The organism is Pedobacter yulinensis, from assembly GCF_003029735.1.
GTDB classification, from domain to species: Bacteria; Bacteroidota; Bacteroidia; order Sphingobacteriales; family Sphingobacteriaceae; genus Pedobacter; species Pedobacter yulinensis.
This window is the reverse complement of record NZ_KZ686268.1, coordinates 1028783-1086453: the sequence shown is the minus strand read 5'-3', so window position 1 is coordinate 1086453 and position 57671 is coordinate 1028783. Positions and strand designations below refer to the sequence as shown.

The following is a 57671-nucleotide window of genomic DNA, read 5'->3' as shown; positions in this document are numbered from 1 at the left end:
GTCGTTCGCCAGGCAGATGTCAACGATCTCGTTTTTATGTTCTGAAGGAATTGTATAGGATGCGAAAATGATTTCGTCTACCTCATGGTGCTCGATCAGCTCAGGCAACCGTTTGGCATTCAAAATTTTGATGCTGTCTATGGTTTTGCCTACTTTCCGATCGTCATCATCAACAAAGGCAATGATCTCTTTATTGACAGAGTTGTCATGGTCAAAAGTCCGCTTCGTTGCCACTCCACCTTCGCCCGCGCCATAAATGATGACGCGTTTTTTATCCAGGTTCAGGTTTTTGATGTACATGAAAAAGTACTTGATCATAACCCGGTAGGTAATCAGGAAGAGAAAACTGGTTAATCCGTTGGTGATGAGAACAGTGTTGGGTATAAATGACCGATTGGTAAAGGAAATAAAGAAGAGGTTCAGAACAAAAAAGGTACCGTTGGAGATGATGACGGAGAACAATATCCTGAAGGAATCCTGTGCGCTCGTATAGCGGATGATGCCTGCGTAGGTCTTGATGTTGATAAAGACGAGAGAGGTAATCACACCCATGATCAGAAGATTCCTGGCCAGTTCCGGAACCTCGACAGATGTCAGGTCAAGATTGTGGCGAAGGCCGTACGCAAAGATGAGTGAGAACGTGCAGATGGCAAGGTCTAACAGGAAGATAATCCAGCGGGGAACTATGTTTATTTTTTGAAACAATTTTCTTCAGTTGTAAATTTACGCAAAGGTAAGTATAAAAATGATACCAGATTTACGCGTTACTTTATAACACGGTCATAAGCGCTTGTTCGCGACTGCCTATAATTAAAAATGTCAGTTACTCTGATACAACTTTTTGATACACGCAACTACCCGGGTGAGGTCTTCCCCAGTTAAATTAGAGCCTGAAGGCAAACATAATCCATTTTGAAACAGGCTTTCAGCTATATTTTCACCATAAAATGGGTATTGCTGAAATATTGGTTGAAGGTGCATTGGCTTCCAAAGCGGGCGGGACTCGATATTTTCTTCGGACAGTGCGAGTCTGATGGTCTCCCTGTTTAAACCAGATGATGGTCTGACGAGAATACAGGACAGCCAGCGATTGGAAAAATAACCATCCGGCTCTTCCAGCATGCTTATCTCGGATATATCTTGAAGCGCATCTTTATAAAATGCCCAGTTTGCTCGTCTTGCGGCAACATGAGCATCCAGGGCTTCCATCTGGCCCCTTCCAATACCAGCAAGAACATTGCTAAGCCTGTAATTATAGCCAATTTCACGGTGTTCATAGTGCGGTTGGTCTTCGCGCGCCTGGGTGGCAAGAAACAGTGCTTTGTTTGCATCTTCCCGGGTACTTGAGACAAGGGCTCCGCCGCCCGAGGTGGTGATGATTTTGTTACCGTTGAAGGACAGACAGGCAAACTTTCCGAATGTTCCGCAATTCCTGTGTTGTATGTGTGAACCAAGCGCCTCAGCGGCATCTTCCAGTATAGGAATACCCCAGTGATCAGCGATCTCGTTTATCACTGTCATTTGTGCCGGCATGCCGTATAAATGCACCGGGATAATCGCTTTAGGCAATTTTCCTTTTCGGTGTGATGCTGAGATTGCTTTTTCAAGTGCATCAGGACACATGTTCCATGTTAACCTCTCCGAATCGACAAACACAGGCGTGGCATTTGCATATATGATTGGATTGGCAGATGCCGAGAACGTCATTGATTGGCAGATCACGTGGTCCCCCTGTTCAACCCCCAAGAGCTTCAGGGCTAAATGGATAGCTGCAGTTCCTGAACTAAGCGCTGTGAGATGAACATCCCCGCCCAGGTAACTTTGCAGGTCATTTTCAAAACCTTTTACATTTGGCCCTAAAGGAGCAACCCAATTCGAATCAAATGCTTCCTGCACATATTTTTGTTCGCCACCACCCATGTGGGGCGAGGAAAGCCATATTTTTTTATTTTGCATATCTATTCGTTTTGACTATTCTCGCGGGATTGCCAACGGCGACCGCATAGTCCGGTAAATCTTTTAATACAACAGCACCTGCGCCGATAACACACCACTTGCCAATTTTCAGTCCCTGAATGACGCTGGCGCCGATACCCACATGCGTACCCTCCCCAATTTCCACGTTGCCTGCTATCCCTGCCTGCGGAGAAATATGAACATAGTCACCCAGCAGGCAGTCGTGGTCCACAGAAGCATTTGTATTGACAATGACATGACTTCCGCACCTCGTCCCAGCATTTATACTTGCATTGGGCATCACAACACAACCTCCACCCAACTCTGCTGACAGGGATATTGAGCTTGTTTTTGAGAAAGCACAAGCTGCCTTCGCACGAAGTTGTAAGGCTATCTTCCGCCTGATGTCGTTATTTCCAATAGCTACAATCACTTCCTGTGGGTTTGTTTCCAACAGGCTCATAACACTTCCAAGTACCGGGTAGCCCAGTAGATTTTTGACACTGGGATTATCATCCCATATGCCATGTACGGTCATCCCCATCTCCGAAAGCATTTCCAAAACCACTTTCGCATGTCCGCCTGCGCCGATCAAATGCATATCAGTTACCGGTAAATTTTTCCATCGTTACAGACGTTTTTGAGGATACGCCTTCCTTAATTAGTACTTTTTTGATGGTCATCGAAATGATTTTCAGATCTAATGAAAAAGATAAATTATCAACATACCAGACATCATAAGTAAACTTATCATGCCATGAAATTGCATTTCTCCCATTCACCTGCGCCCAGCCCGTAATGCCCGGCTTTACCTCATGTCGCCTTTTTTGTACGAGGTCATACAAAGGTAGGTATTCCTCTAACAAAGGCCTTGGACCAATGAGCGACATGTCTCCCTTCAGCACATTTAACAGTTGTGGTATCTCATCCAGAGACGTTGCTCTTACGAAGAGTCCAAATTTAGTTAACCGGTCTTGGTCTGAAAGCAGTACCCCTGTATCATCTTTCCTGTCGTTCATCGTCTTAAACTTGATAATCTTAAATATCCTACCATCTTTGCCAGGTCGGCGTTGTAAAAAAAAGGGTGAACCACGATTGACAATCAATAAACAGATACCTATAACAATTAAAATCGGCGACAGAAACATTAAACCAACTAAAGAGAATAGGAAATCTATCACTCTTTTCACATAAAGTTTATACATCAGATCTTTTTACTCAAAAGTAAATTATATTCTTTCACCAATTCATTCCAAACGAAAGGCTGCTCATAACGTGATGAAATCATCAGTCTTGCATGTCGTTGCAGCCGTGAATACAAGGCCTTATCCCTTAAGATTTCTATCATTGCATTCTGTAGCGCCTGCACATCTTTAGGAGGGATGATGATACCATTTTCTCCAGGGATAATGATTTCATTGCTCCCGTTAATATCAGTTACCAGGCTCGGTAACGACATAGCACCGGCCTGAAGAACAACGTTGGGAAAACCTTCCCTGTAACTCGGGAAAACGAATGCGTCGGATATCGCGTAAAAATCCCGAACATTTGGCTGATAACCCACATGTATGATGTTTTCATTTTCCTTGATTTCCTCCGCTACGGCTGGAAGAACCGGATCGAGCTCCTGCTCAAAATTCCCTACCAGAAGAAGTTTACAGGGATAGGTTGCGTCAAAACTCTTGAAGGCCGCTATCAATTCATTGATGCCTTTGTCAGCCACAATCCTGCCAACAAAAATAAAGACAAAATCGTTTGCCGAAATGCCTAATTTCAACCTCAATGCATTCCTTGTTTCCTTACTTATTGAACTGGGATCAAAATAAGCGGTGTCTATTCCATTCACATTTCCATTGCCAATCACTTTCAGTTGTTTCTTTGTGATCTTATACTTTAACAGGTCATTTTTAACGCCATTTCCTTCCGGATATATATTTGTTGCAGCCCAGCATAGCAGTCTATCCATACTGATCAGCAACTTTTGCAAAGCTCCTGTTTTGGATGGAAAAATTAAACCTGTAAAGGTGTGTATCCGAATGGGAACTCCCGCTAACTTCCCGGCAAGCATGGTGAGCAAGCCTGCTTTTGGGGTGATTGAATGTATAATTACAGGCTTTTCTTTTCTGAAAAGCCTGTATAGTTTCCAAAGTGAATGAAGGTCTTTGAAGACAGAAATAGTTCGACTCATCGTCACTTCTCTCACTGCAACCTTTTCTCTTTCTTGTACCTCTTGCAGATCCGAACCTTCGCCAGAAACCGCAATGACCTCGAACACGCTATTGAGAAAAGCCAATTGTCCTTTTAACAAGACATTCAGAGACAGGGCTACCGTTGATGTACGTATAATTTTATGGTTTCTCCGGGGGCTATTCATATAAACCGTGTGGTTGGTTGCTATTCATTCTATATTCTGTTCGTTATGCCGCTGACGAAGCCGAAGATGGCTTGATTCTTTGGCGGCTGAGACCGGGACGGCATGCTAATCAATTAAGAGCTTAGCCCCATTAAGGCGGTCTTTCAGTTTTATTACCGTATTCTTACTAATACTTTTGTGCTGGAAGCGAATAGCCTCGAGACCTTTGAAGGTGTCATTCTGAGGTATCGAAGTAGAATAATTATAGTAACTCACGGATTTTGCTGGGCTGCTTTTATTAATGTAAGAAAAAGAGTTATTCCTGAACGTGACGCCGTTTGCCTTGATATTTGCAATGGCGCCGGAGAAGTAATCATATCGGCCATCAACCTTAAACACATTGTCGACAACAGCGCTACCCGAGCGGGAATCGCTGAGTGCCACAAAATTAAAAAGCGAACGATCAGTTGCCGCCTCGATATCCCGCACTCGGGCTAATTTGGTCCGTAACGGCAGCCCTTCGTTGGAGACCACATTTTCCTGGATTGTCAGCGGCAAATTCCGTTCCCTACGACTATTAAAAATCGCAATGCCAAGATCTGTCCCTGAGATTACATTGCGTAGAATCTGATGACCGCCAAAGTCAGCCTCGATATGTAACCCTCGATCATATCCGTAGATCTGGTTGTCGCTAACGGTGCAACTTTCACTCATGTATTCGAGCACAACACCACATCTCCCAAGCTGGTGGGTGACCATAAAGTTGTTGGCCACCTTATTATTGCTGATCGTGCCTCTGGCTACATTAGATACATAGATACCGTCTCCATAGCTATCGCGCTTTGGATTATACCCCCAGCAGTTGGTAACCAGGCAATTTTTAATTTCCAAGTAGGATGTTCTGGCATCTAGCGGTATCATCTCCTGTTTAGTCGTTGCCACATAAATGCCTTCGCCATAAATATTATGCACATTGACATTGACTATGCGGACTTCTTTCTTATCGGTAACAGCCAACCCTGCGTACCATTCGTCTTTATTTATAAATCTGTTGTTGGAAGAATAGGAGGGGAAACTACCTTTTAAATTGAGGTCTCTGACACTCACAATACCTCTGGATACGTCTCCCAGATATCCGCGAATCAGCAATACCGAGCCTGGCACCCGGTTAATAATGGTGGGCGATTGGCCGTTCTTTGGCTGTCCGACAATGCTGATATCCTGATTGTCAAAATGGACAACAATCTCTTTATTTATTAGATAGGTTCCAAATGGGAAAACGACTTCTGAGGTCGGGCTCTTCAACGCTGTTTGGAAACACCGATTTATAGCCGCATAATCATCGCTCCTGCCATCGCCTTTTGCCCCAAAGTCCCGGACGTTCAATACGACTGTTTTGGCGCCCGAACATCCGGCCAGTTGCACCAGGAACAGAAGTAGCATACCTATGTATTTTGACATATCTCGTAATATAGCTCCACCATCTTATCGACCATCACATCAATATCGAAGTTCTTGGACCTGGACAAACATCGCGCCGACACCTCATCATAAAATGGTTTGTCCAAATATAATTTGAGTACGAGGCGCGCGAGTTCCTGGGCATCTCCCTTTTTGAAGGTTAGACCGGCACCGTTTACGATGTCACCAAGCCCGGGCACATCTGACGCAACAACGGGCTTAGCAGCGGCCATGCCTTCAACAGCTGCAAGCCCAAATCCCTCATAGACCGACGACTGTACGACCACGTCACTCCCAGCTAATAATTCAGGAACGTCCATGCGCAGACCCAGGAAACGAACGCGGTTCTGTAATCCAAGCGACTCGACCAGCCTAACACAGTCTCCCATCAATTCGCCGGCACCGACAAATACTGCTTTCACCTCTGCAGGTAAATACAGCAAAGACCGAATTACCGTCTGCTGATCTTTCTGCGGCTGAAATCTTGAAACCTGGATCAGTGTGAAGCACTTAGCCTCCCCAAATAAACTGCGTAAATCGACCGGGGGATTTATTCCGGCATTGTTTAAGGCGATGCCGTTGTAAATTATCCGCACATCATTGTGCAGCTTGTAAGACATTAGCATTGATCGGACCGGTTCTGATATTGCAGTCACCATCTCGTATTGTCTATAAATCAGCTTGTCAACTATTCTGAATAGGGCGGACTGTACCCGGCGGTTTTCGGTGTTATGCTCCGTAAAAATCAGCTTAGGCCCTCCAATCAAGGTAAGTTTTGCCAACGCTGCATAGTACATCGCAGGAAAAAGATGTACGTGCACCACATCGTAGTTTCGGATCAGCTCCCTTAACCGTAGTATTGCAACAGGTGAATAGGTGGAATTTGATGACAACGTAAAGATTCTCCCCTCGAAATTTGCCCGCAATTTTTGAAAGAAGGGAGTATCTATTCCGTTTAACAAAGCTAAATCTGTCTGGACAATCCCCTGTCTGCTTGAAAATCTGGGCAGAGATTCGACCAAAAGTCTTTCCGCTCCACCAGTGAGCAGACTGTTGGCTACATGCAGCAACCTCATACCTTGTGTCTATCTGAAAGAACAAAAATCATATTTGCCGCAAATTTTGCCATTGAATTGACTATCGCTAAATTGAACGGAGGCTGCAGCGCTTCCTTAGTAAACCTTTTAAACCGATAGAAATTCACACCCGCCTTAAACTTCTGTATCCAAGGAATGCCCAGACGGGCCATCTCCTGGTAACATAAGCATGTGTTTACAGGGCTCGTCTTCCTGATTTGATATATTTTAGCGGTCAGGCCGTCTGGTAGATATTCACAGAAATACAGATTTTTATTGATGTAGTTCAGCCTAACGTCTTTCAATCTGTTGAAGAATAGCGCTTCGGGACAGAACTTTTCGCCGGGGGTTTCCGGAAAAGGATATTTATTGAACAAGTCTGTTCGTATGACTTCAGCTCGATCTCCCTTTGCGTTATAGCGAAACCTAAAGTCGACTGGCGAGGCCAGCAACTCGGAATAGAAAGGTTCCTCGCCAACTACAGAACCATCTGTATAGCACTTATTAGCAACCACACCGCCAATTTCTTCAATACTGTTCAATGTGTTCCAGCTTTTGAGAATTTCCGCAATTGCATCATGTGCCAGATAGTCGTCACTATCGACAATAAAAAAAAGCTCACCTTTGGCAAGTTTGACACCCTTATTGATGGCGACATGCTTTCCACGGTTAGCTTGCCTGAAATAAGTCAATTTAAAAGGAAATTGACGCTCCGTCTGCCACATCTTGATGAGGCCGTCGGTGTCATCCGTGCTTCCGTCGTCAACAATAATCCACTCAAAGTTTGAGCTGTTCTGCTTTAGCAGACTCTCGTACAGCCTCGACAACAAATGCGCACGGTTATATGTTGGTGTAAATACAGTTATCATTTACTTTATTGGCTTTCTGGTTATCGTTTTCAACACAAGAAGAAAAACACTGTTATACAATTTAAACTGATATTTAAGTACAATGGACAAGCGACTCACCAGGGACTTAGAGCTAGCATAGGAAAAGTAACCCTTAAAAAGATTATGTTGTGCCTCCGAAAGTTGCTCTCCGAAACTCTCATAAAAGGCTTTTGTCGCGTTAAAATGTTTTTGGTCTATGACAGGTATGTCGCTGATAAAAATAGACTTAAGTCTCTTATACCGATCAGTCTGGATATCTTCGGTAGCTTTACCCACATGACTCTGGCGATAAAGCATGAGCGACTTATTTACATAAACTAGTTTGCCAAACGATATGGCCAATAATGTTATTAAATGGTCATGCATCGCTACCTCCGCCGGCATTTGGTGCAGCTTATCTAACAGTTGTTTGTTAAACATCATTGAACACCCCTGTATGCCCGCATTTAAAAATAATTGCTCATTCAGGCTTTTAGGAGAAGTCTTTGTAATGTTATCACTGATGATCCCGCGTTCAGCAGAGTACGCATAACCATTGCAAAAGGCGGCTTGCGGCGTACTAACTCCGTCGAACGCCTCTACGAGGCACTGAATTTTACTCTCAAACCATATATCGTCCTGATCGCAGAAAAGGATCAGATCAGCCGTAGCATAAGGCAGCATGTGTAAGAAATTTGCAGCAGCCTGCCCCAATTTGATACCGTCATCTATAATGACAATTCGTTTTTCAATTGCTGCATAACGCCTAACAATTTGCATTGTGTTATCGACCGACCCATCATCATGTATAAACAAAGTCCAATTGGTATAGGTCTGTCCAATCAATGATAAAATTTGATTTTCAATGTAACGCTCACCTTGATAGGTAGCCATTAAAATGTGTACACTTTTCATGTTATTCAACATAAGGTCTGATGAGGTCAGGGTGAATCATCCTGATACCATAATAAAGGAAAAAAATGCAGAATAGCAAGTGGATCAAGAGCAATAGGTAAGGGCCGAGTTTTTTTTCCAGGTTAAAGAACATATTTGGCAACAAAACGACGCCAAACTGAAACAGGAGGTAAGAAAAGCGTTGAAAGATGGATATCTGAAAGAAAAACAGGCTCAGCGTTACCCCTATCGCGAACAGCCTATAGTAAAATCCGAAATTAAAATCCCGGTCTTCAAAATCGCCAGGGTAAAATGTATAAATAAACATCACAACGAGCCCGATCGCGCCAACCATAAATCCGCCGCCGCCTTCACTTTCCATGTAAATGCTCATGTGCTCCGGTGCTCCAAAGAGACCGATCAGTAAATTCAGCGGACTGTAAACAAGTCCTACAAGACCAAGAATGGGAAAGCTAAGATATAAATAGCGGTTCCGGACCAGCGCACAAAAAGGCAAGACGACCAGCATAATGATAGCGGTGGTATGGAATGAAATAGCTAACAGCAACAGGAGCAATCCAGTTATAGCTCTTTTTTGCAGAAAGCTATATACACTCCAAAAAACAATGGCGCAACTAAGCGCATATCTAATTTGGGTCAAATCCCTGTACAGGAAAAAGAAGCTCAGGTAAAAAAGTAACGAAATGAACGGGTATCTGGATACCTTGAAGAAGAATCCATAGTTCAACATACCGGTTAGTGCAGCTACGATAATGAAAAGAACGCGTTCGTCCCCACCCACTATTCCTACAACTTTATTTAAGAACATGTACCCACGTTCTATGTTCTGCCAGTAATCACCGGAGATAATTTGCCAGAACGATAAGGTATTCGCCGTCTCGAAGATGTCGACATAGGCTATACTATCATTGTCAACGCCTATTGGCCGGAATCCCGGTATTGCAATCAACACCAGGGAAAAAGCAAGGAAAGGGAAAATTTTGAGGTAAATATTTCTCGAACCGTCAAAAGCGGCTAATAAAAACGCGCAAATAAATACAGCATAATATACCCACATACCTATTTGGCAACGATGATCTCCCTGATGTTTAACGAACGACTGTCAGCCTGCCATTGCTCAATGATGTGAGCATTTTTTAAACTCTTCCTTCCTTCTAGTCTGGCATTATCGAATTGCTCGCTAGTCACATAGTCATACCCCAATTCCAGAAAGTCTCCAATGGCTGGACTTTTTACAATTGGAATAATGCCAAAATTCATATATTCGACGATTTTTGTCGGACAGGCGACCCGATTTACAGTGATATCGTCACGCAACACGAACCCAAAATGGGCTGCCTCGTAATATTCGGCGAGTTCCTCAGGAGCGACCGACTTAACCTCGATATTTGCGGCATCCTCTAACCCTTCATTTCCCAGAGCAGCTCGCATTTCTGCCGGCTGCCCTGTAAGAATCGTGTACTCATATTGCTCCGAACTGTTTCTTTTAATCAGTCGGATCATCTCAGGAATATTCTGCCATACCTGCAAATTGCCGCTATAGATGATGCGGACCGGCGACTTCTCTATCGGAAAATCCTGTGGTGAAGCAGAGGCCAGGTTCGAAGGAAGAATCGGATAGGTGACAAACGCTGTTTGCAGCCCAGGATATTTTTTCTGAAAATGCCGTGTCATTGCGTTTGTTACAGAGATGGCCAGGTGTAGCCTTGTAATAACGAACCTTTCAGCCAAATTATAAAACTTTGATTTCAATACTGCGCCGGCAAGTTGGTGCTCTTCCGGAACGACGCCGTGAATGTCTAAGATCCATTTATTTCTCTTGGCAAACCGCAGGCAGGGAAGCACCGGCAATACATTCTGAATGGAATGAAAATAGACGATGCCGGAATCGGCAAGCAGCCGCATGATAAAAAAGAAATGCAAAAAAACGTTGCATTTGTATTGGATGGAAGAGGCACTCAATCGGGTCACCTGCTTTTTCGTAAAAAGACGATGTGAAACCTGCAGATAGATTCTTTCGAAATCACCGAACTGTCTATCTATGGCGTGTATACGTTGAGACATACCCTCTTTTATGGAGTTCGCATCCGGGTATTCAGCCAGGAACAAAATCGTTTTAATATTAGTTTTTTTCTGCATGATTGATCAGGACCTCAAGAATTCGGTTACACGACTGGCCATCGCCGTAGGGATTATGCGCCTGGCTCATTTGCTTGTACAGCTCGCCCTTGGTTAGCAATTCTCGCGCCTCTGTTGTGATCTTTTCATAATTCGTTCCTACCAGGCGTACAGTACCGGCAGTGACCGCTTCAGGACGCTCGGTGTTTTCCCGCATAACTAGGACCGGCTTGCCAAGACTTGGAGCCTCTTCCTGGATGCCTCCGCTGTCTGTAATGACGAATAGCGATCGGTTCATGAGCCATGAAAAAGCTGGATAAGACAGCGGACTTACCAGGTGAATATTTTCTACATTTTTGAGGATTGAGTTGACGGGTGTCTGAACGTTGGGATTCAAATGAACAGGGTAGAAAATTTGCACATCCGGGTCATCTGCAAGATCTTTAAGCGAGTTGCAGATGTTCACGAATCCATCACCAAAATTTTCCCGGCGGTGCCCGGTAACAAGCACAACCTTTTTCGTTTCATCTAAAATTCCTTTCAAATATCTGATTTCATCATCCTCATAGTCTTTAAGCTTGGTCTGAGCCAGAAACAATGCATCAATGACCGTGTTCCCGGTCACAAAGACCGAGGTAGGGTCAATGCCTTCACTTAAAAGGTTCTGTTGAGAAAGGGGCGTTGGCGCGAAGTGCAGGTCGGCAAGGCGCCCGGTAATTTGCCGGTTGATTTCTTCAGGAAAGGGCGACAACTTATTGTGCGTGCGCAGACCAGCCTCAATATGACAGATTTTAATCTGCGAATAATAAGCCGCGAGAGCGGCAGCCATAGACGTGGTAGTGTCGCCATGTACCATTACATAGTCTGGCCGGGACGACTCGTAGACTGACTTGATCTGCGTAATGACTTCTGCAGTTAAATTGTGCAGATTTTGATTTGGTTTCATTAAGTTCAAATCGAAATCTGGTACGATATCAAAAAACGTCAGTACCTGGTCTAACATCTCGCGGTGCTGTGCGGTCACACAAACCTTGGTTTCAAATATATCTCCCCTACTTTTCAGGCTGTGCACCAGAGGCGCCATTTTTATAGCTTCGGGACGCGTGCCGAAAACAAATAATACTTTAGTAAGCATGTAAATTATTCCTTTTAATTAAATAAATCATGGATAGCAGCAACACTGATTCTCCAAGTAGCGTACTAAACAATACGCCGTTTATATCCCAAAACTTAATCACGACAAGTGAAAAGAACATTGTAATTCCAGAGACGGTAAATGCCCTTCTATATATTCGCCCCTGTCCGCTGCCAACTAAAAACTGAATGCCGACAAAGTTATTAATAAAAGCAATTAGCGACCAGATCATCAAAAGAATGAGTACGTAGCCGTATTTTCTATATGAATCGTCATATAACACAGACAAAAACTGTCCTGCAAAAAAACCGACAACAATTGTGGCTATCGAAACGAGCATAACGATTTTTTTTCCTATGCTTTTTATTTTTTCCACCGCACTCGCTTTATCCGTAGTAAAACGTTCAGCTATATTGGGAAACATGGACTGCGTTACCGTACTTAGCAGCGTCACACCAGCTTTCACAAGTCGGTCTATCCCCGTATAGTAGCCTACTAATGTCGCACTAAAAAAAAAGCCTAAGACCAATACGCCGCCACTATTTAATACGCTAGAAAAGAAAGATGGAAGAAAAACATCGAACCCCCCTTTCAAAAGCTCCCTGATTTCGCCAATGGTAGGCCAAACCGGACTCAACCGATATTTTTTATAGGCATAAATGAAAGCAGCAAGACCTGATACCAAAGATCCAAGAACATACATCCAGGCTACCAAGCTGATATCTGCAATAGAACGGACACAAGCGAAGACCGCAACGGTGAAAACAAACTTGAACACTGAATTGAATACAGCCAAAGAACGCATGTTTTCAAAACCCTGATAGAGCCATGATGGAAATATAACCTGACCCAGAACAAAAATTGTCGTGATCAAATATACTTCCCTGAAACCCTCAAACGTGCGTAACAGAAAAATGGCACAAACAACAGGGATTAGGCATCCGATTGCAAGAAGCATCTTCGTTGCAATGACGTTGTGAAAAATGCGATTAACCTTTTCGGGCGATCCCCGGTTTACCGAAATGTCGCGGGTTGCCGACATATTGAATCCGTAGTCGGCGATGGTGCAGATATAAGATACAATAACCTGTGAGAAGGCGATCGTTCCATATCCACTTACTCCTAGTACCTTTATAAGAAACGGAATTGTTGCAAGTGGGAATATATAATTGACCACCTGGATAATGCCCAGATAAAAAGCATTAACTAAAATGGTGTTTTGTCTGAGTGCTCCCAACCTACCCACGCAAGCCGGATGCTAATGTATTTAGGTAAAATCTTCTCGCGCTCATCCATATGATTGTTAAAAAGGCCATGACGAAAGCGCCGAATACAATACCTTTGATCGCGCTGAACTTCTTTTTAGGCAGTGGATAAATGGGCTCATCGACTATCTGAAGCAACGGAGCCTCTTTTCTTACTGAGATTTTTGCCATTTCCAGATTTTTAAGGAGTTCTGCAAGCATTGCCTTATTTGTCTCCATTGAGAATTGATAGCGTTGAACGGGAGCGACTCGCTGCACCTGCCGAGTAGGATTGATATTCGGCGTAGCATCAGCGATCGTTGCTGCCGAGTAAATAGCTCCGTTCATCACGCTGCGCACAGAGTCCGTTTTATACTGTAAAATTGCAATATTCTCCAGTGAACGTTTAGTTTTTGTTCTCAGATAAAAATCATTCACATTGGCGACCAGGCGATCATTGAAGGATTTAGAAAATACTTCGTCAGCAGATGTAACCTCGACCTCGATTATCGCCAGCTTTTTATCTACTTTATTGATGCGCAAATGTTGCTGTCGTAGCTTCGTAACAACATTATCCAAAACACTGTCGCGCAACCTGTTTATCTGAAGATCGCCGGCAGTCCTAGGGTTTTCAATTGGTGAAAATTTCAGGCTTTTAAGATCTTCTCTATCTGCCCAATTGTCCCGCATCCGGCTCATAGTCAGATACCGATCTATTAAAAGTTCTTTAGATCCGGGCAAAACCGGACTTAGCAATGTAGATTGAAGCATCTTTCTGGACTTATAGAGTTCTATAATGTTATCACCCTGAAAGATTCCACCGCCGCCACCGCCAATATCGAACCCGACCATAGAAGCCAGACCCGCGTACTGCATCAGCCCGCCTGAGTTTTCATTCGCCTCCAGCACGAAAGTCGTTAAAGCAGTATATGTTGTTTTCCGAGTGCTGGCATATAAAAACCCGGCTATTCCACCGATACAGGTAAAAATCGCTATCAGTATCCACTTGCGTCTCAGATACAATATCCAGGCATCCACGATGAAAATCAACTCGCGGATTGAAAATTTCTCCGTTCCTGAGACACCCTCAAGGTCTGCTGCTGATCTTTTCTCTGAGTTCATTTCCATAAGTCGCTGCTATTTACCTAAGTAAACTGACAATAATCGCCCCCAAAGAAGCTACCGCGGTGCCGATCCCTATCCAACTCTGCGCGGTCAATCTTTCTCTTTCGGCCCGCTTCGGCACCAATATCTCCGCACCGGGCTTCACCTTGGGATAGTTGTTAAAAAATAGAAATTTCCTAGCCGATTCCACACTGCCGTTTGCATACCGGATGTAAGCGCCATTGCGCAGCGCATTTGAAGCGAAACCACCGGCTCCGTTAACATATCCTTTAAAGCTCTTTCCCGGAGCATAGACGATATTATTCGGGTTCAATACCTCCCCGGTTACTTTCACTGTCTGTAGTTGCTTTGGTACACGAATGATGTCGCCATCTTCCATGAGCAGATCTATCCTTGTTCCTGGATTATCTAAAATCCTGGTCAAATTGATTCCCACGAGATCGGACTCGATGAGCAGCTGCTCCCTTGTTACATCCGAACTATCCTTTGCGCCTGCTTCTTTCAACCGTCTCAGGTTGAGCAATTTCTTTTGCTCTTCCTCCTGGTTGTTGATCGCATTTTTGTCATTGCTGTTAACAGCCTTGGTACTGGGCCTTTTTAATGACGCCCCATCGGTGTATGCCAGTGGTGTTAAGCCACCAGCCCGTTTGATCAGATCGGAAATCCGCTCATCTTTCCGTTGAATGGTATAGATGCCTGGATACAATACTTCACCCTCTAATTTAACTTGTTTTTGTACCACGTATCCTTCAGCGCTTCTGATAGACACAATATCGAAAGGCTCCAGGACGAAACCAGAATCCGATTCGATCTTCAGATCAGGCGTAATGTTTACGGTGAGTATGGTCGCAGTTCGCGCAGACAAGTCGCTCGCGTTACTGTTCTTCACCCGGCGCGAAATTTCTACCCGGTTCGGCGAAGCCCCCTCTTTGAATCCGCCAGCCATCTGTATCGCATCACCCAGTTTCATGCCTTCAGCGAAATCGAATGTTCCTGGCTGACGTACTTCGCCCTGTACCTGGACGTTGTATTCTTCCCGCAAGTCAAAAATTGATGAGATCGTAACTTTATCCTCACGCTGCAAAACGATATCCTGGTCTGCACCCGACATGATTTTTGCAACGTCAAATGAGATCAGCGCAGGCGTGTTATCTGGGTTCAGGCGGTTGATATAACCGCGGTTCTGAAACGCGTCTTCTTTCAAGCCTTCAGCTTTGGCAATCAGCGCAGACAGCGTCAGCCCTTTCTCCAGCTCAAAAAATCCAGGCCGAAACACGGCTCCCTGAATTTCCACCCTGTTCTCGAAACGGTCGAGGATGGGTTCTACAAAGTACTTATCACCACTCTTTGGGAGGTAGGTTCTGAAATCTTCAGCCTGGATATCTGTAATCTTGCGTTCTTTATCGGTATTCTGAAATACTTTGACTTTAGCCTTGTAAGCGGCAGTTGAGAATCCACCCGCATAATTCAAGATGTCCTGGAACGACTCTCCAGCCACGCTTTCATAAATGGCAGGACGTTTAACTTCGCCGACAATCTCCACACGTGTATCGTAGACCGGGATATTGATCACGTCCTGGTCCTGCAAACGAACGTTAGCGCGCTGCATGCCGTTGATCAAAAAGTCGTACACGTCGACCGTTGAAACTACACGTCCACCACGAATCACCTGAATTTTCCGGAAAGAGCCGTTCTCATTTGGTCCGCCGGAGGCATAAAGTGCGTTGAAAACACTGGAAAGAGACGACAGCGTATAGGTACCAGGCTTGGTGACCTGTCCATTTAGAATCACCTTGATGCTCCGGATATTGCCCAGATTGATCGCCACCGAAGTACGACCGCTTCTTAACGAAGGATAGGTACCAGCCATCGCCGAGCGGATTTTTGAACTGGCCTGCTCAATCGTTAAGCCGCCTACCGTAATGTTGCCTACATACTGAAGGCGAATAATGCCTTCCGGACTTACCTTCAGGTTGTAACTGGCTTCATTGTCACCACTTAGATCAATCAGCAGTTGATCGTCAGGACCAATAACATAATTCCTGGGTGTAGCTAAACGCAAATTTGGCTCGAAGGTGATATTCCCGTTCTTAAAGAGCTCGGCACCAAATATTTTTGATTTCAGATCACCAAATAAGGCCTCTTCAGTATTAATTGGCCGCCGTAATCCGGCAGAATCGATCTGGTAGGTTCTGCCCCGGCTTACTTCAATACTCGAGGGGCGGGCAACTAAAGAGTCTTGCGCAGAACCAGGCGCTCCCGAGTCGAGTTGTCTTAATTTTTCGACCCGCGCCTGCAACTTTCTCACCTCCTCGGCTTGCATCCCCTGCGCCTGCGCCATCTGTCCGAGCTGTGCATCGTTGTAGCCGATTGATTCAGCACGCTGCATCAACTGACGAACCTGCGCATCAGAGAGCTCATCAACCTTTACGTTGGCATAGTTTGTCGTGTTTTGTGCAATAGCGGAATTCGATACAACTGCAGCCACAAGAAAACACACAAAGAGCAAAACTGATTTTAACTTCATATAGTTTGAACGTCCGTACAACAGACTTACTTGTAATTTGTTTAAACTTTTTCAGGAAATCCTGTTACTCAAAGTAGCTCAAAGTTTTATATCCGCCCTGTTTCAGGTACTCATCCTTTTTCATCAGCTGGAGATCTGATTCCATCATGTCTTTCACCAGTGCCGGCAGGTCATACTTAGGCTCCCAACCCAGTTTAGTCTTCGATTTCGTCGGATCGCCCAGTAACAGATCGACCTCGGTAGGCCGAAAATAGGCGGGGTCTACACGTACCACAACGGTACCGAGTTTCAGGTTTGCATCATTCAGTCCCAGTTTTGCAATGAGTTCTTGGTCTACGTCAATGATTACCCCCTTTTCCTGTTCATCTTTTCCGCTAAACTCAAGGGTAATTCCTACCTCTGCGAACGCCATTTTTACAAAATCGCGAACAGTTGTTGTAATACCTGTCGCGATCACATAATCTTCAGGCTGCTCCTGCTGCAGAATAAGCCACATGGCCTCGATATAATCCTTAGCATGCCCCCAGTCTCGCTGCGCGCTCAAGTTACCAAGATACAGGCAATTTTGCAGGCCAAGAGCGATTTTAGAAGCGGCTCGGGTAATTTTGCGGGTTACAAAAGTTTCTCCCCTAAGCGGACTCTCGTGATTAAACAAGATACCATTACAGGCATACATATCATAAGCTTCGCGGTAGTTTACCGTAATCCAATAGCCATAGATCTTGGCAACGGCATAAGGCGACCGTGGATAGAAAGGCGTGGTCTCGCTTTGTGGCACCGCCTGAACCAAGCCGTATAGTTCTGAAGTCGAGGCCTGATATACCCGGGTCTTTTTTGTCAGACCAAGCAGACGAACAGCTTCAAGAATACGCAGTGTTCCGATGCCGTCAGCATTGGCGGTATATTCGGGCGTGTCAAAGCTAACTTTCACATGGCTCATTGCCGCCAGATTATAGATCTCGTCAGGCTGGACTTCCTGGATAATGCGGATCAGGTTGGTGGAATCGGTCAGGTCCCCGTAATGTAATTTGAGCTTAAGGTTTTTCTCGTGTGGGTCCTGGTATAGGTGGTCAATGCGATCGGTATTAAAAAGGGATGACCGGCGTTTGATTCCATGGACTGAGTACCCTTTTTTTAATAGGAATTCAGCTAGGTAAGCTCCATCCTGTCCGGTGATTCCGGTAATCAAGGCAACTTTCATCAAATCAATAATTTTAGCCTGCAATATTACCAAAAATAATCTGGATGTCAGTATTTGGATATGCAAACGAAATTACTTTCACTAATCGCGACACCCATAAGAAGTTATCTGCTAAATCGGTCCTGAGAAAGTAGCGTGGCCTTTACCACAAGAATGCAGGGTGATGGCGCGTAAATGGCTGTTCGCTCACAAAGGGGCAAGTCCCGCTTTTCATACTTGAAATCCAATCTCGCGCGTGGTTTCATAGCGCATCATCTTATAATCTTCCGTCTGTCAAATGACGTGCTATACAGGCCTTGGTATCATACACCACCGCGCCATTCTGACGGTAGAATGCATAGTCAATATCCTGAAATTCCCGATGAGCCACAGCCAGGACGATGGCGCCATACCTCTCTCCATTGAGCTTCGGCAACAGGTTGATGCCGTATTCTTCCTTCACTTCAGCGGCATCTGCCCAGGGATCGTAAACGGCTACATCCATGCCGTACTGCTTCAGCTCATGATAGATATCGATGACGCGCGTATTGCGGATGTCCGGACAATTTTCCTTGAAGGTGATACCCAGGATCAACGCTTTCTGATCCTTTACAACCTGCCCCCTGGCAATCAGCAATTTGATGACTTTGCTGGCTACGAACATACCCATCATGTCGTTCACCCTTCTGCCAGACAAGATCACCTCCGGGTGATAACCCAACGACTCTGCTTTGTGCGCCAGGTAATACGGATCCACACCGATGCAGTGGCCCCCTACCAGGCCAGGTTTGTACTTCAGGAAGTTCCATTTGGTAGCTGCTGCCTCGATGAGGTCGTTGGTATCAATACCGATACGGTCAAAGATCAGCGCCAGCTCATTCACAAAAGATATGTTTACATCCCGCTGCGCATTTTCTATGGCTTTCGATGCTTCAGCAACTTTGATGCTGGGCGCCAGATGGGTGCCAGCCGTGATGACCGATGCGTACAGGGCATCAACCCGCGCAGCGACATCGGGTGTTGACCCGGAAGTAACCTTTTTTATTTTCTGCAGGGTATTGACCTTATCGCCCGGGTTGATGCGCTCGGGCGAATAACCGCAGAAAAAGTCTTCGTTGAACCTGAGTCCGGAGCTCTTTTCCAGAACCGGCACGCAATCCTCTTCGGTACAACCCGGGTAAACGGTCGATTCATAGACCACGATATCGCCTTTCTTTAGGACCGAGCCCAGCATTTTACTGGCAGCAAGCAGCGGACCAAGGTCAGGCTTCTTATAGCGGTCTACCGGTGTAGGCACGGTAACCAGGAACACATTGCAGTTGCTGATTTCCCCAATATTGCCAGTAAAAAGAAGGTTGTTGCTGTGCTGTAGCACAGCCGCATCAACCTCGCGCGTTCGGTCCAGACCGGAGGCAAGCTGATCGACACGTTGCCGATCAATGTCAAATCCGACAACTGCATATTTTTCGGCAAAAGCCAGCGCCAGCGGCAAACCGACGTAACCTAAACCGATAACTGCAATGCGGGTTTCGTTCATTTTGATAGATTTTAAAATACCCTCTAAGTATTAAAAACCTAGAGGGTATTTTAAACCTTCGAGGTTTTCGAAACCTCGAAGGCTTTTTATTTCTTTTTAATTTGCCGCAGCAAATAACTGCCGTAACCGCTTTTAACCAATGGAGTCGCGATCTTTTTCAGTTGCTCATCATCAATAAAGCCCATTCGGTAAGCTACCTCTTCAATACAACCAATTTTCAGCCCCTGCCGTTCCTCAATCACCTGCACAAACTGACCAGCCTGCATGAGTGATGCGAAGGTGCCGGTATCCAGCCAGGCTGTACCCCGGCTTAGCACGCCTACTTTCAGCTTGCCCCGTTTCAGGTATTCTTTGTTTACATCTGTAATTTCATACTCGCCGCGCGGAGAGGGCTCGATATTGGCGGCAATTTCTACCACATCGTTGTCGTAGAAATAGAGGCCAGGTACAGCAAAATCAGATTTAGGCTCGGTTGGTTTCTCCTCGATCGAAATCACATTATTGTCTTTGTCAAATTCTACCACACCATAGCGTTCCGGATCAGCCACCTGGTAGGCAAATACAACCCCTCCGTCTGGGTCTGAGCTGGCCTGCAGCAGCCTGGCCATGCCATCACCATAAAAGATGTTATCCCCTAAGACCAGTGCTACCTTATCCTGACCAATAAAATCTTTCCCGATCACAAACGCCTGGGCAAGGCCGTTCGGCTCATGCTGCACAGCATAACTAAATTTACAGCCAAGGCTGGTGCCGTCGCCAAGAAGTTTTTCGAAGTTCGGCAGGTCATGAGGTGTAGAGATAATGAGTATTTCTTTGATTCCCGCCAGCATCAGCGTGGAAAGCGGGTAATAGATCATCGGCTTATCATAAACCGGCATCATTTGTTTACTGCAAGCCAGTGTAAGCGGGTGCAAACGCGTTCCGCTTCCGCCCGCCAGGATAATTCCTTTCATTCAGTTTAATTGTTATGGTATGAGCACATTGCAATCAGCTAAAAGCTTCTGCGCCGCTAAGTTAAGCTATTTTGCAATTCCGCGTACCACTCCTCACCGTATTTACGGATCAGCGGTCCTTTCAGAAACTGGTAAACGGGTACTTTCAGTTCTCTTCCAAAGGTACAGGCATCGTGGCAAATGTGCCAGCGGTCGTAGTTCAGCACATCAAATTCTGGATAAGCTGTAATGCGTATGGGGTAAAGGTGGCATGATATCGGCTTCTGCCAGTCGACAAGCCCCTGTTCATACGCCTTCTCGATGGCGCATTTGGTAATACCATTTTCAAAAAGCACGTAAGCGCATTCTTCACGACCATTTACGCAAGGCGTTGTTAAATCGCCATCCATGTCAACAACATGGGTACCCTGCTCTTCAATGGCCCGAATACCTTTTTCTGAAAGCAGGTGTTTGATTTTCGGATAGATATCTTGCAGGATTGCCGTTTCAGCATGTTCCAGCGGTGCCCCCGCATCGCCCTCCACACAGCAAATCCCCTTGCACTTATTAAGATTGCAAACAAAATTCTCCTTCAACACGTCTTCATGAACCAGCGTGTTTTGTACTTCAATCATAGCTGTTAATCCTTGCCCAAGGGATATTTAAGGCCTTTTGCAGATGTCAATTCCATCGTTACCGAACCAACCAGGATCTCGACCTGTGCTTTCACGGGCACCCGGTTTCCGTCATCTGTTACCCAAAGATACAGCCGGCTGTCTTTTTTAAAGACGCGGCCAGGTTTGATGGACGGACTAAACTTCAGGCAGCGAATGCTGCCCAGCTTGGTTTTAACCGTTTCCCTTCCAACAAACTCGACGGTCAGCGAAGATATTTCGTCTCCAAGGAAATAATTTAATTTAAACGTATCACCAATCTTCATCCTGCTAATGTCCAGGCTTCTCGCAAAGTAGTAAGCGGATACGAGGTCAAAAGTTTGCGTGGTTGGCGTACCCATGGTACCGCGGTTGGATACGACCTTTTTCTCATCCTGGTAAAAACGCGCTTTATCTGTGCGCCGGTAGCTGGCCTCACGAATGTTTTCCTGATAAAAATAGGGAAGCAGGTTTTTTCTGTCTATATAGGAATCATAGTGATCCCTGATTTTGTAAAAGACGTCGAACGTACCTGAGGTCTGCGCATCGACCACCAATCGGTAAGTGGGCTGGCCATCGAATTTCATATCGCCGTTTTGTACCTTAATGGTTGCTTCGGCTGCCGTGATGAAGCCGTACCGGAGCCGGTACTTTAACATTTCACCCTCCTCAAATACCGGCTCCTTCTTCAAAGGAAGCATCTGGGCCAGCACATTCACGCAAAGCAGCAGGCAACAGGCAATCAGGGTTAGTCTTTTCATAGATAGGGCGTTACAAAAAGCAAACCAAACTAGTCTTTCCTTTTGTAGATCGGAACGGTCGAACACGGCTCGCCGTACATGATGCTTTTAGCTACCGGCGTAAGCAGGCTCGTAATCTCTACATATGCTGAAACGGGAATATTATCGTCGCCACAGCCTTTAATGACAACACGTTCGCCGGCAAAGCTCTCCACATCTACTTTTGTCAGGGCCTTCTGGAACAAAACAGTGTTAAGGGTCTCGAGCGATCCAAAAACAATTTCCCGGGCAAAGGGCTTCATCCGGTTGGCCAGCAGCATATAGGCCCAGGTCGGCACGATGGCATCAGCTGTACAGGTAATTGCCACGTTTTTACCGCTATACTGTGCCCAGTCATGACTTTTAACAAAATCCCTGAAATCTTTCTCTCTTAAAATGAGGCCATGGAAAAGGTTGTCTTTGATATCATAGACGACACGTTCCCCTCTATCAAGGTAGTCTTCCAGATTAAAGGTGATCAGGCCACTTGCCGCAACCTTGTTCACTATATTTTCCTGAATATCCATAGCCATAAAACAAAAAACCGGAAGTGCGGTATACACTTCCGGTTACAAAATTAAGTAAATTCCGCTTAATAGAATTTCACGCGATTGTCTTTTATATCTGCTTTGTCTTGCAGGGCCATAAAGGCACCGCTCAGCGCCCGCTGCGCAAGTCCGGGAAGCAAGGTCAATTTCTGTTGCGCAGGATCTCCAGGCGCCGGGTTGCTGAAAGTAAGCGGGCTCACGGCATACACGCCGCGGTCGCCGGCAATCGGACCCGACACTTTTCCTGGCTGCATGCCGAACACGGCACCTACCACCTTGTTCTCCTGCGCAACGCCGGGGATAACCGGGTTCGAGAATACAATGTTCTGAATCGGCTGAACGGCACGGCCGAGTTTCTGCGCAAGCGCTTCAAGCGTAGCCTTGCCGGCTCCCGCTTTTTCGAAGCGCTCCGTCAGCATCTTTCCTTTTACTTCATTGCGAACCAAGGGTTCGATATCTTTCTTCACAGCTTCCAGAGGAAGTGTGCCTTTCGGACGAACCTCTGTAAGCAAAGCCACCACGTATCCATCACTCATGGTGTAGATCTCTGGAAGCACATCGCCGCGATCGGCTTCGTAAGCATCCTGGATCAGTTTCCGTGGATTATCGAGTCCTGGTGCAAAGCCCTGTGAACCCGCAATCTTATCCGCAACACCTACAGTCAAACCACGCTTCTGCGCAACTTTACTGAAGGTATTTCCTGAAACTTCGGCCAGGAAATTTGATGCTTTCTTGTAAGCCTCCTGCTGGGTTTTATCACTTGGCGACAAGTTCTTTTCTACATATGCGATCTTTACGACTTTCGCAGAACCGATTTGTTTTTCAATTTTGATCAGGTGAACGCCAAATTGGGACGTAACGACCTTTAGGTCGCCCGCTTTGCCATCAAAGGCGGCATTTTCAAACTCGGGTACCATGGCACCACGCGCGAAGGTGCCCAGATCGCCACCCTGTTCTTTCGAACCGTCTTCGCTGTATTGTCTGGCCAGTTCAGCAAAACTTGAACCTTTCTGCACTAACGATTTAAGTGAGTCGGCCAGTTTAACTGCTTTGTCATTACCACCCACTTTAGCCGGGTTGATCAGAATATGGGCGGCCTTTACCGAGTCGGGCGACTGTTTTGTTGCTACAACCTTGGCCAGTTTGTATGAATTGCCTGAAAAAGCCGGGCCATAAAAAGTGCCCGCAGGCAGTGAGAACACAGCCGAATCAACCGTCGGGTCAAGTTTGCCACGGGTCATATAGCTGTAAGGGATCTTCACATCTGAGTTGATTGCCGCAAACAAAGAATCGTTGGCTGCAGCTTTGAAGTCGGCAGCAAGTTTATTGATTTGTGCCCTCGAGGCCGCCGTGTCTTCTTTTGAAGGTTTGAAGCTGAAATTAACATACTGAAACGAACGGGTTTCGGTAGGATTTTCAAAGCGTTTCTTATTGGCGTTGTAGTAATCGTTGTAATCAGCATCGGTCAGCTTTACGTCTTTATCAGGAATGGTCGCATAATCAAGGCTTACATACTTGAAAGAAGCAAGTTTGTTCCGGTTCGTAAAGTCATCCGCAGCTTCCAGGTTTGTCACATACACAGACGTGCGAACCAGGTTCTGGTATTTTTGTTGCAGCGCCTGCTTACGCACTTCTTCTTCGAGCATAGACCATTGCTTGTTCAGGTTGGCATCTTTTGAGCGGGCCTTCAGGGAACTGATGATTGCGTTGCGGTCAACCTGTCCGGTTTGTGGGTTACCAAAGTACTGACGAATCAGGGGGCTTGGATTTTTACCCTGCAGCAGGTCAAAAAGTTCGGTCGAGGTCACGGTCAGGCCAAGGCGCTCAAATTCTTTGCCCAGCAACACAGTTGCCACTTCATTGTTCCAAACATTTTCTACAGCCATTGCCGTCATCTGCGCGTTGGCGCTTCCGCCGTACTGCTGCTTGAACTGTTGTAAGCTCTGGTCCACCTTCGGTCCGAATTCATCTATACTGACTTCATGGCCGTCAATCTCTCCCACAACCTTCTGTGAGGCATTCCAGAATGGTTTTCCAGCGTTAATTGCATCACCAACTAAAAATGCAACAATTGCCAAACCGATCGCGCCTATCAAAATAAACCCGGCACGGTTTCGCAAAAATGTCATTAATCCCATATTCTACTTTAGTTTTTTACTTTTTTTTAAGAGGGCGCAAGATACAAATTTGGCATAAAAAAGAAAATACAAAACTGTATCGAACAAGTATTTAGTTTTTAGGCAGATAGAATGTTGAAAAACGGCTGGCGTAATCAGCAGTCTGAGCTACGGGGAGGTACTTATAAAAGGTTACAGGCCGGTCTCTTTCTCCAGAAGTTCACCACTGATTGAGCCCTGTCCGATGCCGCCCGAACGCATTGTATATGTGCTGAAATCCTGGGGCGCCTCGAAATAACTTCCCTCGGCCTGAAAAGAGCCGTCGGGTTTAAACACTTTCACGCGCTGATTTGAATAAAACAGCCGTTTGTTCTCGTCCCAGATCAGTTCCTCGGAAGTAAATGTGTTGCCTTCTGCGTTCTTAACCACGACATTCCTGCGCAGAATGGTAATCCTTTCGTTTTCCCGGCGTATGCCATATTCAGAAGTGACCGTGCTGGCTATTTTCATTTTCTGATCAAAGAAATCAATCTTCAGCCCGTCGGGCATTTCCATGTAATTCGCGCCGGTCTTCGGCGTTACCTTGTCAAGAACGGGGGCATACCCTTTGGCTTTCACACGTGCCGAGTCGCTGTAAATAAGTTCGGCACCTAATGTCCGGTCTTTACTCAGAACTACTTGTTTGCTCGATATTGCACCTACGTTTTTTAGGTCATCGTCGTTACAGGCGGCCAGCACCGGCAGCACCGCAAAGGCAAGCACAAACCTGAACAATGCCCGTCCCATGTTTTAATCGAATTTAAATCTTCTGAACCAGGTATCGTTAAGGGTAAAGCCAAGGTGAATGTTCAGGTAAGTCTCCTGGACAAGGTTGGCAGCGGTTGTACCGCGACGGCCAAGCTCGGTGGTGAAATTCACTTTATAAAAAGAAAGCCTGTTGTTGGAGGGCAGCGGAAAACCAAAACCCACCGAGATGGCCCGGTCCTTAATATCATTGTTGGCCAATTTCAGGTAGGTTTTATCATAACGAACGCCCAGGCGGTAGTCGATCCGTTTCAGGTATCCGGCCAGCGAGCCGCCTACAGCGGTAATGTCTGGGGTGATTTGTCCGCCAACAGAAACGCCGTAACTGTCTTGCAGGCCTTGGTTGGAATTGTCCAATGAAAATTTAGACCACTGTCCCATTCTAAAGTCAGCCCCCACCATCCATTTGTTGTCGCGTTGAACGGAGAAGCCAAAATTATGCTCCAACGGCAGCTTCAGGTCGGTTTTTGCATTGTCAATTATCTGCAGTGTATCAAGCGGCGGATTTTCGACCCCATCGCCATCAACAGTGTATTGGGTCAATACATATGATTTTTTCGCTGAAATGTTCGAGTTAAAAGAACCTGAGTAACCAAGTGTTATCCTGGATTCTTCGCTTAGCGGGATTTCGGTCTGGATACCATATGAGAAATTGAGGCCGTCTATGCTGATCTTATTCTGCATCCGTGAGGGAAGCACTGCCGGTTCATCAGGGAAAAGTGCAGAACGCGTCTGGCTCAGGTTACCAAAAAGATACTCGAGGTTGGCACCAATGCGAACATATTTGCCAAACTGCACGCCGTAGCCAAAATAGGCTTTAGAGATGCTTCCTTCGCCGGCATAAATGTAGTCTACATTCATGGTATCGATGCGGGAGCGGTTGCTGTAGTTATACCCCAGGTCTGAATACGGCAGCAGTCCGAAGCTGAACGCTGACTTGCGGCTAACTGGAATACCCAGTGCAATGTGGTTCAGCGTGGCATTGAAACGGCTTTCGCTTTCGTTTCCTCTTTTCAGGCCTGTAAAACCGCCGTTTACGCCGATGTCTATGGTGGTCAGGTTAATTCCACTGTATGTAGCCGGATTTACCACATTGATCATGCTGTAACCGTCGGGTTTAAAAACCCCGGCAGAGATACCGCCCATGCCGCGAAGACCCGGGAAGACAGATGTTCTGAGGTTACCCAGCCCATATGCCGAATAGGGAGACTCGGTCGTTACCTGTGCCTTTGCAGGCAGCAATGCGACCGCAGCAATGAACGCGGTTAAAATATATTTCAGGTTTTTGTACATGTTATAATTCAATAACTTCATTTAATCCTCTTAACACCAGATAAGGCTCGTGAACAATTCGAGGCGCAAAGATGGTGTTTTTTATGTTAGCGATCAAAAAAGGCGCATCGCCGCCTGTCATGATCACGATCAGTTCATCGTGCGGGCCACTGTACTGCGAAATAAAACCGCTTACTTCATGCAGCGTACCTTGCAATACCCCGTTTCTAATGGCATTGATCGTGTTGCTGCCTTCGGGAACGGTTGTTAGTGCCTGGTCAAATTCAATCAGCGGAAGCCGGCCTGTAAAGTGGTTCAGCGCACTGAACCGCATGGCAATTCCCGGACTGATGCTGCCGCCGGTATACACACCGCTTGCCGGCAGAAAATCATAGGTGATGCTGGTTCCTGCATCGATGACCAGGCAATTCCGGCCGGGAAACTGCGCCCCGGCACCAATGACCGCGGCCCAGCGGTCAAGACCAAGTGTAAGCGGCGTTTCGTAGCGATTTTTAACCCTTTCGGTATCGCCGGAGTGAAAATGCTTTACAATTCCCGGTTTACCAATCAGTTGTTCAATTTCTTCAGCGTTTTCATCGACGCTTGATACGATCACGGCCTTTAACGGAAAGTTATTCGCCACCCTCCCAATTTCAGGCAGGTCCGACTTCTCCAGTACCCGGTAATCTGCCAGTTTCCTGCCTTCAAACACGCCAATTTTACATTTGGAGTTTCCTACGTCTACGACAAGATTGAACATCACCATCTTTACATCAATTGCCGGTACCCCAAGCTATGCCTGGAATGGCTTTATACGGCATTTTAACGGCACAAAGCTATCAATCTTTGCCAAGTTTCAAGAAATCAATTTGTTAAAAAAGGTTAAACAAAAAGAAAATATTGAATCGACAGAACGAGCAGGATAAAGAGCGACTCATAAAACCAGCGCTTGCTTGCATTGGTAAAATAATAGGCCAGTAACACGGCTCCCGGCGGCACACAAAGCAAAAAGTGCGACAGCCTGACCCCCGGTTTCAGGTAAAAGCTGGCCATAGCGATGAGGAACATGCAGAAAAGAAGCTGAAAGGCTTTGCGTGTGCTGATGAAACTTCTGAAGAAATTTTCGCGCAGTTGCAGCGTACCAAGCACGATAATCACAATAACCGGAACAAGCACAATGTAATCGTTGTAATTGATCTGGAAAACTGAGGGGAACTTATTGGTAAGAGGCAGCCAGATGCGGTAAAACATCTCGAGGTTATCGTTCCAGTAATAAAAAACACCGAGAAAAAAGAAAACCGTCAGAAAACCAAGCAACCCTGAAACCCACTCACGCCAGTTAAATGAACGGTAAACAAGCAGGCCCAGCCAGAGCATAAGCAACATGGAAACGAAAGGAAAATAGATGAGCGTACCCACTGCAACGAGCATCCCGACGTCAAAGAGCGGCATAATGGCCTGTGTTGACTTGCCGATTTTGAGGAACTTGTCGATCATCAGGATCAACAGGAAGTTACACATCATCGTTGGGCTCAGCACCATGAAGGGCATGAACAAACTGCCGGCTGTCAGGTACAGAAGTGCTGGCAGGTAGTTTGGTTTACCCATCAGGTTGTGGTTGTTAACCACCCGGTTAAACCAGAGCGCCTGCGCAATGCTGATCAGTGCTGCAAAAAACACGTTCCCGGCAGGAGAAAGGCCCTGACCAATGGGGATGTCGATAAGCAGCCGGGCAAAGGGCTCGAGAAACGCAAAATTCAGTTGCTCCGGCATGTGCACGAACAGTGCTGCACGCATAAAAAAGGCATACACAAGCAGTAAAATGAGGTTTGCCGGCTGGAGTGTTCTGAACTGGTTGATCATGAGTTGACACGGCAAAGAAAAGAAATTTTAATGCAATGGCCTAATGGCACTGCATTGCTCGCATCGATCAATGCGCATACCGAGACACCATGTCTGCGACAACTTTTTCGGTTTCGTCCGGGAAATGGAACTCATGTTGCTGCGGTGTGTTGACCCAGTCGTTGATTATTGGCAGCGGATTCCGGTTGCTCGACCAGATGACAGGCAGGCCGAACTGCTTCAATGCATATGCATTACACTGCTGTTCGTATTGAAACTTCATGGGCGAAACGAGTAGTTTTTTTCCCAGGAACAAAGCTTCTGCAGGACCTTCAAAACCACCCCCTGTATAAAGGCCGGTACAGGAAGCGAGACTTTTGTTAAACGCCTCGTTCTGTACCGGGTTTACAAATATGTCACCGTCGCGGTAGCTGCTTTTTGTATGCTTGGAAAAGATCTCCCACTTTGGTCCTTTAACCTGTTTCAGGAGGTTAACCAGGATGCGGTCATCTACCGCCGGCAGGTAAACCGTGTAATGGCCTTGATCCGAGACTTCCAGCTGCCTGATCTCGGAGCGAATTACAGGCGTGTGGATAAAGCTGTCATAACAGGCAAAATGGAAACCGATATGGTGGGTGGTGGGGGCATAATGACTTAGAATCTTTTTTCCCCAGTCTATGGTCTTTGGGCGGGGCACCTTACGTGATTTAAATGCGGCCTGATGGCTTAAGGATACGCTTTCTATGCCCTTCACCTTACAGGCCCAGGCAGAAACCGGCTCAAAATCATTTACGATCAGGTTGTAATTCTCTACTGGCAGGTCTTTCATGTCGCGCCTGAACCTGAGGAGATTCATGTTTTTCCAGGTCTGGTAATGGTGAACGCCGCCTTTTCTCCCGAAGATGAAACTGAAGCCATGAAGCCGGTAGGCCAGCGGCTGGCTCAGGGCCACATCGGCCTGCGTACCGCTGATCAGGATGTCAAGTTCACCATGCTGCTGTAAATAGGGAATAATTTCCCTGGCACGGCTTACATGTCCGTTACCGGTTCCTTGTATTGCATAAAGTATTTTTAACCCCATCTGTATCTAGGTCTGCATTCGCGGCAGGTTTCGAATATCTGTATTTTCCGAGCTTTACACAATCCCGGCACGCATATTTTGAAGCAGGATGTTCACATCCAGCTTGCTGTTCAGGTCTTCAGCGTCTGAAAAAGCGCCTGCTTCGGGCTCATCGGCAGCAAAATCGCTGGCATTGTACCGGAAAATCCGCCAGGTTCCTGCATGGTATTCCAGGGCGGTCAGGTTCTCCACCCAGTCGCCGCTGTTCAGATAGGTTACGGCTCCTTTTTCGGTCCGGATCATGCGCAGTTCAGGCTGGTGAATATGTCCGCAGACAACATAATGATAACCACTTTCAAGTGCCAGGCCGGCCGCGGTTGTTTCGAAGTCGTTGATAAATTTAACCGCATCTTTGAACCGGGCCTTGATCTTTTTAGAAAAGCTCATCTTTTCACGGCCCGCAAATTCAAGCAGGCGGTTCACGAAACTGTTGATGAGAATGAGCGTATCATAACCTACGGCCCCCAGTTTGGCCAGCCACTTGGAGTGCTGCATGGTCACATCGAAAATATCGCCATGAAAAAACCATGCTTTTTTACCGTCCAATTCCAATACGAGTTTGTTTTGCAATTGAAATGAGCCGATGCCCATGTCGGTGAACTTGCGCAGCAATTCGTCATGATTGCCGGTCAGATAATGTATTGGCACGCCTTCAGTCATGAATTTCATCAGTTTTCTAATGATTTTCATGTGGGTTTCCGGCCAGTAATTTTTGCTGAACTGCCAGATATCGATGATATCGCCGTTCAAAATGATCCTCCCCGGCCTGACGCTTTTCAGGTACCTGAGCAATTCTGTGGCATGACAGCCATACGTTCCCAGGTGAACGTCTGAAATTACGATGAGGTCTACATCACGTTTCGCCATTCCATATCAATTACTGCGTTAAGTTATTCCTCCTCCTCGTCAAGCACCAGCTCAAACGGGCTAAAGAAGTAGATGATGATAACCAGGACCGCAGAGACAAACAAGCATTCGTGCATAACATAAATCTTATTGCACATAAAAATAAAACGCCCTGTTAAACAGGGCGTTAATTACTTGTTAAGTTATGGTTCGACCTGACCGGCGCTTTAGAGGTTATTTTGCGGTTACACGTTTCCTGTTGCGCTGTTCGCTGTATATGGCAAATGCAAGTCCGGCGATCAGCAGCACAGAGCCAAACAGCGATATCTTTTCGCCGGCATAATATGAGGTCGGCTCAAATCTGAACTCGACGGTGTGGTTGCCTCCCTCCAAGACAGCAGCCCGCAGCAGCCAGTCGGCACGGAAATACGGCTTTTCAACGTTGTCCACATACATTTTCCAGCCTTTGTCATAATAAATTTCAGAGAATACAGCCACCATATCCCGGCTCGTGCTGTATTTATAGACCAGTTTGTCAGGATGGTAACTTTCCAGTTTAATTGAAGCATTGGCGTCGGGCAGGCCAGCCTTCCGTTCTTCGAGCAGCTTTTTGAACCTTACATCGACGATGGCCTCATTCTTCGGATTGAAACTGCTGATGGCTTTCATCTCCTCGTCTGCATTTTTAACATATTGAACACTTTGCACGAACCAGGCATTGCCGCAGGCAGTTTCATTGCGCTGCATACCGTAGGCACCGTTTTCCGGATTCCGTGTAATGATGTACTTGGTGTTCAGCATATCGAGCACGTCCTGGTTGATGCTCTTTGAAAACTGGTGATCGATCAGCTCCTGGAAGCGCATCAGCCGGGCAGAATGAAAACCGCCAACCGTCTTGTGGAAATAAGACGCCTCAACATTGGAAAACGGATTTCCCAGCGAAAGATCCATAACGCGGAAGTTCGGGTCTTTATCCGCAAGGATGAAGTTATCGACATCCCTTGGCTCGTAATGGTTCTGCAGGGAGGATTTGGCAACGAAGTTCTGGTTGTTCAGGTACCTTCGGTCTACCTGCCACATATCGACCAGCACAGCCAGGGCCAGCAGCACAAGGGCAATTTCGGCTTTGACTTTCTTTTTCACCATGGCCCAGGTCAGCGCGAAACCAATGGCCAAAAAGATCAGGGTACGCAATGCATCTTCCCGGGCAATTGAAATACGGTCCTGCACCAGGGCATTGGCAATATTGGTACCTACGCCCCTGTCATTTCCCGCCATTTGCGTCAGGGCATTCACAATGTCATTGTGGTTCGCGCTTGTAAAGCTGAACAACAACGTTGGCAGCACCAAAACGATGAGCGTAAAGCCCCCTGTAATTCCGCCGGCGATGTATAATTTTTTGAGCACGTATTTTTCATCGTACTGCCCCTCGAGCGCCTCACGCACAGCGAGCACAGCCAGCAGCGGAACAAGCAGGCCAACTACGGCCAGGATCGACTCTACTGCTCTGAACTTGTTGTACAGAGGCACGTAGTCGAAGAAGATATCTGAAACGATTGGGAAATTCCCGCCGAAGGAAAGCAGGAAGAACAGCACTGTTGTACCGGCTACCCACCATTTTAAGCGGTTTTTTACGAGCACCAGGCCAAAGATGAACAGCATGCAAATGATGGCTCCAAAATAAAAAGGCCCGCCGGTAACAAGCGGCTTGTCACCCCAATATTGCTGAAAGCCAAGATTCTGATAAAGCTGGTAAATGGCTTGTGTCGGGTCTCCGCCCGTAATGCCCTGCAGTGTTTTGTAGGTCTTTGACTCAGGCTTAACGATCTGATCAATGTTCGGGGCACCGCCATACAGGTTAGGGATCAGCACCGTGAAACTTTCGCCTGGCCCCTGGCTGTATGCGTAGGCATATTCTTTTGTCAGGCCGTGGTCATTCGCCTCGCCCTTGCGGCTCAGGTTGGCCTGTCCGCGAATGGTGTATTTGCTGTACTCATAGGTTGTCCACAAAGTACCGGCGTTGACAAGCAGTGCAACGAGCCCCGCCGCAGCCAGATACGCGAAAGAACGGCCAAACTCTTTCATTCTTCCCTGCTTGTAAGCATGATAAACTTCAATAGCGATGTAAATGAGCAGGGCTGTGAAGAAGTAATAGGTCATCTGCACGTGGTTGGCTCTGATATTCAGCGCCAGGAACAAAGCCGTAAGACTTGCGCCAAGCAGGTACCTTCCGCGAAGCGTAAGAATAATACTGGCCAGGATCGGCGCGAAAAAACCTATAGTCAAAGCCTGGTTGCTGTGGCCGGCTGCAATGATGATGAAATTATAAGACGTAAAGGCGAACGCAATTGCCCCCGCTGCCGCCAGCCATGGATTTGCCCTGAGCACGCAGAAAAGAAAGTAAGCGCCAAGCAGGTAAAGAAGTACGGTGCCTACAGGATCAGGAAACAGTCCTTTGATGATGTCGATGCCATAGGTCGTTATGTTCATGGGGTATTTCACCCAGATCTGGAAGGCTGGCATGCCGCCAAACATTTGGTTGGTCCAGAGCGGCCCTTTTCCATCTTTGGCACGGACGTCCATGATTTCTTTTGCCATGGCTTTGGCCTGCAGCACATCGCCCTGAGACGGCGCTTTTCCCTGCAGAACGGGGCTGAAATAGACAAAACAAATGATGATAAAAAACGCAACGATGGCAAGGTGGATGCCATTTTTCTTCAGCCAGTTATTCATGGAGCTCTGTTTGTATTTTAAAGACTCCAAAAATAGAAATTTAGGCCAGATAAAAAACAAAAAAGGTTGTCTGGCCAAAAGGCGTACAAGACACTAATTGTCAAACAGATATGCACTGACAAAGCAAGGGTGAGGATGTACCGGCAAGTCCGGGCGAAGGGCCGTTTATTTAATCTCTTCGTAATCTACGAAATCGCCAAGCTTATCTGCTTTGCCTTGCTGCTGGGGCGGAATATAGTCAATTGACATGCTGCCCTCAGGTTTTTTGTTTGGCTTCCGGCCTTGCTGTTGTTGGTGCTGGCTGGCTGCCTGCTGCATTTTTGAAGCCATGTTGCTAAACAGCATAGGCAACAATAAACGCACAAGCAGGCGAATAATATAAAGGATGACGATCGATATAAATAAAAATTTTATAAGGGCCATTTCAGTTTGGGTTGTTACAAATATAGACGACGAAAAAATCGCGATGTTTCTTTTTGCTGCTATAATTGCATTGATTTTACAAATGTCTGGTCGTGGCTAACCGGCCGGCAAGATACAAAATCCGGTTAAAAGTCCTCGTCCTGGTCAGGAATTGCAGCCACACGGCCAATTTGCCCGTCTTCAAGGCGAACCTTAATACCGCGCGAATGGAAAGGAGCAGAAGTGAGCAGGCTTTTCACAATGCCGCGTGTCAGCTGTCCGCTGCGTTGATCTTTCTTCAATATAATATCGACCAACAGGCCGGGATAGATGTCTTTTCGGTTTTGTCCGTTCATTATTTTTTACCAAACTTTTCAGTAAACACTTTTTCCAGCGCGTACATTTCGTCGCGCAGCCTTGCGGCGAGCAGGAAATCCATTTCTTTCGCCGCTTTCTGCATTTCTTTGCGCGTATTTTCTATTGATTTCTGCATTTCGGCTTTACCCATATACTGCACGACCGGATCGGCGGCAATGCTGACCTCATCCCGCTCCACATAGGCCTTTGCGCGTTTTTTCTCTTCGCCCGAAAACTCGAGCACCGAGGTTTGTTCGATGATCGCTTCGCGGCTTTTGCCAACGGTTTTCGGCACAATGCCGTGTTCCAGGTTGTAAGCGATCTGTTTCTCACGCCGGCGATTCGTCTCATCTATGGTTTTTTCCATGCTTTCGGTCATGTCGTCCGCGTACATGATTACCCGTCCGCGGTCATTTCGCGCAGCACGCCCAATGGTCTGGATGAGCGAACGCTCAGAACGCAGAAAACCTTCTTTATCTGCATCAAGAATGGCCACAAGTGAAACCTCCGGCAGGTCAAGTCCTTCCCGAAGCAGGTTGATACCCACCAGTACGTCAAAATCGCCGAGGCGCAGGCCGCGCAAAATTTCTACCCGTTCCAGTGTTTTCACTTCAGAGTGTATGTACCGTGAGCGGATGTTGAGGCGGTCAAGGTATTTGGTGAGTTCTTCTGCCATGCGTTTGGTCAGTGTAGTTACCAGCACGCGATCGCCCAGCTTAATGGTTTTGTCGATCTCATCCAGCAGGTCATCGACCTGGTTAATGGCCGGGCGTACTTCAATCAGCGGATCGAGCAGACCTGTTGGGCGGATGACCTGTTCAACCACAACGCCTTCAGACTTTTGCAGTTCGTATTCGGCCGGGGTTGCGCTCACATAGATGGTTTGCGGAGCAAGGGCTTCGAATTCGGTAAAGTTCAGGGGCCTGTTGTCCAGCGCGGCTGGAAGGCGGAAGCCGTAATCGACCAGCGAAATCTTACGGGAGCGGTCCCCGCCATACATGGCACGGATCTGTGGCACAGTGACATGGCTTTCATCGATCACCATCAGGTAATCTTCAGGAAAATAGTCAAGCAGGCAGAATGGGCGCATGCCGGGAGCGCGGCCATCGAAAAAGCGCGAATAATTTTCAATACCCGAGCAGTAGCCCAACTCTTTCATCATTTCAATATCAAAATTGGTACGCTCTTCGAGTCGCTTGGCCTCGAGCAGGCGTTTGTCATCGATGAGCTGCTTTTTGCGTACTTCCAGTTCCTCTTGTATTCCCCAGATGCTTTGGTTGAAACGGTCTTTAGGCGTAACGAAAAGGTTAGCCGGATAGATAGCTATGTTTTCCAATTTTTCCAGCGTTTTGCCGGTAACAGGATCAATAGCGCTTAATTCCTCGATGTCATCGCCGAAAAACGAAATGCGGTATGCATTGTCCAGGTATGCCGGGTAAACGTCTACCGTATCGCCGTTCACCCGGAACGTGCCCCGTTTAAAATCATTTGTAGTTCGGGCATACAAGATTTCGACCAGGCTGTGCAGGAAAGCGTTTCTGGAAATGCGGGTTCCCACGCCGAACCGGTAAACCGAACGCGAAAAGTCTTCGGGATTACCCATACCATAAATACAGGAAATGGAAGAAACGACAATAATATCCCTGCGACCGGATATGAGCGAAGAGGTGGTGCGCAGGCGCAGTTTTTCAATTTCTTCGTTAATGGCCAGGTCCTTTTCAATATAGGTATTTGAAGAGGCAATAAAAGCCTCCGGCTGATAATAATCGTAATAGGAGACGAAATAGTTGACCGAATTTTCAGGAAAAAACTGCTTGAACTCTCCATACAATTGTGCTGCAAGCGTCTTGTTGTGACTAAGAATAAGCGTTGGCTTTTGCGTCTCCTGAATGACGTTGGCAACGGTAAAGGTTTTTCCTGATCCCGTAACACCCAGCAGCGTCTGGTAATGCTCGCCCTGGTTTACGCCTTCAACAAGCTGCCTGATTGCCGCGGGCTGATCGCCCGTCGGTTTATAGTCGGATACAATCTTAAATTTCATGGGTAGGGGAAAAATTTTGGCCGGAAAGACCTTCGGAGGTTTTACCGAAAGACCTTCGAGGTTTTTGAAACCTCGAAGGTCTTTCAGAACGCCGAAGCTGCAATCTGATAGGTAAAGATACGCAATTTCGTCTGAATCGAAAACCCCTTTAAAGCAAAACAGCCGGTCGTGCGCACTGCATTCCCGGCTGTCTGTTTGTTTCGGCCGACTTAATTTGTCGCCTGCATCGGATTCAGTCCGGAACTCTGTCCTCTGGCAATACCCGCGCGTTCTTTGAAAAGCTGCAGTTTCGATTTTTTAGAATCACCTCCCCAACGGTTGTTCGCCTCGTCAATATCAGCAGTTTCGCGCATCGGATCGATCAGGATACCCGCTACCTCCTTGTCCTTCACGTAAAACTTAGACACGGTTTTCTCATTGTGTCTCCAGATCTGCGCCGGTATGCGATCTACTTCTTTCGTTCCATCCTTATAAGTAAATTCAACGATGATCGGCATTACCAGGCCGCCCTTGTTACCGAACGAAAGTTCATAAAAATACTTATCCTTATACCGGGCCTTTTCCGCCTCGCCCAATTGCTCTATCATAACCGGGATTTCCTGTTTCACCGTTTTATCATTGTACGGAATCATGCCGCGGTCATACTTCCAATAAAAATCGCGTGCAGCGGTGTCGCGGTCCGTATAAAAACTGATCTTCCTGTCTTCGCGGTTGCGTACTTTCGATATGTCTTCAAAAGCATTCACGGCCGGTTTATCTACCTTGCTCATCACCGTCCGGGCGCCGGGTATACGCGGGTCTACGTCTGCACGGGCAAGCTTGACCGAATCGAGCGAAATGTCTACCGCATCGGTACTGTAAAACCATCCCCGCCAAAACCAGTCCAGGTCCTCGCCGCTGGCATCTTCCATAGTGCGGAACAGGTCGGCAGGAGTCGGGTGTTTAAATGCCCAGCGACGCGCATACTGCTTAAACGCATGATCAAACAATTCACGTCCCATAATCGTTTCGCGCAAAATGTTCAGTGCTGTAGCCGGCTTTGAATAGGCGTTCGGCCCGAACTTAACAATGTTCTCCGAGTTGGTCATGACCGGTTCTAGGTCGTCTTTCGGCAATTTCATGTAATCTACAATGGTATGCGCTGGTCCCTTTTTACTCGGAAATTTATTGTCCCACAGTTCTTCCGTCAGGTATTCCACGAATGAGTTCAGCCCCTCGTCCATCCAGGTCCACTGTCTTTCGTCGCTATTCACGATCATCGGAAAGAAATTATGCCCTACCTCATGAATAACCACGCCGAGCATTCCGTTTTTTGTCGATTCACTGTATGTACCGTCTTTATCGGTACGGCCATAGTTGAAACAGATCATCGGGTACTCCATGCCATTGGCCGCTTCTACGCTTTGCGCTACCGGGTAAGGATACGGAATCGTAAAATCTGAATAGGTTTTGATGGTATGGGCAACAGCACGGGTGGAGAACCTGCTGTACAGGTTATAGGCCTCCTTGCCATAAAAACTCATGCACATGACGTTCCTGCCTTCAATAGGCTGAGCCATGGCATCCCATACAAATTTCCTTGAAGAGGTCCAGGCGAAATCGCGCACATTGTTGGCCTGGAATACCCAGGTTTTGGTGCCTGAGGCCTGTTTACCCTCGGCGGCTTTTGCCTCAGCCAGGGTAACGATCTCGACCGGCGCCTTTGCGGTGCGGGCTTTGTTGTATCTTGAAAGCTGAGCAGGTGTCAGCACCCCGCTGTAATTCAGGCATTCGCCGGTTGCGCCGACAATGTGGTCTGCCGGAACCGTCATCTGGACCCGGTAATTACCAAAGGTCAGCGCGAACTCACCCCGGCCGGTAAACTGGTGATTCTGCCAGCCCTGGAAATCACTGTACACACACAACCTTGGAAACCATTGCGCCATGGTGAAAAGGTAATTTTTGTCTTCCGGGAAAAACTCATAACCGCCGCGGCCGCCAAAGACCAGCCTGTCGGCGATTTTATAACTCCATTGCAGGTTAAACACGAACTGCTGACCTGGCTTTAGCGGAGTGGCCAAATCGATACGCATCATGGTTTTGTTCACCGTATAAGGTAAAACTCTGCCCTGTCCGTCTGTAAGTTTGATGATCTTAATGCCGTAGCCATTATCAGCCGCTGTTCCCTGTGCACGATCAAGGGTTTTCAGTTCCATATAAGCCGGCATGCGGCTCGACGACTGGTAATTTGCATTGTTCACGTTACTGTGCTCGTTTTCATCCAGCTGCAGCCAGATATAATCGAGCGGATCAGGCGAATTGTTGAAATACGTGACCGTTTCGCCGCCCGTGAGCAATTGCTTTTTTTCATCGAGCGTACATTTAATGTTGTAATCTGCCCGCTGCTGCCAATATTTAGCCCCCGGAGCGCCGCTGGCCGTACGTTGTTCATTTGGCGTGGGCAGAATCGTGCCCAGCTGTTCAAAGCTGTTGCCATGGTTGCTGCCAGGGTTATTCCTGATGTTTTGCGCCGACAGTCCGCTTAATGAAGCGGCGAATAAAAGGCTAAGCGTAAATTTCCTGATCATATTTCAGTTAGCTAAAGTTAAAATGGGATGCGTTCAACAGCCATTTTGAACGCGATGGCAAATACCCCGGACGAAACAAAAAAGATCCAGTCGCGACGCCGAACGTTAAGAACGCTTGTAAAAAAGTGAGTTAACAGCAAAATAACGGCTACACAAACTACCTGTCCTACTTCCAGCCCCAGGTTGAAACCGAAAAGCCCCCAGCCAATCTGCTGGTCGCTGGCCAGCATCATCCGGATGGAGTTGGCAAATCCCATCCCGTGTATGAGGCCGAAAAGCAATGCAAGATAATAATTTGTACGCGTGTTTGTTCTGCTACCAGGCTTCCAGGCCAGGTTGAAGAGCGCAGTGATAAAAATGGTACAGGGAATGAGGAACTCAACCCAGGCACTGCTGAAACGAATCACATCGAGTACACTCAGTGCCAGTGTAAGCGAGTGGCCAATCGTAAAGGCCGTAACCAGAATGAGCACCTGTTTCCATTCCCTGAAGATATAAACAGCTGCCAACGCAAGAATAAACAATTGGTGGTCGAGCGCATCACTGCTCACGATGTGTTCCCAGCCCAACTTAAAATAAAACAATACGTCTTGCATAAGCAACGGCAGGCAAATGCCGGATAATAAGTTTGAAAGTTTAAAATTAAAGCGTTTTTTTTGTAAAAACCAGTCTTTTTAAGCGAATCCGGTCATCTATGTCCATTTCAACATCAATTTGTTACGTCCTGCTGCTCTCATTGCCCTGGTTCATGCCTTCGGGTCCGGCTCGGGCTACCGCCCGGCACCCGCTGCATGTAAGCACCACAGAAATTACCGCGAATGCGAGGGAAAAGAACATGGAAGTGCTGGTCAGGCTGTTTACCGACGACTTCGAGAGCATTCTGGCCAGAAAATACCGCACCAAGACTGATCTGTCGAGCCCTGCCATGCATAAGCAAATGGATGAACTTGTCAGAAAGTACATCGCTGCAAACCTTCGCCTCACGGCGGATGGCAAAGCAATAACATTAAACTATGTGGGGTTCGAGACCGATCATGAAGCGGTGATTGCCTATTTTGAAGTGCCTGGATTCGCCGTGCTGAAAAAACTGGAAACCCAGAATTCTTTGCTTTATGACCTCTTCGATGACCAGCTGAATATCGTACATGTTGTTTCTGGCGGGGCCCGGAAAAGCAGCAAACTGCTGTTTCCTGAAAAACAGCTCGTAACTATCTTTTAGCGCCAACATTTTTCAGAAACCGGTGTTTGTAATCTGAACAGTGCTGTTGGGTTTGTCACCTACATAAGCTATATTTATTCCGATGCAGATACTCTTGTATACCCCTGTGGTAACATCCAGGATCAGGTACATCTTCAACTTCATTTTTAGGGATATCCTGAAAACGGAGTTGAGCTTTACCAGTATACCCGCAGAGTTTCTGGATTACCGGGGTCCGAAACTGAGCTATGCCGACACTCCTTTCGGCAGCGAGCCGTTTTTTGAACGCTCGACCTTCCTGCTGTCTCAGAAGACCGACCCTGTTGCCATAAAAAAAACAAGGTTTGGCCACCAGAAAGTCCCCTTTCCCGTTGGCAGCGGCCTGCTCCCGTTCGATGTGTTTGCGGCCTCTTTTTATTTTGTAAGCCGCTATGAAGAGTATCTTGTATTTGAGGGCGATGAACACCTGCGTTTCCCTGCAAAACTGAGCCTGCAATACGAACTCGACCTGTTGCAGCAACCTGTTGTAGACGAGTGGGCGCTGCTGATCAAAAACCTCCTGCTTAAACATGACCGCAACATGCCTTTCGGCACACGCCAGTTTCGTTTTGTGCCTACGATAGACATTGAACGGGCGTTTTACTACAAATCAAACGGACTGCTTAAAAATGCCAGGCGCTTTTTAAACGCAGCTTTCCGCCTAGACAAAAATAAAATGCTGGGACTGGTTAATGCCGGCCTTGGCAGGAACGCCGACCCGTTCGACACCTACAAATACCTGCACCGCCGCCACACGGCGTACGAACTGGAACCCGTATTCTTTTTCCTGCTGGCCCGTGAACGCAATAACCGTTACGATGTGAATATCCATCCTGAAGATACTGCTTACCGGTCACTGATCCGCAAAACGGCAAAGCACGCAGCAGTGGGCATCCATCCCTCTTATTCTTCGAACAATACCGAGAGCAAAATTGCCGAAGAGATGGCCATTCTTGAAGGAATTATTGATCATAAACCCGTCAATTCGCGGCAGCACTTTCTCAGGCTGCACCTGCCGCAGACCTATCTGAAATTGCTGAAAGCCGGCATCAAAAATGACTACAGCATGGGTTACGCTTCCATAACCGGGTTCCGCGCCGGCACCTGTACACCTTTTTGCTGGTATGACCTGCAGCTCGAAAAAGAAAGTACCCTGCGCATTCACCCGTTTGCAGTCATGGACCTTGCCTTGCGCGACTACATGAAGCTTGAGCCCGCTGCAGCTACTGCGCACATTCGCAGCTTGATTGACCGCGTCAGGCTGGTGGAGGGTACCTTCTATACGCTCTGGCACAATGAAAGTGTGTCTGAAAACAGCAAATGGAAAGGCTGGAAAAAGGTCTACGACGACATGCTGGCCTATGCAGCGCCGGCCAGTCAGCATAAAAATCCGGATCATGATTTTCAACCTCAGTAAAACCAGGTCGGTAGCGAATGTTTTCATTGCCGAGCTGCGCAGCAGCGCCATACAGACAGACAGCATGCGTTTTCGCCGCAACCTGGAACGGCTGGGCGAATTTTTCGCATTGGAGATCAGCAAGGAATTGGAATTCATTGAAATGCCGGTGCAAACGCCGCTGGGTATTGCAAGCTGCCAGCAGCTGGCCGAGCAACCGGTCCTGGCCACGATTCTGCGCGCCGGGCTGCCACTTCACCAGGGCTTGCTAAACGTCTTCGACCAGGCCGATTCGGCATTTGTGTCGGCATACCGCAAAAACAAAAAATCCGGAGGTTTTGACGTTAAACTGGAACATGTTTCTGCGCCTGACCTGCAGGACAGGACCGTGATCATGGCCGACCCTATGCTGGCTACGGGCCTCAGCATGGTTCGCTGCTGCAAAGAATTGCTTTCCGGTCAGAAAATCAAAGCATTACATGTCGTTTCCGCCATAGCAAGCACAGAGGGGATTGCCTACCTGCGGGCCAACCTGCCCAAAGCCAGAATATGGGTAGGGGCCGTCGATGATGAGATGACCAGTAAAGCATACATCGTGCCCGGGCTGGGCGATGCCGGTGATCTTGCCTTTGGCGTTAAAATATAGTTGCCAGAGACCGCTTCAAACTATAAACGCTACCTTTGAATCATGAAGCCCCTTAAGCACATTTTCTTTGATCTGGACCACACCATATGGGATTTTGACAGGAATGCAGAAGAAACGCTCCGCGAGTTGTATGAAAGGTACGAACTGGGCGTACTTGGCCTGAATGACTGCGATGCATTTATCAAACTTTACACTGAAAACAACCACCGTCTTTGGGCAGAATACCACCTGGGCCGCATTAGCAAAGAGCACCTGCGCGCAGAGCGGTTCTCAAGTACATTCCGGCAGCTTGGCCTCCAGCCGGAGCGCATTCCGGCTGCCTTTGAAACCGACTACGTACAATTGAGTCCTACGAAAACCAATCTGTTTGAGTCGGCTCTTGAAGTACTTGGCTACTTGCAAGACCGTTATGACCTGCACATCATTTCAAATGGGTTCAAAGAAACTACATTGACTAAGATGCAAGTATGCGCCCTCGGTCCGTTTTTTAAGCAGGTTATTATATCTGAAGATGTGGGTGTTAACAAGCCGCATGAAGGCATCTTCGAACATGCGCTCCGGGTTGCCGGTGCCCGCAAGGAAGAAAGCGTGATGATTGGCGACAGCATAGAAGCTGATGTACGCGGTGCCCAGAACTTTGGCATGAAAGCTATATTTTTTAATCCGAACCGCATTGAACGGCCTGACGATGTAACCGACGAAATACACCACCTGGCCGAGTTGCTCAAAAGATTTTAGCTGACCCGGCACGATTTTTAACCGCCTTCACAACCAAACAACACCATCATGACAGCAAGATCTTTTGCGGCGCTCCTATCGCTCATGCTTTTATCTGTGTTTGCATCTGCGCAGGGCCGCGGCAGCACATCAGAACTTTTTATAGAAATTAAGGAACCCGGCGTATTTACGGTCATCGTAGACGATGAGCGGATCAGCTCTGCGAAAGGACGCTTCCGTTTTTTTGAGACGGCAAGCCAGGTATCACTTACGGTGATGAGGCGCGATATGCCCGTCTTACACCGCAGTCTGGCCATACCACGCGGTACGCGTATGGTAGCGACCCTGCTTCCCGACGGGCAATTTCTTACTGAAAAACAACTATACATCTTTAAAAACAACCGGTATGTGCTTGATAACTGGGACGGCTATACAGAATCCGGGCCGCTGGATCCTGCAAGGCCCGGAAGACCAGGCCGCGGGCGGGGCATGTCGGCAGATGACCTGGAACTGCTTACCCGGAGTATGGCCAACTCCGGTTTCGACGAAGATAAGCGCAAAGTTGCCGAAGCCTCGCTCAAAAACGCCTGGCTCAGCACCTCGCAACTTGCCCAGGTATTAAAGACATTTAGTTTCAGCGCCGAACGGCTGAAACTGATCAAATTTGCTTATCTGCGGCTCACCGATCCGCAGAATGCCCATTCGCTTACCTCATTCCTGAATTTCGCTGACGAGCGCGAAAGCCTGCTCAATTTTTTAAGAACCGCACCTGATGAGAACCGATAAAATCTGTCGTCAGCTCGGGGCCCTACTTGAAACTTACCAGCAGGTTCTGCAGCACCTCCCTGCGGAAGAATTTTCCAGGCGGCCCTTTTCAGGCGGATGGAGCCGCAGCGAGGTATTCTGGCACATTTTAGACGCCACACACCTGTCGCTCCAGACTGCGCGCGATTGTGCCGAAGGACATGGAAAGGTCAGGCGAACACCATTGGCAACCAGGATCATTCTCTTCTTCGGAAGTTTGCCGCCGGGCCGCTATAAGATGCCGGCTATGCTCGCCTCCCGCAGCCGGAGCTGCAGCGCACACGAAGCGCAGAAACTGCTTGACCGGGTTCTGAGCGAACTGAAAAGGCTCTGCCCGGAACTTAAAAAAGCCGATCCGGCGGTAAAAACGCGTCACCCAAGGCTCGGCTATCTGAACGCAGGCCAGTGGCTGCGTTTTGCATGGATACACTTAAAGCACCATGAAAAACAACTGCAGCGCATCAGCCGCTCCCTGAGCGCCAAAGCCACCTAACTTTAAAACGTATAAATTTCACATCTTTGCCTTTCAGATTTTGCACCCCGCATGAGGATACCCGCCATTAAAGGTTTTGATCAGGAGGCGTTAAACAAGTATTTCAAAAATACCGGCTGGCTTATGCTTGCACGGGTCGGCAGCCTTGCCATAAAGATCCTGGTGGGTTTTGCCCTGTCTAACTACCTGGGCGATAAACAATTTGGCATACTGAATTTCCCCGTAGCTTTTACCTCGTTCTTTATTGCCATCGGGGCGCTGGGATTGGATGGCTACATTACACGCGAGCTGCTGCGCAACCCGGCCAACCGGGACCTGCTGCTGGGCACTTCGTTTTTTATGAAGGCAGGCGGCGCATTACTTATTTTGCCTTTGATCTGGCTGGCGTATGTGTATTACCAGCGCGAATACGGCACCGAGACACCGTCAGAATATTTTATAGTCACAGGCCTCGTGGGTCTTGCCCAGGCTTTCAACGTGCTCGACAGCTACTTCCAGTCAAAAGTTCAGGGCAAATGGGTCATGATGGTGCAGGTCTTTGGCAATATTGCATCGGCACTTGTTAAACTCGGGCTTATCCTGGGCGATCTGCCCCTGAACTGGTTCATTTATGCAGTCCTTTTCGATGCCGTTTTGCTGGCTATCGGTTACATCTATTTTTACCAGCGCGAGGCCGGATCAGTTTTCTCGTGGAAATTTGACTGGAGCCTGGCCGGGCGGCTCATCGGCCAGGCCTGGCCACTGGCTTTTTCGGCGGTGCTTGCATCGATCTATATGAAAATAGATCAGCTGATGATAGAAGCTTACCTGGGGCCGGCGCCGCTCGGTGTTTACTCGACAGTTGTACAGCTTAGTGAAAGCTGGTATTTTATTCCGGTCGCAATCGTTACATCGGTATTTCCGGCCATTATGAATGCACGGCGGGACGACCCTCAGCGTTATCAGCGCCGGTTGCAGAACATGTACGACCTGATGGTCTGGATCAGCCTGTCGCTGGCCATTTTCATGACCTTTGCTGCCCCCTATATTTATCGCCTTGTATGGCACAACAAGCCCGAGTTCTGGGCAGGTGCGCCTGTTTTATCGGTACATATCTGGGCAGGTGTCTTTACCTTCCTGGCCGTTGCCAGCGGGCAGTATCTTATTGCCGAAGGGTTTACCCGGCTCACCATTCTGCGCACCGCAGCCGGTGCTGCGGTAAACGTTGGCTTAAACATGATCTGGGTGCCTCAGTATGGAATCATGGGCGCCGCCATGGCCACACTTGCAGCTTATTTTACAGCCAGCTTTTTTATCATCTTCGTACCCGCCACGCACAAGCAGGCAATCATGATGCTCAAGTCGCTTTTCCTGATCACCCTGTTTCAGAAAGCTTATGGTTTTTTCAGGCAACCTAAGGCATAAAAACATTATTTTTACCCGATTAGCAACATAAAATGACATTTAAGGCTATAAAAACAGCAATCAGGACGGCTTTATACAAACCGCTTGATCTGCTGACACTGCAGAAGCTGCGAAAAACAATCCGGAACAGCCAGGGAGAGATCAATGTGATCATCGGGTCGCATACCACCGACTATCCAAACTGGTTGCCAACCAACATCGCCCAATTGAATCTGCTGGAACAACGTTCCTTTGAGCACCTTTTTCAGGGCAAAAAAGCCAGCCGTTTTCTTGCAGAACATGTTTTTGAACACCTTAGTTTCGATGATGGGGTTAGGGCCCTGCAAAACTGTTACGCCTACCTCGAAAGAGGCGGCCGCATCCGCATCGCTGTACCTGATGGATTTCATGCGAACCCCGATTATATCAATATGGTTAAACCTGGCGGATCGGGCGAGGGCGCACATGATCATAAGATCCTGTACACCTACCCTAAACTGACCACCGCACTAAAGGAAGCGGGCTTTGAAGTAACCCTGCTGGAATATTACGACGAAAATAACGTTTTTCACTATACCGATTGGAACAGCGAGGATGGTCACATTTTGCGTTCTAGACGTTATGATCGTCGTTTTCAGGAGCCGATCGGTTATTCTTCACTAATTGTTGATGGTATAAAGACTGGAAATTGAAAAACACCTTATCACCCCTGAGCCTGCTGAATCTTGCTAAACTAAAAGTGTTACTTTCACTGGGTTTCAAAGGTTACCTGGCCGAAAAAGGATGGTTCAAAGCATACGAAACACGTTCTGCCATTGACGAGCGGGGCATGCCCATTCCTTGGGTCACCTACAGCTTTATTGATTTTATCCGCACGCGGATCAGGCCCTCACATGATATTTTTGAGTTTGGATCAGGAAACTCCACCGTTTTTTATGCCCGGAATGCACGGTCTGTTACTGCTGTAGAACATGACCGGCCCTGGTACGAACGCTCGCAGGCACTGGGACTTAAAAATGCAGAGGTGCTTTTTTTTGAACTGGAACCAGACGGAACCTATTGCCGCAGTGCGGCCGGCAAAAATTACCACATCATTATTGTCGACGGCCGCGACCGCGTTAACTGCTGCCGGCAGGCCGTGCATTCACTGACTTCAGATGGTGTGGTGGTTCTGGACGACTCCGAACGCCCTGAATATGCTGACGCAATTGCCTTTCTGAAATCTGAGGGCTTTAAGGAACTGCCTTTCACCGGCATGGCCCCGGGTGTTATCGTTTCGAAATGCACGACCGTTTTCTACAAAAGCAACAATTGCCTGGATATTTAAATCGACCCCCTGAGCTTTTTCATACATTTGCCGTGTACGCGGGAAATCGGCACGGAAGTATTTTTTAAAAAAACAGCCCTTTCCTCGTTTTATAGCCCGATTTTTGATCCTCGCTCAACCAGTCATGCAAAATCCTGCTCCCATCGCGCTCTTCGTTTACAACAGACCTAAACATACTGCCCGTACGCTGAAATTTCTCCGGCAGAATGCGCTTGCAGAAGAAAGCAAGCTATTCATTTTTTCAGACGGGCCGAAAGACCCGTCAGACGAGCAAAGTGTTGCAGCGGTGCGTGAGGTGGTAAAAAACGCCGAAGGCTTCAGGTCTGTCCGGATCATTGAACGAAAGGAAAATATGGGGCTGGCCAATTCGGTTATCGCAGGCGTGACAGAATTGTGCGACAAGTATGGACAGGTGATCGTTTTTGAAGATGACCTGGTTACCTCGCCGCATACGCTTTTGTATTTCAATGAAGCCCTGAACCGTTACCGCCAGACAGAGAAGGTCATGCACATCGGTGCATATATGTATCCGCTTAATAGCCCGGGCCTGCCTGAGACCTTTTTTTACCGGGCAGCGACCAGTTGGGGCTGGGCAACATGGAAACGTGCCTGGGACCAGTTTGAGCCAGATATTGACAAGCTGATCGCGCAATTTGATGCTTCTAAAAGGCGCGCATTCTCCATTGAACAGACCATGAACTTCTGGAAACAGATGAAGGCCTTTAAACGGGGCAGGAACAATTCATGGGCCATTCGCTGGTACGCATCGGTTTTTCTGCGCGGAGGTCTCACGTTAAACCCTTCACAATCGCTCGTCAACAACATTGGCCATGACGGCTCAGGCATACACTCCGGGATTAACGACATTTACAACGTGGTCATCAATCCCCGCCCGATCACCCATTTCCCCGATAAATTAGAGGAGAATGAGCTTGCTTATGCTGCCATCAGGCATTTCCTGAAACACCGGAAAGGCAATCTCTGGCAGCGACTTGTACGGTTCGTTCGCGAAAAAACCGCCTAAAGCCGCAGTTGCGTCATTTCCTCAACAAAGATCAATGCCCAGACTGTGCCCGGCCCGCAACTGCTATAGCGGTCAGCTCGAACCAAGTCCGCGCAATTGGCATATGCATTCCTAAATAATTAAGTTTATTTTTAAGGTATGAAAGCAACGATTGTTCTGCTTGCAGCAGTACAGGGTTTTTTGATTGCAATGGGTTTGCTGGTAAAAAAGGTTCCTAACAGGCCCCCTTTAATTTACCTGGGGTTGCTCGTCCTGGTGCTTTCGCTTGAAATGCTTTTTTCATGGGGAGGGGCGACTGGCTATAACAACCGTCCTGATACACTACCTTATTGGGTTTTCAGATCTTATCTTATTATCCCAGCAGCCTTGTGGATGTTTTTGAGGCATCACCAGCATGCTGAACTAAAATTTAAGCCCTTGCACCTGTGGTATTTTGTACCGGCCCTGGCCGACATGTTTATTTGTACGGTTGCGTATTTGTCTGAGGGCCGGTTCTTATCGCCCGGAACTTCCCCTGTCTGGTTGGCACTAACTGACTGGCTGCCGCTGCTGCTCACTATCTTAGTGCTGATCTTACATACCAAGCGGGTGATAGCGCGCCTGGCAATTGGCGAAAACCAAACCAGCCCGCATACCCTGACAATTGCGACGGTCTTAATGGTTTTCTGGCTTCTGGCCATTATATGGTTCGCTGAAGCCATTCTTCGCTTTAATCTGCATGCAACGTTTCAGTTTCTTACTGCAGTCATGTTATTCGTCCTTGCCTATGCAGCTTACTTCAAGCCAGCGTTTTTCGAGAGTCCCCTGGCAACTTTGTCAAGACGTTCAACGGAGTTTGCTAATTTCGATGATACAACCGAGCTGATGCGGTTAGTAAACCTGTTCGAAAAAGAGGAGATTTTTAAGCGGCCGCGATTAAGCCTTGCCCAGGTAGCAGGTGAATTAAGACTACCCGCGAAGTATGTATCCCTTCTGGTTAAGCGTTACCGGAACTGCAACTTTAATGATTTCGTGAATGGATACCGGGTCGCCGAGGTCATCCGGCAGATTCCACTTGAGCCTCACAAAACGCTTGCAGGCATCGCGATGGATGCCGGCTTCAGCAGCCGGTCAACCTTCCAGCAGGTATTTAAACATCTGACAGGCAAGTTGCCCTCAGAATTTCTGCCTGATACGTCCAGAATCGTGATATCAGACAGCCTCCGGAGGTCAGCAAGCATCTAAATTCAGGCCAACATGTTTTCTTTGCCGAAAAAGAACGCACATGAAAATGCTCATTTTTACCTGTACTGCCATCTTGTTCATGGTTAATGTGAAAGGCCAGCATAGCCGCAAGACAACCTACGGAGCGCCCATCGTTGAAAATATCGGCAAGACCGACACACTGCGGTATCTGCTCAACTTCAGGCATGGGGGAATTTATCAGTTCACAATTCGTCAGCAGGGTCTAGGCGTCTATTACCAACTCGACGGCCCGTCAGGAAAACCGTTGCTGAAAAGTGATATGCCCGAAGATGTTGAGGATACGGAAAGGTTCGAGTTTGATGCCTCCAGCAGCGGATCATACACTTTGATGATCACGCGCTTCAAACATCCAGAAAATCCGCCATCAGGAAAATTCACTCTTCAGGTTGACAGCCTCGGGCCCCAGGAGATAGCCCGTCGCAGAACGATCAGAAAGGCGCTTCGTAAGGAGAACAATAAAATGGTATCAACACGCGATATCGATCATTTCTGGACAGCATTTGACCGGTTGAAAAAGTGCAAAAATTATGCTGATAGCTGCCTTGCCTTCCAAGAGGAATATCTGGACAAGGCAACCAACGGGTTCCGGGACTTTATTCGCATACGTAATCTGACAGCAGAAAAATATGTGGCCATGGCTTCCCGCTATCCGAAATTTTTGTCCAGCATACGCAGCAAGACGTACCTGGTTAAGCAATGGCAGGAAAATGTGAAAAGGGTATTTGAACGATTCGCTAAGCTATATCCCGCATTCAAACCCACAAAAGTTTGCTTCGCAATAGGCATTCTCAATACGGGAGGTACCGTTTCCAATCGGTTCGTGCTGATAGGCACAGAATTAGCAGCTTCTACAGCCTATGCGGACCTGTCAGAGTTCTCTCCTGGCGCTTTTAAGGACAAACTGGCTTACAGGGATGACCTGACCGATCGCATCGTAAGCCTGATTGCACACGAATGTGTTCATACACAACAGCCTGCAATAGGCCTGCCGGCAGACCAATGCCCCTTACTTGCGCAAAGCCTCCGGGAGGGAGCGGCCGATTTTATTGGAGAACTGGTTGTTGGCAAATCGTTTACAGGGAATCATACTTATGGGGATGCAAACGAGAAAACGCTCTGGCAAAAGTTCAGGAAACAACTATGCTCGGGGAAGACCGAAGACTGGCTGTACAATGCTACAACCATAAAAGACCGGCCGGCAGACCTGGGCTACTACATAGGCTACCGGATCGCGAAAACTTATTATACACAAGCAAAAGACAAGCAACAGGCGGTATCAGCTATCATGGGTATAACTGACCCCCAGGACTTTCTTACAAAAAGCGGCTATGATCCGAAATGACCCCGTTAGGGGCTTCAACCAGACAAGATTTTATAGTACGGTCTGCGTCCGGCCAGGTCTGCACCGGGCTGCACAAGCATGCTGACCGGGCCATGTCTATACGCTGGTCATGCAAACCGCTAACGCCGCAAGGCTTGAAGCTCAGCGCCAGCGTCATACCGCAATTGGTTTATTTCCCTGAACAAACGATCAATTTCTGCCCGGTAAGCCCCCGACCCGCTGGCCGTTTCCTTGTACAATAATCGGCTGGCGCGGAGCGCGCGTGGTGCAATAGCCGTGTACAGCCTGCGCTCAACAGCAGTGGTTTTGTTTAGCGTGAGCCGGTTCATCTCAGCTACGATCCTGGTATTACGCTGCCAGGCCTCAATTCCGTCCTGGCGAATAAGCAGCAGCCGTTCAGCACGCCCTGTACCGCCATCCTGCCGGTACAACTTATTGAAACCCCTAATATTCTCTGTAAAAGTACGTTCAAGCTGCCTGAACTGGCCATGCTCGTACCGGGGTACGCTGTAGTACATAAGAGCCAGGTAGGCCCCTGAAGCAAAAACAACTGTTGCATACCGCAGCCAGGGCCGCAACAGCGAGGCGGTCGGCGCGCGCTCATCCAGCAGAAACGAGGCCATAAAACCACTTATAAAGCCGCCAAAGTGTGCGGCATTGTCAACACGCTCAGACCGAAGTCCATTCAGCAACATAAAGGCGCACACCACCGATGTGCTGATCAGGAGCGCCTGGTTGGCCTGCTTTTCAAAAGCCTTGTTGATGATCAGAGCCAGGAATGCCCCGAACATGGCCATGATCGCGCCAGAGGCACCCATCATAAAAATGTGCTCGTTTGTAGCCACACTGAGCATACCTCCGCAAACGCCGCCAAGCAGGTAAATGAAGAGAAATTTAGCGCTGCCTAATTTGTTTTCGGCCATGAGGCCTATGTAAGACAAGGCGAACATGTTAAAAAACAGGTGTGCCAGACCGATGTGAACAAATTGGTAACTTAACAACCGCCATACCTGCCCAGACAATACCAGTTCCCGGTTGTTTGCACCCAGGCCCAGGAAAAAAATTTTCACCTGGTCGGGAAAGAGAAACAGGTTAGGCTCCTGCTGCAGCTTAAGTGTGAGCAGTAAAAAGGCAATTACCGCGAGTAACACATTGAGCACCATAAGAACTGGCGTCACGATGTAACCCTTCTGGGGCAAAAGCAATTCAAAAACGTTCTTGATCTTATCCTTTACCTGCAGCGGTGCCTGCTCAAAGTAATGCGGGTCCTGCGTAGCGGCATGCGCCCTGAATTCGCGCAGTTGTTCGTCCCAGACCGGTCCGAGGTGGAACTCCGCATATTCAAAATCATCGAAGAAAAGCCGCAGGTTACGCTCGTTTTTGCCGTAATCATTAAACAGCATCTGGATTCCGATACATTCGCTCTTGATAACGGCAAAATTGCCGTAAATGCGAACGGATATTTCCTCACTATACGATTGCCAGGACAGACCGGTATAAGCGATCAGCCCGCTTGACGAGAAATAACTTATTTTCCAGCCCAGGTTCTGGGCGGCCAGCCGGGCAACCAGCAGGTAGCGTTCAGGAGAAAAATCGCCCAGCGGCACATATTTTTCAGCCTTAGGAGAGTAGCCCCATTTTACGTTCATTCAGATGGCTTTTGAGCCACTAAAATAATGTATGGTGAGAATTTTTTTGATTCGAACGGGAAAATCTTTGTGAATATTTTTCCTGACAGCCAGCATGCGTTCTTCAGCGCCCTGGCAAAAAACGGCTTTTCGTGCTCGGCCTCAAACCAGATACTGAACTTTCCAAAATACCCTGACTGAATGCGTTCAAGACCTGCCTTAAGGCAAATTTCAGACAGCAGCCCGGGATCCATGCTGCGCAGGTTGTGCTTATCGAAGTTAGGCCGGTCGAAGCGCTTCTGGAACCAGCCATTAACAGCATGGAAATTTGGCAGAGTGATAAAAAGGGTTCCGCCCGGTTTCAGGAAGGCGATATGGCGTTTTATGATATCAGTGGTGTCGTTAAAATGCTCGATCAGGCCGCAGCTCAGCACCAGATCATACTGCCGGTCGGGATGGTACTGAAACAGATCGGTTTCCACAATTTTTACATCGTTGGCTGACAAGCCATTGCGCGCGAGCAATTGTGTAACGATTGGTTCATGAACAAAATAGTCGAGCAAGGTCATGTCGAGTCCGGCGTACTTTTTGAGGAAAACGGCATAGTACCCCGGAAACCCGCCCAGTTCGATTGCCGACCGGATGCCACGCGCAGCGATCAGTTCCTGAAGCTGTTTATGAAAAAGGTAATCCGGCGGTATAGTCATGGCCAGGCCGGTTTTTCGCTCCCAGTACTCAACCCAAAATTTTCTGTCGGTCAGCAGATTGCTCATGCCTGCAAAGAAAGCGAATTTTTTGCACTCTCATCCCCGGCCTATGCACTCTGCCACAGAAAATGTATTTTTGACTGGTTTGAAGATAGTACACCTCAACACGTATGACGGAAACGGCGGCGCCGGCCGTGCCTGCCTGCGTTTAAATGCCGCACTTAACGCGCATGCAGCAGACAGAAAAGCCGCCTTCGTGCAATCAAAGGTGCTGGCGTATTTCAAGTTTGGTAAAGACGAGGAGGTCGGTACGTTTACGGCCTCGCCGCTGTCACGGGCCCGCGCCGCAGCGCAGATCCTGGCCGAGCGTTATCTGTCGAAATCGCTTAGCCGTTCGATCAAAACGCCTTTTTCACTGCAGTGGTTCGGCCAGAGCGTGATTGACCATCCTGAAGTCAGATCTGCAGATATCATTCACCTGCACTGGATCAATCACGGCTTTCTGACGCCACGCTTTATTGCGCAGCTGGCCCGTCTGGAAAAACCCATTGTCTGGACCTTTCATGACAGCAATGCCTTCACGGGAGGCTGCCATGTGCGGTACGACTGCGAGCATTATCTCCGCAGCTGCGGCCACTGCCCCATTCTGAGATTCAGCGGTGCAAAGGACCAGTCGCACAGCACCTGGCTGCGCAAGCAGCGGGCATATGCCAAACTTGATTTCCGCATCATTGCGCCCAGCAAGTGGATGCATGACTCTGTACGCCTGAGCAGCTTACTCGGCGCCAGGCAAACGAGCGTTATACCCAATACACTCGAAACACAGGTTTTCAGACCCTACGTACAGCAAGAGGCCAAGTCGATTCTGAACATCCCGCCAGAGAAGTTTGTGCTCATGAGCGGGTTCATGCCTTCCAAAAATGATAAACACAAGGGTACGCCTTACCTGGTCGATGCGCTTCGGGACCTGGCGGCCCGGCCGGAAATTGACCCATCCCAGTTCGAGCTGGTCATTTTCGGCAATAAAAACAACGCAGACCTGCCTGAATTTCCCTTTCACACCACCTTCCTTGGAACGGTCAACAACGACGTGCACCTGGCTAAGTGTTATTCTGCCGCCGATGCCTTTATCAGTCCGAGCCTGGAAGACAACCTGCCCAATACGGTCATGGAAAGTCTCTCTTGCGGCACGCCCGTTATCGCCTTCACTACAGGCGGCATTCCAGACATGGTTACTCATGGGGAAAACGGTTATCTTGCGCCTTACCGCTCATCCTCCGGCCTGGCAGACGGACTTGAATGGCTTTACCTGCATCCCGACCGGCAGGCCATCAGGAAAGAAGCACGCCGGTCCGTTCTGAGCCGGTTTTCAGAAGCGATTATTGCCGCAAGACACCTCGAATTATACGAATCTTTAGTAAATTTACGGCAAAGATAACACCTTATGCAGCCCAGGCTTAGTGTCATTACTGTTGTTTATGATAATGTAAAGGACATTGAGCGGACCATGCTTTCGGTGCTGAACCAGACCTATCCCCATATTGAATATATCGTTATAGACGGTGACTCGAACGACGGCACAGCTGAAGTGATCAAAAAATACGAAAGCCGGCTCGCCCACTTTTTATCTGAACCAGACCGTGGCATTTACGATGCCATGAACAAAGGGCTGACCCTGGCCACTGGCGACTATGTGCTGTTTATGAACTCAGGCGACGAACTCTACGAGCCTGAAACGGTGACTGAAGTCTTCGAGGCCTCGCCGTCTGCCGATATTTATTACGGCGAGACGGAAATGTATGACCGCAACTGGAAAAGCCTCGGCCAGCGCAGACATGAAGCGCCCGAAACGTTTTCCTGGGAAAGTTTCAAATACGGGATGAGCGTAAGCCACCAGGCAATTTACATCCGGCGCAGCCTGACCGAACCATACGACCTTCGTTACAAATACAGCTCAGATATTGACTGGATCATCAAGGCAGCGAAGAAAGCGTCGAGCATTGTAAACGTACATATGTACGTGGCAAAGTACCTTGTAGGCGGCATGTCGAAGAAAAAACACCTCGCCAGCTTGCGCGAACGGTTTGCCATCTTTACCAAATACTATGGCCTGATCCCCAACATTTTTAACCATGGGGTCATTGCCGCAAACCTGGCCTGGTATTTTTTCAGACACCGGCGTACGAACGATTAGCGGATATTGTCATTTCTAAGATTCCCAAAAACAATCCATTTTTCCTGCTGTAGTTTATAAGCGGCTAAAGACCGTAGTAACTTTAAATCACATATCATGGGAAAACTGAATAATCGCACCATTGCTGTGCTATCTGAAAATGGTTTTGAAGAATCTGAACTTACCAGTCCGGTAGCCAGATTAAAAGAAGAAGGAGCAACCGTACACATCATCTCTGCAAAGGCAGGCACCATCCGCGCCATGAAAGATCACGAATGGAGTATTGAAGTGGAAGTAGACAAAACCCTGGACAGTGCAGACCCTGATGAATACCACGGCCTGGTTCTTCCCGGAGGCGTCATTAACCCTGATGCACTGCGAATTAATGAAAGTGCCCTCGGTTTTGTACGTGCCTTTTTTGAAGCGGGCAAGCCTGTTGCGGCAATCTGCCACGGACCGCAAACACTGATTGATGCAGAGGTGGTATCGGGAAGAAAAATGACCTCGTACCCTGCCATCAAAAAAGACTTGATCAATGCGGGTGCAAACTGGGTCGATGAAGAAGTCGTGGTTGACCAGGGTCTGGTAACGAGCCGTAAGCCTGACGATCTTCCCGCTTTCAACGACAAAATGGTCGAGGAGTTTGCAGAGGGTGTGCACGAGGGACAGCACGCTTAAAAATCATAGGTTCCCGGAAGGTCCCGAGGCTCATAGCGGCATTGTGGGCCTTCCTCTTTTACAGCTTAACCTGCCTGATGATGTTTTTAATGTTAAGCTCGATCATATCAGTCATGGTAACACATTGCAGGTAATTTGGATCTTCGAAATGGCTCGCCATCGCATTTTTCAGCATGGCGATATTTTGCGGGGTTGTCAGCGTCTCCTGGTTTGACACATCCCGCAGATCGGTTAGCCGGTGGCGCTCGCTGCGAACCCGGTGTACGATGGAAGACCTTTCCTCCTGGCGGTACTGCTGTACGGTTTTTTCGGTCAGTTGTTCCATGCAAAGCTTTACGTAAGGGAAATTCTCTTTAAAGAACTGTGGCAGGTAAACCTTCAGATTGCCCTCATAGAATTGCTGGTCAAAATCGATGGCACGGATGCGAAACTGGATGTCGTCGAAATCGGGCGTCACCTGCATAACAAAATTGTAGGCACGCATGTCGCCAAGCAGCATGATCAGGCAACGCTCATTAAATTTGACAAATTCTTTTGCAATACGCGTAGGGTTGTATTCGGTTTTATAGAGCTGTTCAACCGCAAACACATCACCCGGAATACCTGCAATGTGCTCTTCGATCAGAGTTTCGCCATCTACCAGGTAATTCACCTGGTTTGGAGAAAGAATTTCTTCGAGTTCCAGCCCGTAAATGCGCGAGGCATCGGCCTGTTTTACATAAAAATAATCATAAACGTCGTTGAGTCGGTTAACAATCCGGATGCGGAAGGGGTGCGTATTGCCAAAAGTGCAGTAATCGATCCGGTCAATATATTTATGCTCTACGATGCGCAGGTTACCCGATGCCTTGAGCTCGGCATAAATTTCTTTCAGGCCTTCATGGATCTGTTCGAGCCGGCCCTGCGGATACAGGGGACTCTCCCAGAGCGAATCGCGGCCATTCTTGTTCATAACCGGAAAAGCCTCATCGAACAGCCGCAGGTCGCCGTAAGTAAGCGGCAATTTGGCATCGCGCTGGTAGGTTTTAAGATACTTTTGCAGCGCGGGCCTGACCGGGAACACCGGTTTCTTACGGGAAATCCTGACATCTTTTTCAGACATGCCTTAAAGATAACAAATTCTGCCCAAGGCACCGGCCCCGGGCAGAACGCTACATCAGCGGCACGCTCAGACCGAAAGTCACATTGCGGCCCGGGTTATAAATGCCGTTGCGCTGGGCATATTTATACCGGCTTAGGTGGTTAAAGTATTCCTTATTGAGCAGGTTCTGACCAGTGATCCACAACTTAAGCTCGCCACCGCGCCTGGTTTTGAAGCCAGTGCCGATTCCGGCATCGAACAGCGTATAAGCGGCAGTGGCCGTTTCGAACTCGGGTTCGAAACGTTTTTGACCGAATACATTACTTACGCTCAACCTGATATAGGTGTCGGCAAGTCCCTTGATCTGTGGTTCGAACCTCAGTTCATTGTTAATGGTGGCAGCAGGGATGAAAGGAAGGGCTGAGCCGTCTGCGCGATTGGTTCCCCGCGTATAAGCAAAAGTGTTTTCGAAATGCAAGGACCGCACCGGGTGAATGTCAAGTGAAGCCTCGGCACCGACCAGGTCGGCATTGGTCTGTACGAAGCGGTAAACGGGCAGCACCTCGGTTTCACCATCTTCGTTTGTATAATCGATCTGTTCGTTGCCAAAGTTTCCCGGATAAATGTAATTGTAAATGCGGTTGGCGTACGCGTTAAGGCTTGCTGAAATGCTGTTGCCACTGTATTCGAGGGCCAGATCTGCCTGAAGGCTGTTTTCCTGCTTTAGCGCACTGTTACCGATTTCATATCTGAATGTTCCCTCATGACGTCCGTTGGCGCCAAGTTCGGCCAGGTTAGGCGCACGAAAGCCTGAACCTACGTTGCCTTTCAGCACAACATTCTTTGTCAGTTCGAATGCAGCACCTGCAGAACCGGAAAAATTAGAGAACCTGTTGTGAAACGCATTGAATACCGTTTCATCTTCATCTGTCATCAGGTCGAACCCGTTCACTTTTTTGTAGTCGTAGCGCGCGCCGAGATTGATGGCGCCCTTGCCAAAGGTCCGTTTCAGGTACCCGAATACACCGATGTTGTTGCTGTTATAGTCGGGAATGAGAAATTCATCGCCTTTGTTTGCATTTTCCTGGTACATCCCCTGCAAGCCTACTACCGGCTCCCATTTGCCATTATTCGCAAAATAGTACTTGAAATCATAGGTATAAGAGTTGAGATCGAGGTTCAGCCCTGGTTCTGAGGCGCTTTCTTCAAACTCCTTTCTTACGTTTTTCTGAAAACCAAGCGTTGCGCGAAGCCGGCTGCGGCCAAGGATCAGGTTGTTGT

53 protein-coding genes (2 of these 53 running past the window's edge) are annotated in these 57671 nt (G+C 47.8%); 15 read left to right on the top strand and 38 right to left on the bottom strand.

Features of this window, described 5'->3' with window-relative positions:
- The 34 genes from C7T94_RS04820 to C7T94_RS04655 form a co-directional block, all read right to left on the bottom strand.
- Positions 1 to 705, bottom strand: the 5' end (the start) of a protein-coding gene (locus tag C7T94_RS04820; protein ID WP_107214108.1) for a polysaccharide biosynthesis protein. 1242 nt of this gene lie to the left of the window's left edge; 705 of the gene's 1947 nt are visible here — the first part of the coding sequence; the start codon lies at positions 703 to 705; its stop codon lies beyond the left edge, outside the window.
- Between the two features lie 114 nt (positions 706 to 819).
- Entirely contained in the window at positions 820 to 1956 is a 1137-nt protein-coding gene (locus C7T94_RS04815; RefSeq protein WP_107214105.1) for a DegT/DnrJ/EryC1/StrS family aminotransferase, read from the bottom strand.
- The gene (locus C7T94_RS04810; protein ID WP_107214103.1) at positions 1946 to 2557 is read right to left on the bottom strand and encodes an acetyltransferase; all 612 of its coding nucleotides are present in this window, start codon (positions 2555 to 2557) and stop codon (positions 1946 to 1948) included. Before C7T94_RS04810 ends, C7T94_RS04815 begins: the two co-directional genes overlap by 11 nt.
- Before the next feature lies 1 nt (position 2558).
- Positions 2559 to 3146 (bottom strand): sugar transferase, encoded by a 588-nt coding sequence (locus C7T94_RS04805; protein ID WP_317046906.1) that lies wholly within the window; start codon positions 3144 to 3146, stop codon positions 2559 to 2561.
- Positions 3147 to 3160: 14 nt separating this feature from the next.
- Positions 3161 to 4249, bottom strand: coding sequence for a glycosyltransferase family 4 protein (locus tag C7T94_RS04800; protein ID WP_204353206.1), 1089 nt, complete (start codon positions 4247 to 4249; stop codon positions 3161 to 3163).
- 186 nt (positions 4250 to 4435) lie between these two features.
- Entirely contained in the window at positions 4436 to 5770 is a 1335-nt protein-coding gene (locus C7T94_RS04795; protein ID WP_107214097.1) for a glycosyl hydrolase family 28-related protein, read from the bottom strand.
- A complete protein-coding gene (locus tag C7T94_RS04790; protein ID WP_107214095.1) occupies positions 5755 to 6846 on the bottom strand; it encodes a glycosyltransferase in 1092 nt (363 codons plus the stop codon). Before C7T94_RS04790 ends, C7T94_RS04795 begins: the two co-directional genes overlap by 16 nt.
- Positions 6843 to 7715 carry a glycosyltransferase family A protein gene (locus tag C7T94_RS04785; protein WP_107214093.1) on the bottom strand — a complete coding sequence of 291 codons (873 nt, stop codon included), beginning with the start codon at positions 7713 to 7715 and terminating at the stop codon, positions 6843 to 6845. Before C7T94_RS04785 ends, C7T94_RS04790 begins: the two co-directional genes overlap by 4 nt.
- Positions 7716 to 8630 (bottom strand): glycosyltransferase, encoded by a 915-nt coding sequence (locus C7T94_RS04780; protein WP_162618546.1) that lies wholly within the window; start codon positions 8628 to 8630, stop codon positions 7716 to 7718.
- Between the two features lies 1 nt (position 8631).
- Entirely contained in the window at positions 8632 to 9687 is a 1056-nt protein-coding gene (locus C7T94_RS04775; RefSeq protein WP_107214089.1) for an EpsG family protein, read from the bottom strand.
- 2 nt (positions 9688 to 9689) lie between these two features.
- Positions 9690 to 10769: a glycosyltransferase family protein gene (locus tag C7T94_RS04770; RefSeq protein ID WP_107214087.1), complete on the bottom strand. Its 1080-nt coding sequence runs from the start codon at positions 10767 to 10769 to the stop codon at positions 9690 to 9692.
- Complete coding sequence (gene wecB, locus C7T94_RS04765) at positions 10753 to 11883, bottom strand: non-hydrolyzing UDP-N-acetylglucosamine 2-epimerase (RefSeq protein ID WP_107214085.1); 1131 nt, start codon at positions 11881 to 11883, stop codon at positions 10753 to 10755. Before wecB ends, C7T94_RS04770 begins: the two co-directional genes overlap by 17 nt.
- Entirely contained in the window at positions 11873 to 13129 is a 1257-nt protein-coding gene (locus C7T94_RS04760; protein WP_107214083.1) for a flippase, read from the bottom strand. Before C7T94_RS04760 ends, wecB begins: the two co-directional genes overlap by 11 nt.
- Positions 13122 to 14255: a YveK family protein gene (locus tag C7T94_RS04755; RefSeq protein WP_239494928.1), complete on the bottom strand. Its 1134-nt coding sequence runs from the start codon at positions 14253 to 14255 to the stop codon at positions 13122 to 13124. The genes C7T94_RS04760 and C7T94_RS04755 overlap by 8 nt, the downstream gene beginning before the upstream one ends.
- Before the next feature lie 13 nt (positions 14256 to 14268).
- Positions 14269 to 16779 (bottom strand): SLBB domain-containing protein, encoded by a 2511-nt coding sequence (locus C7T94_RS04750; RefSeq protein ID WP_107214081.1) that lies wholly within the window; start codon positions 16777 to 16779, stop codon positions 14269 to 14271.
- 64 nt (positions 16780 to 16843) lie between these two features.
- On the bottom strand, positions 16844 to 17980 hold the full coding sequence (gene gmd / locus C7T94_RS04745; RefSeq protein WP_107214678.1) for a GDP-mannose 4,6-dehydratase: 1137 nt from the start codon (positions 17978 to 17980) through the stop codon (positions 16844 to 16846).
- A gap of 256 nt (positions 17981 to 18236) precedes the next feature.
- Positions 18237 to 19496, bottom strand: coding sequence for a nucleotide sugar dehydrogenase (locus tag C7T94_RS04740; protein ID WP_107214079.1), 1260 nt, complete (start codon positions 19494 to 19496; stop codon positions 18237 to 18239).
- An 86-nt stretch (positions 19497 to 19582) separates the two neighbouring features.
- On the bottom strand, positions 19583 to 20449 hold the full coding sequence (gene rfbA / locus C7T94_RS04735; RefSeq protein WP_107214077.1) for a glucose-1-phosphate thymidylyltransferase RfbA: 867 nt from the start codon (positions 20447 to 20449) through the stop codon (positions 19583 to 19585).
- A gap of 56 nt (positions 20450 to 20505) precedes the next feature.
- Positions 20506 to 21063 carry a DUF3109 family protein gene (locus C7T94_RS04730; protein WP_107214075.1) on the bottom strand — a complete coding sequence of 186 codons (558 nt, stop codon included), beginning with the start codon at positions 21061 to 21063 and terminating at the stop codon, positions 20506 to 20508.
- 5 nt (positions 21064 to 21068) lie between these two features.
- Positions 21069 to 21842, bottom strand: a complete 774-nt coding sequence (locus C7T94_RS04725; protein ID WP_107214073.1) for a DUF3108 domain-containing protein — start codon at positions 21840 to 21842, stop codon at positions 21069 to 21071.
- A 29-nt stretch (positions 21843 to 21871) separates the two neighbouring features.
- Entirely contained in the window at positions 21872 to 22387 is a 516-nt protein-coding gene (locus tag C7T94_RS04720) for a DUF2480 family protein (RefSeq protein ID WP_107214072.1), read from the bottom strand.
- A 65-nt stretch (positions 22388 to 22452) separates the two neighbouring features.
- Positions 22453 to 24537 (bottom strand): peptidylprolyl isomerase, encoded by a 2085-nt coding sequence (locus tag C7T94_RS04715; RefSeq protein ID WP_317046905.1) that lies wholly within the window; start codon positions 24535 to 24537, stop codon positions 22453 to 22455.
- A gap of 180 nt (positions 24538 to 24717) precedes the next feature.
- Positions 24718 to 25311 carry an LPS export ABC transporter periplasmic protein LptC gene (gene lptC / locus C7T94_RS04710; RefSeq protein ID WP_107214068.1) on the bottom strand — a complete coding sequence of 198 codons (594 nt, stop codon included), beginning with the start codon at positions 25309 to 25311 and terminating at the stop codon, positions 24718 to 24720.
- Between the two features lie 3 nt (positions 25312 to 25314).
- A complete protein-coding gene (locus C7T94_RS04705; RefSeq protein WP_239494927.1) occupies positions 25315 to 26643 on the bottom strand; it encodes an outer membrane protein transport protein in 1329 nt (442 codons plus the stop codon).
- Positions 26624 to 27367: a type III pantothenate kinase gene (locus C7T94_RS04700; RefSeq protein ID WP_107214067.1), complete on the bottom strand. Its 744-nt coding sequence runs from the start codon at positions 27365 to 27367 to the stop codon at positions 26624 to 26626. The genes C7T94_RS04705 and C7T94_RS04700 overlap by 20 nt, the downstream gene beginning before the upstream one ends.
- Before the next feature lie 116 nt (positions 27368 to 27483).
- Positions 27484 to 28479, bottom strand: a complete 996-nt coding sequence (locus C7T94_RS04695; protein ID WP_239494926.1) for a DUF6427 family protein — start codon at positions 28477 to 28479, stop codon at positions 27484 to 27486.
- Between the two features lie 52 nt (positions 28480 to 28531).
- Entirely contained in the window at positions 28532 to 29524 is a 993-nt protein-coding gene (locus C7T94_RS04690; RefSeq protein ID WP_107214063.1) for a glycosyltransferase family protein, read from the bottom strand.
- Between the two features lie 54 nt (positions 29525 to 29578).
- On the bottom strand, positions 29579 to 30430 hold the full coding sequence (locus C7T94_RS04685) for a UDP-2,3-diacylglucosamine diphosphatase (protein ID WP_107214061.1): 852 nt from the start codon (positions 30428 to 30430) through the stop codon (positions 29579 to 29581).
- 213 nt (positions 30431 to 30643) lie between these two features.
- A complete protein-coding gene (locus C7T94_RS04680) occupies positions 30644 to 33142 on the bottom strand; it encodes a hypothetical protein (RefSeq protein ID WP_107214059.1) in 2499 nt (832 codons plus the stop codon).
- A gap of 165 nt (positions 33143 to 33307) precedes the next feature.
- Positions 33308 to 33565, bottom strand: a complete 258-nt coding sequence (locus C7T94_RS04675) for a DUF4834 family protein (protein ID WP_107214057.1) — start codon at positions 33563 to 33565, stop codon at positions 33308 to 33310.
- Positions 33566 to 33690: 125 nt separating this feature from the next.
- Positions 33691 to 33900, bottom strand: a complete 210-nt coding sequence (locus tag C7T94_RS04670) for a YwbE family protein (protein ID WP_107214055.1) — start codon at positions 33898 to 33900, stop codon at positions 33691 to 33693.
- Positions 33900 to 35942 carry an excinuclease ABC subunit UvrB gene (uvrB, locus tag C7T94_RS04665; RefSeq protein WP_107214053.1) on the bottom strand — a complete coding sequence of 681 codons (2043 nt, stop codon included), beginning with the start codon at positions 35940 to 35942 and terminating at the stop codon, positions 33900 to 33902. The genes C7T94_RS04670 and uvrB overlap by 1 nt, the downstream gene beginning before the upstream one ends.
- A gap of 209 nt (positions 35943 to 36151) precedes the next feature.
- Positions 36152 to 38509, bottom strand: coding sequence for a M1 family metallopeptidase (locus C7T94_RS04660; protein ID WP_107214051.1), 2358 nt, complete (start codon positions 38507 to 38509; stop codon positions 36152 to 36154).
- Between the two features lie 17 nt (positions 38510 to 38526).
- Positions 38527 to 39105 (bottom strand): HupE/UreJ family protein, encoded by a 579-nt coding sequence (locus C7T94_RS04655; RefSeq protein ID WP_107214049.1) that lies wholly within the window; start codon positions 39103 to 39105, stop codon positions 38527 to 38529.
- Positions 39106 to 39203: 98 nt separating this feature from the next.
- Between C7T94_RS04655 and C7T94_RS04650 the strand changes: the two genes are divergently transcribed.
- The 12 genes from C7T94_RS04650 (at position 39204) to C7T94_RS04595 (ending at position 50123) form a co-directional block, all read left to right on the top strand.
- The gene (locus C7T94_RS04650) at positions 39204 to 39728 is read left to right on the top strand and encodes a DUF6702 family protein (protein ID WP_107214047.1); all 525 of its coding nucleotides are present in this window, start codon (positions 39204 to 39206) and stop codon (positions 39726 to 39728) included.
- A gap of 82 nt (positions 39729 to 39810) precedes the next feature.
- On the top strand, positions 39811 to 41163 hold the full coding sequence (locus C7T94_RS04645) for a polysaccharide deacetylase family protein (protein ID WP_162618544.1): 1353 nt from the start codon (positions 39811 to 39813) through the stop codon (positions 41161 to 41163).
- A complete protein-coding gene (gene upp, locus C7T94_RS04640) occupies positions 41144 to 41788 on the top strand; it encodes a uracil phosphoribosyltransferase (RefSeq protein WP_107214043.1) in 645 nt (214 codons plus the stop codon). The genes C7T94_RS04645 and upp overlap by 20 nt, the downstream gene beginning before the upstream one ends.
- Positions 41789 to 41830: 42 nt before the next feature.
- Positions 41831 to 42526, top strand: a complete 696-nt coding sequence (locus C7T94_RS04635; RefSeq protein ID WP_107214041.1) for a YjjG family noncanonical pyrimidine nucleotidase — start codon at positions 41831 to 41833, stop codon at positions 42524 to 42526.
- Positions 42527 to 42574: 48 nt separating this feature from the next.
- Positions 42575 to 43291 (top strand): DUF4476 domain-containing protein, encoded by a 717-nt coding sequence (locus tag C7T94_RS04630; RefSeq protein WP_107214039.1) that lies wholly within the window; start codon positions 42575 to 42577, stop codon positions 43289 to 43291.
- Positions 43278 to 43802, top strand: a complete 525-nt coding sequence (locus tag C7T94_RS04625) for a DinB family protein (RefSeq protein WP_107214037.1) — start codon at positions 43278 to 43280, stop codon at positions 43800 to 43802. Before C7T94_RS04630 ends, C7T94_RS04625 begins: the two co-directional genes overlap by 14 nt.
- Before the next feature lie 51 nt (positions 43803 to 43853).
- Complete coding sequence (locus tag C7T94_RS04620; RefSeq protein WP_107214035.1) at positions 43854 to 45206, top strand: flippase; 1353 nt, start codon at positions 43854 to 43856, stop codon at positions 45204 to 45206.
- Positions 45207 to 45238: 32 nt separating this feature from the next.
- Positions 45239 to 45877: a class I SAM-dependent methyltransferase gene (locus C7T94_RS04615; protein ID WP_239494925.1), complete on the top strand. Its 639-nt coding sequence runs from the start codon at positions 45239 to 45241 to the stop codon at positions 45875 to 45877.
- A complete protein-coding gene (locus tag C7T94_RS04610) occupies positions 45874 to 46512 on the top strand; it encodes an FkbM family methyltransferase (protein ID WP_107214033.1) in 639 nt (212 codons plus the stop codon). Before C7T94_RS04615 ends, C7T94_RS04610 begins: the two co-directional genes overlap by 4 nt.
- 124 nt (positions 46513 to 46636) lie before the next feature.
- Positions 46637 to 47536: a glycosyltransferase family A protein gene (locus C7T94_RS04605; protein WP_107214031.1), complete on the top strand. Its 900-nt coding sequence runs from the start codon at positions 46637 to 46639 to the stop codon at positions 47534 to 47536.
- A gap of 138 nt (positions 47537 to 47674) precedes the next feature.
- A complete protein-coding gene (locus C7T94_RS04600) occupies positions 47675 to 48760 on the top strand; it encodes a helix-turn-helix transcriptional regulator (RefSeq protein ID WP_107214029.1) in 1086 nt (361 codons plus the stop codon).
- Between the two features lie 40 nt (positions 48761 to 48800).
- Positions 48801 to 50123 carry a DUF2268 domain-containing putative Zn-dependent protease gene (locus C7T94_RS04595; protein WP_107214027.1) on the top strand — a complete coding sequence of 441 codons (1323 nt, stop codon included), beginning with the start codon at positions 48801 to 48803 and terminating at the stop codon, positions 50121 to 50123.
- A 119-nt stretch (positions 50124 to 50242) separates the two neighbouring features.
- Here the strand turns inward: C7T94_RS04595 and C7T94_RS04590 are convergent, their stop codons facing one another.
- Positions 50243 to 51772 (bottom strand): rhomboid family intramembrane serine protease, encoded by a 1530-nt coding sequence (locus C7T94_RS04590; protein WP_107214025.1) that lies wholly within the window; start codon positions 51770 to 51772, stop codon positions 50243 to 50245.
- Positions 51769 to 52524: a class I SAM-dependent methyltransferase gene (locus C7T94_RS04585; RefSeq protein WP_107214023.1), complete on the bottom strand. Its 756-nt coding sequence runs from the start codon at positions 52522 to 52524 to the stop codon at positions 51769 to 51771. Before C7T94_RS04585 ends, C7T94_RS04590 begins: the two co-directional genes overlap by 4 nt.
- A gap of 79 nt (positions 52525 to 52603) precedes the next feature.
- On the opposite strand from C7T94_RS04585, the gene C7T94_RS04580 reads away from it, so the two are divergent.
- From C7T94_RS04580 to C7T94_RS04570, 3 genes are all read left to right on the top strand, one after another.
- Complete coding sequence (locus C7T94_RS04580; protein ID WP_107214675.1) at positions 52604 to 53896, top strand: glycosyltransferase; 1293 nt, start codon at positions 52604 to 52606, stop codon at positions 53894 to 53896.
- A gap of 6 nt (positions 53897 to 53902) precedes the next feature.
- A complete protein-coding gene (locus C7T94_RS04575; protein WP_107214021.1) occupies positions 53903 to 54652 on the top strand; it encodes a glycosyltransferase family 2 protein in 750 nt (249 codons plus the stop codon).
- Positions 54653 to 54748: 96 nt separating this feature from the next.
- The gene (locus tag C7T94_RS04570) at positions 54749 to 55309 is read left to right on the top strand and encodes a type 1 glutamine amidotransferase domain-containing protein (protein WP_107214019.1); all 561 of its coding nucleotides are present in this window, start codon (positions 54749 to 54751) and stop codon (positions 55307 to 55309) included.
- A 58-nt stretch (positions 55310 to 55367) separates the two neighbouring features.
- Here the strand turns inward: C7T94_RS04570 and C7T94_RS04565 are convergent, their stop codons facing one another.
- Both C7T94_RS04565 and C7T94_RS04560 read right to left on the bottom strand, forming a co-directional pair.
- Positions 55368 to 56411 (bottom strand): hypothetical protein, encoded by a 1044-nt coding sequence (locus C7T94_RS04565; protein WP_107214017.1) that lies wholly within the window; start codon positions 56409 to 56411, stop codon positions 55368 to 55370.
- 49 nt (positions 56412 to 56460) lie between these two features.
- A protein-coding gene (locus C7T94_RS04560) for a TonB-dependent receptor (protein WP_107214015.1) crosses the window boundary here: on the bottom strand, positions 56461 to 57671 show its 3' portion. The gene runs 1105 nt beyond the window's last position; 1211 of the gene's 2316 nt are visible here — the last part of the coding sequence; its start codon lies off the right edge, out of view; it ends in the stop codon at positions 56461 to 56463.

Excerpts from the sequence above, each read along its gene's own strand:
- C7T94_RS04690 (WP_107214063.1), bottom strand. The coding sequence starts at position 29,524 with ATGGGGTTAAAAATACTTTATGCAATACAAGGAACCGGTAACGGACAT.
- C7T94_RS04740 (WP_107214079.1), bottom strand. The coding sequence starts at position 19,496 with ATGAACGAAACCCGCATTGCAGTTATCGGTTTAGGTTACGTCGGTTTG.
- C7T94_RS04715 (WP_317046905.1), bottom strand. The coding sequence starts at position 24,537 with ATGACATTTTTGCGAAACCGTGCCGGGTTTATTTTGATAGGCGCGATC.
- C7T94_RS04680 (WP_107214059.1), bottom strand. The coding sequence starts at position 33,142 with ATGAATAACTGGCTGAAGAAAAATGGCATCCACCTTGCCATCGTTGCG.
- C7T94_RS04650 (WP_107214047.1), top strand. The coding sequence starts at position 39,204 with ATGTCCATTTCAACATCAATTTGTTACGTCCTGCTGCTCTCATTGCCC.
- C7T94_RS04605 (WP_107214031.1), top strand. The coding sequence starts at position 46,637 with ATGCAAAATCCTGCTCCCATCGCGCTCTTCGTTTACAACAGACCTAAA.
- wecB (WP_107214085.1), bottom strand. The coding sequence starts at position 11,883 with ATGCTTACTAAAGTATTATTTGTTTTCGGCACGCGTCCCGAAGCTATA.
- upp (WP_107214043.1), top strand. The coding sequence starts at position 41,144 with ATGATTTTCAACCTCAGTAAAACCAGGTCGGTAGCGAATGTTTTCATT.
- C7T94_RS04795 (WP_107214097.1), bottom strand. The coding sequence starts at position 5,770 with ATGTCAAAATACATAGGTATGCTACTTCTGTTCCTGGTGCAACTGGCC.
- C7T94_RS04810 (WP_107214103.1), bottom strand. The coding sequence starts at position 2,557 with ATGCATTTGATCGGCGCAGGCGGACATGCGAAAGTGGTTTTGGAAATG.
- C7T94_RS04720 (WP_107214072.1), bottom strand. The coding sequence starts at position 22,387 with ATGGATATTCAGGAAAATATAGTGAACAAGGTTGCGGCAAGTGGCCTG.
- C7T94_RS04615 (WP_239494925.1), top strand. The coding sequence starts at position 45,239 with ATGACATTTAAGGCTATAAAAACAGCAATCAGGACGGCTTTATACAAA.
- C7T94_RS04675 (WP_107214057.1), bottom strand. The coding sequence starts at position 33,565 with ATGGCCCTTATAAAATTTTTATTTATATCGATCGTCATCCTTTATATT.
- C7T94_RS04660 (WP_107214051.1), bottom strand. The coding sequence starts at position 38,509 with ATGATCAGGAAATTTACGCTTAGCCTTTTATTCGCCGCTTCATTAAGC.
- C7T94_RS04635 (WP_107214041.1), top strand. The coding sequence starts at position 41,831 with ATGAAGCCCCTTAAGCACATTTTCTTTGATCTGGACCACACCATATGG.
- C7T94_RS04770 (WP_107214087.1), bottom strand. The coding sequence starts at position 10,769 with ATGCAGAAAAAAACTAATATTAAAACGATTTTGTTCCTGGCTGAATAC.
- C7T94_RS04790 (WP_107214095.1), bottom strand. The coding sequence starts at position 6,846 with ATGAGGTTGCTGCATGTAGCCAACAGTCTGCTCACTGGTGGAGCGGAA.
- C7T94_RS04670 (WP_107214055.1), bottom strand. The coding sequence starts at position 33,900 with ATGAACGGACAAAACCGAAAAGACATCTATCCCGGCCTGTTGGTCGAT.
- C7T94_RS04700 (WP_107214067.1), bottom strand. The coding sequence starts at position 27,367 with ATGGTGATGTTCAATCTTGTCGTAGACGTAGGAAACTCCAAATGTAAA.
- C7T94_RS04685 (WP_107214061.1), bottom strand. The coding sequence starts at position 30,430 with ATGGCGAAACGTGATGTAGACCTCATCGTAATTTCAGACGTTCACCTG.
- C7T94_RS04575 (WP_107214021.1), top strand. The coding sequence starts at position 53,903 with ATGCAGCCCAGGCTTAGTGTCATTACTGTTGTTTATGATAATGTAAAG.
- C7T94_RS04595 (WP_107214027.1), top strand. The coding sequence starts at position 48,801 with ATGAAAATGCTCATTTTTACCTGTACTGCCATCTTGTTCATGGTTAAT.
- C7T94_RS04625 (WP_107214037.1), top strand. The coding sequence starts at position 43,278 with ATGAGAACCGATAAAATCTGTCGTCAGCTCGGGGCCCTACTTGAAACT.
- C7T94_RS04600 (WP_107214029.1), top strand. The coding sequence starts at position 47,675 with ATGAAAGCAACGATTGTTCTGCTTGCAGCAGTACAGGGTTTTTTGATT.
- rfbA (WP_107214077.1), bottom strand. The coding sequence starts at position 20,449 with ATGAAAGGAATTATCCTGGCGGGCGGAAGCGGAACGCGTTTGCACCCG.
- C7T94_RS04750 (WP_107214081.1), bottom strand. The coding sequence starts at position 16,779 with ATGAAGTTAAAATCAGTTTTGCTCTTTGTGTGTTTTCTTGTGGCTGCA.
- uvrB (WP_107214053.1), bottom strand. The coding sequence starts at position 35,942 with ATGAAATTTAAGATTGTATCCGACTATAAACCGACGGGCGATCAGCCC.
- C7T94_RS04755 (WP_239494928.1), bottom strand. The coding sequence starts at position 14,255 with ATGGAAATGAACTCAGAGAAAAGATCAGCAGCAGACCTTGAGGGTGTC.
- C7T94_RS04775 (WP_107214089.1), bottom strand. The coding sequence starts at position 9,687 with ATGTGGGTATATTATGCTGTATTTATTTGCGCGTTTTTATTAGCCGCT.
- C7T94_RS04565 (WP_107214017.1), bottom strand. The coding sequence starts at position 56,411 with ATGTCTGAAAAAGATGTCAGGATTTCCCGTAAGAAACCGGTGTTCCCG.
- C7T94_RS04585 (WP_107214023.1), bottom strand. The coding sequence starts at position 52,524 with ATGAGCAATCTGCTGACCGACAGAAAATTTTGGGTTGAGTACTGGGAG.
- C7T94_RS04570 (WP_107214019.1), top strand. The coding sequence starts at position 54,749 with ATGGGAAAACTGAATAATCGCACCATTGCTGTGCTATCTGAAAATGGT.
- C7T94_RS04780 (WP_162618546.1), bottom strand. The coding sequence starts at position 8,630 with ATGAAAAGTGTACACATTTTAATGGCTACCTATCAAGGTGAGCGTTAC.
- C7T94_RS04705 (WP_239494927.1), bottom strand. The coding sequence starts at position 26,643 with ATGAAGTTATTGAATTATAACATGTACAAAAACCTGAAATATATTTTA.
- C7T94_RS04645 (WP_162618544.1), top strand. The coding sequence starts at position 39,811 with ATGCAGATACTCTTGTATACCCCTGTGGTAACATCCAGGATCAGGTAC.
- C7T94_RS04815 (WP_107214105.1), bottom strand. The coding sequence starts at position 1,956 with ATGCAAAATAAAAAAATATGGCTTTCCTCGCCCCACATGGGTGGTGGC.
- C7T94_RS04785 (WP_107214093.1), bottom strand. The coding sequence starts at position 7,715 with ATGATAACTGTATTTACACCAACATATAACCGTGCGCATTTGTTGTCG.
- C7T94_RS04655 (WP_107214049.1), bottom strand. The coding sequence starts at position 39,105 with ATGCAAGACGTATTGTTTTATTTTAAGTTGGGCTGGGAACACATCGTG.
- C7T94_RS04725 (WP_107214073.1), bottom strand. The coding sequence starts at position 21,842 with ATGAAAAGACTAACCCTGATTGCCTGTTGCCTGCTGCTTTGCGTGAAT.
- C7T94_RS04620 (WP_107214035.1), top strand. The coding sequence starts at position 43,854 with ATGAGGATACCCGCCATTAAAGGTTTTGATCAGGAGGCGTTAAACAAG.
- lptC (WP_107214068.1), bottom strand. The coding sequence starts at position 25,311 with ATGGGACGGGCATTGTTCAGGTTTGTGCTTGCCTTTGCGGTGCTGCCG.
- C7T94_RS04630 (WP_107214039.1), top strand. The coding sequence starts at position 42,575 with ATGACAGCAAGATCTTTTGCGGCGCTCCTATCGCTCATGCTTTTATCT.
- gmd (WP_107214678.1), bottom strand. The coding sequence starts at position 17,980 with ATGAAAGTTGCCTTGATTACCGGAATCACCGGACAGGATGGAGCTTAC.
- C7T94_RS04730 (WP_107214075.1), bottom strand. The coding sequence starts at position 21,063 with ATGATTGAAGTACAAAACACGCTGGTTCATGAAGACGTGTTGAAGGAG.
- C7T94_RS04590 (WP_107214025.1), bottom strand. The coding sequence starts at position 51,772 with ATGAACGTAAAATGGGGCTACTCTCCTAAGGCTGAAAAATATGTGCCG.